Source organism: Nostoc sp., assembly GCF_036917975.1.
Classification (GTDB): domain Bacteria; phylum Cyanobacteriota; class Cyanobacteriia; order Cyanobacteriales; family Nostocaceae; genus Nostoc.
This window is the reverse complement of record NZ_JBALEJ010000009.1, coordinates 1-57671: the sequence shown is the minus strand read 5'-3', so window position 1 is coordinate 57671 and position 57671 is coordinate 1. Positions and strand designations below refer to the sequence as shown.

Sequence of the window (57671 nt, the reverse complement as noted above, 5' to 3'; positions counted from 1 at the left end):
TGCAATATATTTTAATAAGAATTTCTTAATACTTCTTAACGACAAGTATATATATACAAAAGATTTTATTAAATAAGTTTTTATAAATCCCTCAGTACAAATATCTCACTTTCCTGACAAATAGCCTGATTTTGAGAAAATTCATCGCTTAGAAACAAAAAAGACATACAGCAGATTTCAGGTAAATGAGGCACAAAGTTTAATAAAAAAGCCATATACCAAGAGACTTTCAAATCTGTTTTCTGTTCCCTATTCTCTGTTCCCTGCTGTATAGTGTTTTGGCTAATGGTTGCAATAGTTAGAAGCTCTAACTAACTCATATAATTGCAACAGTATATTTACTGTTTTCTTGAAAAGTAAGTTTGATGGATTTTATTTCTTGAAAATAATCAAAGAAGGCTAAATTGTTGTCTGAAATTATCTGCTAAAACTTGAGAACAAATAGTAATGTGTTTAGGTTTAGCTTTGAGTTCATCAAAGTAATGCTTGAGACTTGCCTAGTCTATAGCAGACTTCAATCATTCACGAACAATAAGATCCCCGATTTATTAGAGAAATCGGGGATCTAACTGTAAGTTAACATGATTCCTAATTGATGATTCTGCCTAAAGTCATACTCCGTAAATTTACGTAATCAGTAATTACAAGAAAGGCAGAGGGCAGAAGGCAGAAGGCAGAAGGAAAGAAGTATTAATAAAAACTTTAGTTCTGGGTTATTGCCCAGTTAAAAAAAAGAATTGTATCGAGCGGAAAGTGCCACGAGATACAAAGCGTCCTTGCTTCAATCCCACGTTTTTAAACGTGGGTTCCAACTGAGCCTCCTGCCTTCGTACTTCTGCCTTCTGAATACCCCACGGTTAAATCGACTCGCTTCCAGCAAAGATAGATAAGCTAAAAACATCTAACTTACAAATCGAACTAAGCATAACTCTTGTGGGGTGGGCAACAGGAGCGCCCAGTTGAATGCAATTTAAATATGGAACAGTGCATTAGAGGTCTGACTTTTCACGGCATCTGGAAAACCTCTCTCTAAATCTCTCTCCTAAAAGGAGAGAGACTTTGAATTTTCCCCCTTCCCGCGACGAGTTGGGGGTTAGGGGGTTAGATTTTTGGTGGACTTTTCCACATAAGAGTACTCCAAGTAAAAAAATGCCCAGTTGTCATTGCGAACGCTTCGCTCTCTACGAGACGCTACGCAAACGCAATGACGGGTTTTGGATCATTTATTTTGTGGAGTTCTCTAACGTGAAAAGTCAGATTAGACGTAGGTTGGGTGGAGCGGAGCGCAACCCAACATATATCAGGATGTTGGGTTACGCAAAGCCTCCACCCAACCTACAATTTTTTTGCAACTCCCTATCTAAGTTGTAGTGTGGTCTAAATACCTGAAAAATGCTGTCAAAAAACGTCAATTCGATTGCTCATATAATATCTACCCAATTTGCTCAATAAAAAAACCTCTAAGAAGGTTTTACTACGCAAAACCGTCCCTCTCCGAGTCGGAGAGGGACAGACTTGAACTTTAGTTCAAGGCAGGGAGAGGTTCGTCGAACTCACGTTAAAAAAAGCGCGTCAGCTTAATTAAGGGTTTAAAAAGTCTAAATGGTTTCCTGGTAGGGCACGCAAATCTTCCACAGTCCCCTGAATTTGTAATTTGCCTTGATTTAGTAGCACAATCCAATCAGCACGGGAAATTACTCTCGGACGGTGGCTAATCAAGATCGTAGTTTTGCCTTGGCGATGGAACAATAACTGATTCAAAACTTGAACTTCACTAACAGGATCGAGTCCAGCCGTTGATTCATCTAAAATTAGAACTGGTGGATCGTTAAGGATGGCTCTTGCTATAGCTAGTCTTTGCCGTTGCCCACCAGAAATATTTGAGCCAAATTCACCCAGTACAGTTTGATATTTTTCAGGTAGTTTACTAATAAAATCATCAGCCTCAGCAATTTGACAAGCGGCGACAATCTGCTCAAAGGTGGCGTGAGGAGAACCTAAGCGAAAGTTTTCAATAATAGAGCGACTCCAAAAATGAGCATCTTGTGGAACAAGGACTACTTGTTGTCGCAAACAATCAAGGGCTAAGTCTTGCAGATTATAAATCCCAATACGAACGTTACCAGAATTAGGTGTATATAAACCTGCAATTAGTTTAGCAAGAGAACTTTTTCCACAGCCGGATGTACCAACTAGGGCAATAACTTTACCACCAGGAATAGTTAGGGAGAAATCTTCCAGTAACTCTAGCCTCCCAGGGTAGTGAAAGTTGAGATTTGTGCAAATAATATCAGCATCGCGACGAATTTTTGCAAAGGGTTTGTTAGTATCGCCTTGAGTTTCAAGTGTAGAGTCAATAACTTCTGTTAAGCGCTGTGTAGCAGTTTTTGCACGAGTGAATTCATCTATAAATCTGATGACAGTACCAATGAATGCTAAAAAATTACCATTCATCGCGTTAAATGCCAGCAATTGACCAATAGTTAGTTCCTTACTAATAACTAGAACACTGCCGAAACCAATCAAGCTAATGCTGCCAATACCAGAAACTAACCCAGAAAAAACATTATTAATAATTCCAATCTGAACTGTGCGGAATATTTGGTTTGATAATCGTCCAAATCTGTTTTGAAATTCTTCCCAAAACTGAGGAGCAGCGGCAGTGGTTTTGAGTGTTAGTGCCCCTTTAAAACTTTCAACAAGAACGCCCTGGTTTTCTGCTTCTAAAACCAATAGACTTCTAACTTTTTGTTGAAGTGTAGGGAGAAATACAACCGTAGATAAAGACATTACAATAGCAATAATGAAGGCAACAAAGGTGAGTTTCCAGCTATAGAACAGCATGAAAGCTAAAGAAACCATTGCAATAAACAATTGGCTAGGCAAACTGACAACTGCTTGAGAAACTAGTTGATTAATTTGTTGAATATCTTGTAATCTGCTAACAATCTCCCCACTACGACGCGATTCATAGTAAGTCAGGGGTAATCTCAGGATTGTCCTGGCAAATTCCAGAACTAACCCTAACTCAAGCCGTTGGGCAAAATGGGCAATCAGGTTATATTGAACTAGTTGCAGACTACTTCCCACAAAATTCAGCGCTACAACGGCAATAATCACAGCAGTAAGAAGCCTTGTATCACCTCGAACTAGTACATCATCTGTAAGAATTTGGATTAGGAATGGAGAAGTTAATGAAATCAGACCTAGAACTAAAGCGCAGAGAAAAGCCTCGAATAGTATGCCTCGATAAGGCAATACACGCCGCACAAAACGCCCAAAGTCGTCTATCTTATCATCAGGTTGAGCATAAAAGCGAACCGAATCTGGCTCCAGTAAAAGCATCACTTTATCTGACCAACCTTCCATTAACTCTTTTTTAGAGACATAACGGATGTTAACGGCTGGGTCGGCTACTATATATTTCTTACCTTTTTGACCATACAAAACAACCCAGTGGTAGCCTTTCCAGTGAATAATTGCTGGTAGTGGCGCTTGGTTCATCTGGTCTAATATTTCATTTGACGCTCTGACTGAGCGTGCATTAAAGCCAAGGGCCTCGGCTCCCCGCCTCAGTCCTAACAATGTTGTTCCTAATTGCCCAGTACCTACAGCTTCCCGGATGCGATTTAGTGTAAAGTTACGCCGATAATGTTTGGCAATGGAAGCAAGACAAGCAGCTCCACAATCTTCTTCACTATGTTGTGTAACAACTTGGTATTTCATTTCGCACTCCAATATCTAAGAACATTGTGAGAAAACCAAAAAAATAGCAGGGTCTTATCCCTGCATTGTTAAAAATTTAGCCCGTAGTTAAGTCGTACTATGGTTTTAATACTTAGACAAAATATCGGATTTTGATGCTTAGAGGGCTGTAATCAGAAACTTACGTTAATTATCTTAAAATTCGCGATGATAAGTAAAAGTTGATACACCCTGTATCAACTTTTATTATCCTTACGTGTCTTTACGACTACTCAAAGGTGATGGACATCTTGTGGGAAAAGCTTAACTGAAGTCTTATTGGCAGTTGCTAGTAGGCAAGCACCAATAAGACTTTGTTAAGTTTGTTGAAGAAAGTAGGAAAAGTAGGTTGGGTAGCAATAAACGCATGTTAGGATGACTGCGATAAAGAAATAGCTAATAGCTCCTAATTGATTAAGTCGATTAGCTATTAATCCACGTACAAAACTTATTTAACCTGCGTCAACAGGGTAAATTATTTGGATTGTGAACTTTTATCCCGGTAAAGACGCCGTTAATCGTGTCTTTACGTTTATTACTTACCTTGTACTTAATAACCTCAGAGGCTTGGCTTGCCTATGATGATAAATTTTCTTCGGTGAAGGAGGTTAATTAAAGTCTATCTACCAACTCTAACTCTATTGTTGTTAAGTCCACCATTTCCACCATCTCCAGCACGTCCACCAGTTGTTGTTCCACCATTAATGTCGCCAGTAAAGTTGTCATTGCCCAAAACAACGCCACCATTAGTGGTGGAGCTGCCGCCACCGCCACCATTGCCGACACTGGTTGTATTGGTACCACCAGACAGATTAGCTTCTTCGCTGACGGTTAGTTCGGTAAATAATGTGTTTTGCATGTTTTTAGTTCTCACTTGATTGTTGGGATTTAGATAACGTCACACCAAACTCATAAATATAAAAGTCATATTAATAAGTTTTTCTGTGCCGTTAGGAACATTATATGGGTGAAACTAGCTAGATAAAACAACTATTTTTTTAAGAAATATGTATTACAAATCCTTAGCAAAGATACTACTGAGCTAAGATTGATACTATTTTTGTGAAAAAGTATGAGTTTTATTCTATCTGAAGGCATAGAAATTTTAGGTCTAATTGTATAAGTACAATTCGTGTAAATTTAAGTTGCTTTAAGTTATGTATTGCACACAAAAAAGCAAGCGCACTTACGTATTAATACTAGGGATAGGCTGCAAAATCCTTAATTAACAGTAAAGAATAAATTAAAAAGTATTTTGTTATACAAATTAGTAAAAAACAAGTTTAGATAACTCAAGAAGTTTTATTTTGCTTTTCCGTATTACGTACTATCACGTAAGTAAAACTTATTTTTGATTTTGCTTATACAGACATACTTTAATAGAGTATTAAATATCATCATAGGAACGCTTTTAAACTCGCTTAAATACTTATTAATTAGAAGAGAAAAGAAAGGTGTTTTTTCTATTATAGAAACTTCTGACAACTAAATAAAGAAATGGTGAAATTTTAGAAGGAAATTATAAAGATTTGGTCTTTTTAGTAAAAAGCGCTATCTGTTATTTACACTTAGGCTTTATCTTGCTTATTAGCACTCTTCTAAAGTTTTCACCAAGTAAAAATCAGAAAGCCTGATTTTCGCTTGATAAATCTAGGAGCAGCTTGGGGAGGCATTCGCTTTCTCTGGTCAAGAAATTTGAACGAAACACCAGAGCAGTAAATGACTGGAAGTCGCGCTGGCTAGGCTACACAAACAAAGCCCGCCTGCGCGGACTAAGGTGAAATCAAGTAGCTCGCTAACCTCCAAGTATTTTTACTTATTTAACCTCGTGTGCAACTTTCTCTCAGACCTAACCCCCAACCCCTTCCCTATAAGGGAAGGGGAGCAAGAATCAAAGCCTCTCGACCTTTGGGGGAGGGGTTTGGAGAGGGGTTTCAAGGATAAGTTGCACATTGCGTTATTTAGATCGCGTTATTTAGATTTAGAAAACAGGCCCCTAAATTGAAAATGCTCGTTCAAGAAACATCTATATATATAGATAAATCTCACCCAGCATTTTCAGATTTGGTAGTGTAAGAAGTTCATAGCGACTACCTTCTTGCACTAGCTAGTTTTTCCTAGATTATTTGCACAACTAAAATATTTTTTAACGTCCATGCTTATTGACCCCCAACCGGACTTTCTCCGCCCAGTTGAAAGCGACGAATATCTTCCTCCGATTAGCAGTTGGACATGGCTGGGAGGGATATTTTTAATTGGAAGTGTTGGCGCTGCCTTCAGCCTTGCAAGTGTCATTCAATACAACATAGTAGTAAAAGCAGATGGTACTGTCCGTCCAGCCGGAGAAATACGGTTAGTGCAAGCAGCAGCAGAGGGGACGGTTAGAAGTATTAGGGTGAAAGAGAATCAAGTTGTGAAAAGGGGAGATGAGATTGCACTGCTCTACGACGCCCAATTACAAAGTAAAAAAAGCCAAATTGCTGGAAATATCCGGCAGAATCATTTACAAAGAACGCAAATCGATGCCCAACTAAGAGCGCTAGAGACTCAAATTACAGCTGAGTCCAATTCGATGGGGCAGGCGATTCTCTCGGCACAAGCTGATCTGAGTCGTAATCAACGAGATTATAAAGACAAGCAAATTACGACTAAGGCAGAAGTTCAAGAAGTAGAAGCCTCTGTGGAGTTAGCAAGGGAGGAACTGAGCCGATATCAGCAGCTAGCTAATACCGGAGCGGTCGCAACTCTCCAGATTAAAGAAAAAGAACAAGCCTTTAAAGCAGCACTTGCAAAATTAGAAGGGATCAAAACTGGACTCAACCCCAGTAGTGCAAATGTGGAGATCGCCCAAGAACGTATTGCTCAAGAACGGGCAAAGGGTGAGTCTACCCTAGCTGCATTGAACAAAGAAAGACAAGAACTTATTGGGCGTCAAGTAGAAGTTCAAAATCAAATCAGCAGCGCTGAAGAAGAGCTAAAACAACTCTCAACAGAACTGCAAAAAACTATAATTCAGACTCCAGAGACAGGTACTATCCTGAAACTAGAATTAAGAAATCCTGGGCAAGTTGTACGGATTGGGGATGCGATCGCTCAAATTGCTCCTAGTATGGGCCCTCTTGTCATCAAAGCCCGTGTTGCTGCTTCTGATATTAGCAAAGTGCATGTGTGTACACTCGTCGTACAAGTCACAAAATGTCCAGAAGGGGAGGTGCAAATGCGGTTTTCTGCCTATCCCTACCCAGATTACGGCATCCTTAAAGGTGCTATCAGAGCCATAACCCCCGACGCCATTACATCTCAAAGTAACGGCAATCCAATTGCGCCTTACTATGAGGTGACAATTGAGCCAGAGAGACTTTATTTAAAAAAAGGCGATAAACCCTATCCCATCCAAGCAGGGATGGAAGTCACATCTGATATTATCTCCAAAAAAGAAACCGTACTGACATTTATTTTGAGAAAAGCAAGGCTGCTAACAGATTTGTAGGCTCCTTCCCAATACTGTTCGGTTAAGACAAAAGTTAAGACAAAAGACGCGATAAATCGCGTCTTTATAATGATTTCTCGGATCTTTGCACTCTACAATTTCTATCAAAAAACCTTAACCGAACCCAATACTACTCGGTTAAGAATCGATCCCCCCAACCCCCCTTAAAAAGGCTTGCTCAGAATGGCTTATTTTTCCCCCTTTTTAAGGGGGACTAAGGGGGATCTCCAATGACTATGCACCAAAACCTACGCAGTATTGTAACCGAACCGTATTGAGACTGGGCGCTCATGTTGCCCACCCCACAATATTGGATAATTTATTTCTTGGAGTTCCCTAACGGGGTGTAGGAGTAGGTTGAGGATTTGATGGTTTGCTTTCCTGGGGATTTGGCCCACTCCAAATTTGACGGAACTGATCTACCGACAAAGACTGTAGAAGACTGAGATTAAGCGGCTCTTTACTGATAAATGTGCCGTAGGAAGGCTGCAAATAGGAACGGTATTCAGGGCGGTTGAGGAGATGGGTTTCTAAAAAAGCGACGCTGAGGGCGTCGAGATAAGAATAAACAGCAGCACTATCTGGGCCCAGTAAGGCAGATGGCACAGGTAAGACATTGTTTTGAGGAGTAGGTTTGGCGATCGCTGAAAAGTGGGTGGCATTTTCGATCAAGGCCAGGTACTTATTAGAGTCAGGAAGCCAGGTAAAGGGGCGAATTTGCTCAAATACGGGTGGGGCGAAAATATCTTGACTACCTGCTACCAACATGACGGGAATTTTAATTTGACTGATTTCCCCCTGACCTAAAACTGAGCTGTCAATGGGATTAATCGCAATGATGGCCTTGATGCGATCGTCTTTGAGTTCGTAATTCTTTGGGGGTAAATCAGTTGCTTGACACTGCAAAAACAGCGACAAATTAAAGGATGAGTTATCGGGATTACAATCTTGCCTCAGTTGGCTAAAGTTAATCTCGGCTCCTGCTAGAGTCAAAACAGTATAACCACCAAAGGACTGACCGATCGCCCCAATTTGCTGAAAATTAAGTTTTCCTTGGAGGGTGGGATCGGACTTATCTAGACGCTGGAGTTCATTGAGTAGATATTTGATATCCAAAGGTCGGTTGATAAATTCTGCTGCATCTGGCGGCCCTGCCAAACCTGCAAAATATTGCTGAAAGCGTTCGGCATTACTACCAGGGTGTTCTAGTACCGCAACGGCAAAACCGTATGATGCTAGGTGTTCAGCCAGATAGACAAAGGTAGAGCGGTCTGAGGCCAGTCCATGAGAAATTACAATCAGGGGAAAGGGAGGCGAAGAAAGTTCTTTAGTGTTTTGTGAACCTACTGACGGCAGATAGATATCCACAGGTAGACGGCGTGAGCGAGAAACGTCATTTAACTCGAAGGTTTTTTTCTGCCAACGGAATTTTCCTGGCGATCGCAAATCTGGTTGTTTGGAGAAATCAATTTTGGAAGTGGCTGCTTGAGCGATCGCTTCTTTTTGAAGAGAGGCAAAAACTTCATCCTTTTTTTTGATCAATTGCGACAATTGATCGACTATCCTTAACCCCTCTGTGAAATTCACTCGTATAGTATTGCTCGGAAATTTCCGCAGTAAATTCACAACCGTTAAACCATCGTGATCGGTAGCAGCCAAAATCAAAGAGGCACGTATAGCATAGAAGCCATTCTTTCGAGACTCAGTGAGAAGTAATCTTCCCAGTTGTTTCACCAACTGCTCACCTATAGGTGAGTAGGTAACTTGAGATACTAGTGTAGGAGTGACATTAAAGCGTTGCTGGAGTAGATCCCGCAGTTGAGCGAGTTGTTCAGGAGTAGCACGATTAGCATAAAATGAAAAATCTTGATCGATTTTGCCTTCTTTCGCAAAGGTTTCCAGCGAGTCCACGGATAAGGAAAAGTCACCGAAGGGAGGGTAATAAAAGCTAATGCGTTCAGCTCCCAATCCGGGAGTGGCAGTCAAGAACGTAGATAGCAAACCTAAACCGAGATATCTCAAAAATTTTTTCATTAGAATAACCCACTGTCTAACCCTGCCAAACAAGTTTGGACAGAGAGGAAAGCGGGGCGGGATTTATAACCGCTTTCCTGTTTGCACAGGTTACAAGCACAAGAAAGCAAGTACTTGCATCCATAGTTTCGCACATACGCAATAATCGGTACTCAACTAAATTTTGGGATGTATTAAATTATCAAAACATATCAGTAACAAATTTTTCCGCCAAATAGCATCAGTAGGGCGATAATAGATATAGGGATCAAAATATTTTATGAAAAAAGTGAAGGTTTAAAACCGTACTTCTCTACGAGACGCTACCGCGAACGTCCCGCTAGGCTAACGCCCGCAAGTGGCGCGATCGCAGTAGCGAGCGCACGAGAAAGAATCCTTGTTTACCAAGGTAAGTAGGAACCCCACCCCTTGTCGGTGGCTAAATTGAATTTTGAATTTTGAATTTTGAATTTTGAATTGATTAATATGTCCTTCGCCTCCTGTGCTTGTTGTGTTGTCGTCCTTAACCAACAACAAGAGCAAAATATCTCCCACCAAAACCAGTGCCAGGATGTGCCAGTTAACCACAGCAAGAGCGTGGTTAAAACTTGCACTGTTGTTGAAAATGGTCGGGTAGTTGTTAAACCCTTAGAACCACAACTCAATCAAACTTCCGAATAAAACAGGAGTCAGAATTCAGAATTCAGAATTCAGGAGCGGAGCCGGAGATGCTCCGCCTCCGGTCAGAATCAAGACTCGACGCTCAAATACTCGCTAACGCTGCGCTATGCGCTTTTTCGGTCAAAAAACATTGCTGAATTCTGACTCCTGACTACTGAATTCTGTTCGATAAATTTCATTCCTCTAAATCTAAAGGTAAAACATCGTGGAAGCGGTTGTAATCAATGTAGCGATGTCCATCGGGTGTGTGGTGAAAGATATCGGCAAATTGATTGTTCCACAAAATTTCATTAGCACCATAAGTATGACGGGCATGGACGACCTGTGAAACCGTTTCATCAAGGCCACTCAAAGAGACGATCAGAATAGTATTTGTCTCGCTTAAGGATTCTGGTGTCATCCCATATAGAGGACTAAACTCATCAATGACATGCATCACTGACCAGCTTAACGTGAAGCTAGGTGTTTGGTTCGTCAGCAGTTTGAGATCGTGGAACCGACGTATGAACTGCCCTTCTAGGGTTACTTCGTCGCGCATTAAGTAGACTCGCATCTGCGCCTCCAGAATTATATTGCGACGCTTATTAGCGCTGCGAAATATGAGAGTCGGCATCGCATTATGAGGTGTAATTACAGCAACACGGCTAAAGACCACACGGGCTGTAGGTCGGGAGAATCGAGCAAACGCTAGTCCTGTCATCACAGCAATTCCCATCAAACCGATCATTGCTTCAATGGTGACAATAATGTTAGCGTAAGTTGTTTTCGGATACATTGCCCCATAGCCAATGGATGCTAGGGTTTGGACGCTAAAGAAAAAGACATCTAAAAAAGAGCCAGGTCGGGCATTGGCAATACAATCTCCTCCGATTAAGTAAGCTAGGGCAAATAGAGCATTAATAGTTATATAGAAAGTACAAATCAGGATTAGAAAGCCAATCCAGGGAATCGTTAGCAGCAGATGATAGGGATCGCGCCAGTAGGAATGCCATGCACCCATACCCATAATCTCAAATTTTCCATCTTGAACATGAATCTGAATAGGTGGGATCGGATGCTGTCGTTTCTTACGTGAAAGTCTCTTGAGTCGAAATTTCATTGCAAGTAGCCAAAAGAACGGCAACTGCTTAGTATTGTAAATTAAGTTGCTTTAGAGACATTCACTCTAGATAATTAGGGGAGTGGGGACTGGGTACTGGGGAGTGGGTACTGGGAAAGAATTATTTTAAGATTTGCTTGGGATCTCAATCCCCAATTCTCAGTTAAAATTACCCGCAAGAGAATGGAAACTTCACTTTGTTTTCTTAAATCAGCAAAAAAAATAGGGTGGACATTGCCCACCCTACTAATTTATCTGCTAGAAACTTATTTTTCCGGCTTTAGTGATTGACCTTTAGAACAGCGGTCAAACCACTCTTGGTATTTTTTTTGGTGTGACTCATCTTCAACAGCAATGGTAACACGCACCTGCTTGCAGCCGTGATTTCGCTCTAGTGCGATCGCATTCAGCAATAAATTAGCAATTTTAGGCGAGCTAAATTCGCCACTTACCGTTAAACCGTTGTCAAAATGTGTAACCTCAAGTCTTTCTCCTTCGGTCAAATCAACGCCAGTAATTTCTCCTTGCCCTAAATCAATTTCTGCAAGTTGTTTGTGTTCTGGGCTAATTTGTTCCACAATCAGCATTTCACGCCGGATAGGAACTTGTACCATCCGAGTTTCAATTACTTTGCGAACAATTACCTCACCAACCTTACGCTTACTGCTTTCAACAACTAGTCGTTCTTCTAGTAGACGAATAATCTGGTCTTCAGTAACCTGTTCTAAATTCACTGGTTCAACTGGGCTATTGATAATTGGATTATTAGCTACTTGCTCAGTTGAGTTACTGTCGCCTGGTGTTTGTGTTTCTGAATATTCAGGCATATACTCAATTTCTGATTTGTTTAAGTCTATGAAAACAGATTTAGTTGGCTTGTCAATTTGTTTTATTTTCTGGCTTTGCAACCGAAATAAAGAAGGATGTTTATCAGCTAACTGCTGACCATATTCTACAGTTTGTTGATTTGCCTGCTTAGATATAACTAAGTTGAGCCGACGATGAGCATCCACAATTAAATCATGAACTACCCCTACTAGCTGACCTTGCTTATCAAACACAGTAAAATTATTCACCCTCTGTTTTAAATCTGCCAGAGAGGAGCTAATGCGAGAGTTACCGTTTACCTGGGCAATATTTTTTGCCATCTGTTGGCTATTCATCTGCAAAGTTTACAAACTGCTTTCTAATTAGCTAAATTAAAATCTATTAATGCTCTGGATACTATTTAGAGAATGTTAAAAAATGTTTGCGATCGCTGCATTTATCCAACCTATATCCAGAGCTATACTTGCTATTACAAGCACAGGTAAAGCTAATTCAACAGCCTCACCTGCACTGTGTAGAATTAATTACTAGTCATTAGTTAGTAACTAATGACTATATTTAGTTAGCGCTCTTCAATCGGAAGATTACCAGAATTCACATCTAACTCTTCACGACGCACGGTTTCTTGAGTTTCAACTGTGTCTTGATCGACCACTTTTCTAACTCTAACTTCTTCACGTAAAAATGCTTCTTTGCGAACATCAGCAGTTTCTTCGTGGATTTCTATACGAGCAACTTCGCCTTCACGGAAGTCTGCTTCACGCCCAGAAACAGCCGTACCCGCATCTGCTGGAGTTACACGCTCAATCACAACTCGTTCTCTTTCTACTGGCACTGCAACTCGTGCAGTATCAGTCTCAACATGCTTACCAATCGTTACTTCTCCAGTTTTTTGGCGTCGTTTACTGGCAATCAGGCGTTCTTCATACAATCTTAGAGTTTGATGATCTTGCTCATTTAACCCGTATAAAGAAGGCTCATTTTCGTAAGTGTAGCTATCACGGGCGTAAGTGGGAGTTGTAGCCAATGGTGCTACAGGTGGTGCTAAAGGGTCTAATGCTGCTGGTGCTGCTAAAGGGTCTAATGCTGGTGAAGCACCTACAGGACTATAGTCTGTGGGTTGGCGATATACCCCACGTACCCGTTCTTCATAGTCGTAATCAAGGGTTTGACGTTCATTAAACTCAGGTAAATCTTCAGCTTGCTCTCTAGTCAAACCAACTGTGTAGACGCGATCAACGCTATAGTCGATACGGGCGCGGCCAAGTGGTAATAATACTTTCTTACCAAAAATCCAGAAGCCTAAATCAACTACTAAATAGCGAAAATGACCTTCTTCATCAACTAAAACATCGCTGACAGTACCGATTTTTTCATCAGTCCCTTGTGCATAAACACCCAGACCCTTAATGTCATGTCCATCAAAATTATCTTGATAGTTAGGCTCAAAATCTTCTAGTTTGTAAAGAACCATTATCTTTAACCTCAAATATTTTTTTCATCCATTAATAACTAAATTAGACATTTATTGATTTTTGTACCTCTTTCTGGCGAATGAATTATTTTCAGATTAAAATAATCAAAAGTTATAGATATTTTTATTAGCATAACTAAAGAGACGCAAAAACGTAATGATTTTGCCTTGCTTTGTAAAAACATGTTAAGTCTTTGATATATGGAATTTGCCGGATATTATTATATTTATTTATCAATATGTGATTTTTTGAAATAACAAAAACACAGGCAAAATTAAAAATTAACTTTGCCTGTATGATTATTTCAGGTAAACCTACTAAACAAATTTATAAACTAGCTAATTAAATAGCTTCATGTGCATTGATACCATTTTCTTACACATGTAAATCACCCACCGTATCAACATCTAATTCTTCTCGACGAATAGTATCTTGTGTTTCTACAATATCCCGTTCTACTACTTTCTTGATCCTAATTTCTTCACGCACAAAAGCTTCTTTATGTATCTCAGGCGTTTCTTCGTATACTTCTATACGCGCTACTTCTCCTTCTTGAAACCTAAGTTCATTGGGATCTACAACTTTACCTGCTTCTGTTGACACAACTCGCTCAATCAGAACTCGTTCTTTTTGAATAGGTACTGTAACGTGTGCAATGTCTGTTTCAACGTGCTTCCCAACTGTTACTTCTCCGGTTTTGATGCGGTATTTCTTGGCAATTAATCGTTCTTCATAAAGTTTAAAAGTTTGATCGGAGTTATCTTTTAAACCGTATAAAGCTGGTTCTTTCTGGGAATTATAGGTATCACGATCAGAAGTTAAACCTCTGTTTGGAGAACGAAATACACTACGTACCTTTTCTTCGTAAGCATCATTAACGATCGCGTCTTCTTTGTGATCGGGTAAATTATTTATTTGCTGTTTACTTAACCCATCAACATAAACGCGTCTTTCTGGATAATTGATCCGGGTAAGACCAATTGGTAGTAATATTTTTTTGCTAACCAAATCTAAGCTGATATCAATAATTAAATACCGGAAATGACCATCATCATCAACTAAAACATCACCTACCGAGCCAACTCTATCTCCTCCCTCAGTATAAAGATCCAGCGCTTTAATATCGTCTCCGCCAAAGGTTTCTAGATAATTGGGGTCAAAATGTTCAAGTTTGTGAATAGGCATAAGCTGTTCCTAAGTTGTATATAAGGTTTGTTTGCCAGTGTAAAAAATATTGTGCTAAGTCTCATCCTGCTGGCGACTGATTTTAATGGAATTATTTGATGATTTATATTAGGGAAATATTCAAGCTAAACACTATTAAAACAAGTCACAAGTCGCAAGTCGCAAGTCGCAAGTAAGTTTTGTGAAAGCGACGCGCAAAGCGAGTCTGCGATAGCGCCGGCGGCAAGCGAGTATTTTCGAGTCGCGTCCGGGGATTTAGACCCCGACCCAAAACTTACCGGTGAAGAGAACCGGGAGACTTAAACCCACCGTACTCTGTTAACAATCAATAGAGATATAACTAAAGTTATAAAAAACCAGACAATATACTGGTATAAAATATTTCTTTCAACTATTCGAGGCGAGCGCACAATGGCGACAAGCAAATTTCTCGCCTGCGCTGTTGATAAAATCCCCCCTACATTTTCAGGGGATTGGACGATATCACCTGCGTAAGTCCTGCTAATTAAGAGCCAATACTGAAACAATGGGAGTAGACACTAGAGAACCATGCAGATTATGAGTGAACTTCCAAATAGTCTAGAAGATGCGATCGCCCAATCTCGTGTAGCCGTCCAAACTGCCCTTGCAGATGGCTGTACTCGCCTGCAAGTTGAGTTTTTGTTCCCAGAACTGAAGTATATGCCGGTGGCGGAACAGTTTTTGCCTGTGTTTACAGATTATGATTCCCGTTTGAAGATTTTCTTTGCTGACGCTGGCGCAGCTGCCCTAGCCCGTCGTGATTGGGCAGATGCACCATTTCAAATTTTGGATATTGGTACGGGTAGGGCTGCTTCTTTGCAGACAAAAATTCAGCCAGAGGATGAAATTTTCTTATTCGTTGCCCCCACTGCCGTAGAAGTGCCGCAGTTGGAAAAGTTGTGTGAAGTAATAGGCGATCGCCCTTTAGTTTTGTTAAATCCCCGTTTAGAAGATTCTGGGGTTGTGGGCATTGGTTATGCAGCCAGAAAAACTCGTGAGCGTTTCACCAATACCATTGAACCCTGTTATTATCTACGCCCCATAGACGATCAAAGTGCTTTATATCGCTCCTACCCAGGACAGTGGGAAGTTTGGCTAGAAACAGGCGGCGAATATCAAAAAATTGCGGAGTTACCCACAAAACCATCGGGTGATGATTTGGATCTGATTCTTTTAAAAGGACAACCGCAAACAACAATAGATGCGACACCTGCGAGAAAACCCAGTGTGTTTAAGAGTTTACAACGGTTTTTAAAGGCGTTGAGTAGTTAGGATAATATAGCAATCCTTGCAGGAGTTATGAACAAAAAGATCCCCGACTTCTTGAAGAAGTCGGGGATCTGAGCCTTCCGGTGTTTGCAGTGCTGATTCTGCAATGTTGTCAAATTTATCTACTTTATGAATCGGAGCATTTGCTTGGCTAGGATGGATGAGTTTATTGGACATCTCCACAAATTAAATATGCGTTATCCAGAACCCTTGTAGAGACGTAGCAGTGCTACGTCTCTACATTATTTTTTGGAGATGTCTATTTAGTAGTAGTTGTATATTTGAACTAGTTGAGTAAAGAGCTTGATGTTCATGAATATAAGTACCCTACATGATATTGAGTGTGCTGTCAGTCAACTTTCACCGGAGGAGCTTGCTACTTTCCGAGTCTGGTTTGCAGAATTCGATGCGGCTGTATGGGATCAACAGCTTGAGGCAGATGTAGCTGCGGGTCGGCTTGATGCTCTGGCTGAGAAAGCGTTGCAAGACTTGAGAGCAGGACATTGTACTGAACTGTAAGACACCGAGCAAGCCCAAATTTTTGGTATTGCTATCGACAGTTGCCAAGTGATGTTCAAGAATTTGCAGATCGATGCTACGAGTTAGTGACATACTCCTACACTGATGCTTCGCATACAGTGTAGGCTTCCAAGACAATCCGGCTACTGCTTAGGAGGCTCTTGGCTTTAAGAACGGAATGCCCTACCGCTCTATTTTTTACGTTAATTGCTGCGTTATGATCGCGGTCAAGACTGCATTTACAATTAGGGCAGTCGTGCCATCTTTCGTGCAGTTTTTTAGGAACTTTCACCCCACAACTAGAACAATCTTGTGACGTACCTGATGGATTCACTGCAATTACACATAACCCAGCATTTTCGGCTTTGGTTGTTAGAATTGACAGGAAGCTTGACCATCCAGCATCATGCACAGATAAAGCTTGCATCGAACGAGAAAGACCTTTGACGTTTAAATCTTCATGAACTACGACATCATATTTTTTCAGTAGATTATTGGCAGTTTTAAAGTGAAAGTCTTTGCGCTTATCAGCTACTTTTTTATGTTGTTTAGCAACTTGCTTAATAGCTTTTTTGCGGCGGATACTTCCTTTTTTGCGACGCGAAACACGTTTTTGAATGACGCGCAATCGTTTCTGAGATTTACGGTAATGCTGAGGGATTGGGACAACATCACCATCGGAAGTTGTCAAAAAGTCTTTTAAGCCGAGGTCAATACCTGTAATTGAATCTGGATTAAAATCAGGTTTAACAGATGGAATTGTCGTATCTTCAAGGCTCAAAGTCAAATAATAGCCATCAGCTTTTTTGGTAACAGATGCAGTCTTGATTTTAAAGCCATCTGGAATAGGGCGATGCAAAATAACTTTAACTATGCCGAACATCGGTAAAATTATTAAATTACCTTGCAAACACCCATCCTTCATCTGTGGATATGTAAACGTGCGGTAACGTTCACGAGATTTAAAGCGAGGTCGTCCACTTCGTTTTCCGTTGCTATCACCTTTTAAAAAACGGTCAAATGTCACCTGAACTCGTTTAACTATATCCTGTAACACTTGCGAGTAAATTTCACCGTACCAAGGATGAGTTTTTTTCAGATGTGGTAGCGTTTTCTTTTGTGAATAATAGTCTGGGTTGTCTCTTAATTCTGGTATATGGCAGACAAGAGGACAAGTGTTAATCGGTGAACGATTGCGTTCATACCAATCAAATCTATCAGCCAACAAGTAGTTATATTGGGCGCAGAGCATAGACAGCCATCTATCTATCTCTATAGCTTGCTTTGTTGTTGGTCGTAGCTTGTATTGGTACGCTGTCCGCATTTATTTGTCCTCTCCTTGTTGCAACTATGATAACATAAACGTTGTGACATCGTAGTGACAAATATGAAAAATAAATATCTACAAATACGAATCAGTGAGCGTAGACTGAACAAGTTTCGATTGTATTCAGTCTTAAAAGACAGGACTATGACTCAAGTACTTGAAGACTTCATTGACTCGTTACCAGCCCCAGAGAGAGGCAATTCGTCATCGACCAACATTGCTGATTAAACTGCGTTTAATTCCGCTTGTTGGTCAATTCCGACGCTCGATGACTCGCTACCGCTTCGCTATCATTGCCCAGAATTCATCCCACACCTCCCTTCGGGTAGGATGTGGGGCTTCTTCTGCCTTAGCTAAAGCAAGACCCTCGCTATCCATCACTGCATTTTAAGAAAGTAGGACGTTTTTGGTCAGTACGAGTGGGTTTACACTATCGTGCGCTGGATAATATAGCAATCCTTGCAGAAGTTACGAACAAAAAGATCCCCGACTTCTTGAAGAAGTCGGGGATCTGAGCCTTTCGGTATTTGCAATGCTGATTTCACAATAACAATAATGAGCGGGAATAGGAGTTAGGAATTTTATTATTAACTCCTAACTCCTAACTTTTTTAATTCCCTTGCAACGGTGCATTCAACACTTTCTCAATGCGATCGCGCGTTTCTAGTAAGTGCGCTTTGGTATACTCATCTTCGGAATTAACTCCCTTAAGTTTCTGATCAAGCTGTTTGAGTTTATACCAAGCTAAAGTTCGAGCATCTTCTGGAACACTTTCTTTCCGCAATACCATAGCCGTTAAAATGTCCAGGTATTGGCGCTGCAAGCCTCGCCGCAAACTGGTAATTTTCATCAGTTTACCTTTTGGTTTGATGACTTCCGTCCAAATACCTGACTGCAAAGTGTCAAATAGTTCTGGTAGAGTCAGTGCTTTTCCTTCGGGAGTTTTGAGTTCAATATCCTTGAGACGAGAAAGGCGATCGCTTGAGAGTAAATCTCGCAACACAGAACCCTGCATAAATAGCACTAAGTCATGAATTGGAAAATCTAAACGGCCAACTTGCACAGAAGTACCCCAATGTCGCCAACGGGAAGGCGCTAATTTATTCAGTAGTTCTGGTGAAAAGTTCAGGGCATCTTCAGCAAACACATATTTTTGTAGTGTATCTAAAGCTTGGCGCTGTTCTTCCACTGGTACTGCTTCAAATGGTAATCGGTGTTGGGTAACTCCAGAGGGTATCTCACTAGGGTGAATGCGATAGAAAGACTGTCCCCCGATGTATTTTGTGGTGTAATATATTTGCTGAAAATAGTTACCCAATACGGTGCTAAAACGTTCGCTCACATCGCTGTAACTATCACCAGCCAGAGGGAAACGTTTATCGAGACGTTCCCACATCACCCGCGCATTATTCAACTGCCACTGAGAATAAAGCAGTACATTGCTACTGTTATCCCAAGCATCAGCAGTTGGGTCAAGGTCATGCACATCTTCATCTGTGGAATAACTCAACTCTGGCTTGTAGGATTGTGCAGCAATTTCTTCTAAAATAGGCTTTTCCGCTATGGGAGTTGATGTTTGAATTGGTGTATAGCCGTACTTAATTGCCCATTCATCATAAGGCCCTACCATACTAGGAAAATAATCTCCCTGTTTTGTACCTTGAGGGGCAATATTTGGGGGAATATAGTCCATTACGGAAGTTGTCAAACCTTTAGTTTTGGTAATTTCCGTATTATTCATTTCCTGGGGTGCTAGCAGTGTACTACCACGGAAGTTATGACGTAAACCAAGAGTATGTCCGACTTCGTGAGCGATGATTAAACGTAAATATTGATGGATATACTCTTTCACCTGGTCGGGAGTAGCTATAGTATCTGGCAGTAGTGACATCGCCAGTGAACCAAAGGCAAACTGGTTAGCAGCTTCCATGCCATAGCATAAATCGTACTCGCCTGCCATTTTTGATAAACGATTCAACAACCCCTGTTTTTCTGGCATTTTCTGGGGCGCGTCATTGTTTTTCGCATCTAAACCATTGGCGCAAAGTAGACGATTTTGCATCAAAGCTGATAGGGTAGTGCGATTGTCTGTTTGACTGGGTTGGACGATTTTACGATACTCATTTTTGAGTGCCCGTACAAAGCTAGCATCTACGAGAATGTCTGCATCTAAAATTTCCCCTGTCAATGGATTAACACGGGATGGCCCCATTGCAAAATAACCATCTACTGTGTTAATCCAGCGAATTGTGTTGTAACGAATATCTGCCGGGTCCCAGGTAGCATCATCAGGCATTTGGCGGACTTCAATTGCATCCTTAAATCCAGCTTTGAGAAAGGCTTTGTTCCACATGAGAACGCCTTCTTTCATCGCATCGCGGTATTCTAAGGGCACAGCGTTATCAATCCAGAAAACAATTGGTTTTTTGGGGCGAGAAATGACTGCTTTTGGGTCTTCTTTTTCCAAATGCCAGCGATTTATATAGCGGACAAAAGAATCGCCGCGATCGTCGTCTTTGGATAAATCTTGGTAGGCGGTGATGAAATAGCCGACGCGATCGTCAGCAAGGCGCGGTCGATAATCTTGATCGGGTAGTTGGGAGAGACTGTAATGGACGCGTAGGGTAAAACCACGGTTGTCAGCTAGGGATGCAAAGCTTGCTACTTCACTGTCGCGGTCAACGCTACCAGAGAAATTCAAAACTGATTCAACTTCTAAGTTTTGGGGAAAGGCTTTCGCATTACCAAAATAGGATTGGTCTGTGCTTCCTGGGACTCCTAAACTTACAGATAATCCAGCTAAGTCTGTGAGTAACAAATCTCCCAAGTCAATGAGAATAGTTTTGCGTTCTGGATGAATGCTTTTAATGGAAACGGTGTAGAGAACAGAGTCACTAAACGATCGCATCAGCGATCGCACCTGGGGATCTCCCTCACGGGTACGAAAATTCACATTGCGGATCACAAAATGTATTTTATCATCCACCCGTTGGAAATAAAACAAAAAATCTTGCAGAGGCATACCACTATAAATACCCCGTTCGCCAATACCCGATTCTAGGGTTGCTGTAGCTAGGTAATTTTTATTAAGTTGCTCTGGCTTAATTTCTAGATAAATCTTATTCTTTTCTTTATTGCGATAAAGAGTGAACAATCCTACTGACTTTTGAGTATTTTTAGTTACTACGTTGAATGGCTCTAAATCATCCTTTGCTACTGGTTTAGTACTAGAATTAGGCTTTGCATTCGGTTTTTCTGGGGGTTTTGCAACTTGCAAAAATGGTTGCTGTGCTGCTTTTTTCGGATCTTTTACCACCCAAATAAATGCTTGGGGCTGCACATGTTTATTTTGATTGACTACCCAAACTTGCCCTGACGCTAACTTCTGTTTCTGAGGAATATTGATATTATTTAGTGATAAAGCTGAAATTTTAGTTGAAGAAGTTTCTGTTGTTAACTGACCATTAGATTTTTCTCCATTTTTGGTTTTAACCACGCTTTCTACAAACTTCTGGTTAGCTGATAATTCTGTATCAACTCTGTTAACAGAGGGTGACTTAGCGCTAGCCGTTATTACTCCTAAAAACAAACCATGTAACAAAATCATATAAAAAGTTAATTTGTTCATTGCATTCATTCCCCAATAACTATTCCGCAGTTAATTTTTAACTTTTGCAAAGCTATGCAGCTTATCCTCTGCTGATTCTCTTAGCTGCTTTATATTAAGCAGCAAACTTGTGACCGTGCCAATTTTGGATTTTGGATTAAAAAAGTTTTTGGTACTGCTTCGACTCTTGTAGTCAAGCCAAAATCATCAACCCCTGTATCCTTGTGGTCAGGGTAAATCCAAAATCGTTTGACTGAAATTTTAGTTGCCATTTTTCAGCTTTGTTGTGCTGTTTTAGTGTAGGATTTTTCCTAACAATTGCGTCTCCAAGAAACAGTAAGTATTATTTTTACATCAGACTAGTAAATTTCTTGAGAAGAAAGTATAACAAATTAACCAAAACATGGAAATTACTTGATTTTTGAAAGGATTTTGAAGCTAACACTTTATTGACATCAGGATAAGCATCTGAAAGCAACTACAGGTAAGCAAGAAGCTGTCATCCAGAAAGGCCATTGCCAAACTCAAAAAAAGTCGTCTGGTGTAGACATCGCCAACTCATGATTTTTTTACTATAGTATTTCTTTATACTATTAATTTGTAGCAATGAAAAGCAAACTAACATAGAAAAAATTTTAATTCAGGATTATCAAAACAGTAACTGAAATGTAACAACGGACACAGAAATGTCAACATATTTATCTCAAGTTTGGCAATTGCTGAGAAATTATGTGAGGGGTACAAGGTTGCAAGAAATGCCAAAGACCACATCGCCAGAAACTAAAGCAGTTTTACCTCTAGGAAAAAGTATTAAAGAACTAGACAAAAGTATTAAGTTTACTCAAGATAATTTACAGGAATATTTATACTCTCCAAGACTACAAGAAAGCTTGGAAAAATGGACAATACTAGACAGTGGTTTGACTTCTAAGATCGACGATCGCGCATTGGGCACTTTACCATCTGGGGTTTGTTTTAGAGTGTGCGATCGCCAGATGCATGAAGAGATTTATGATTTATTAGGCAGTGCTGCCTTGAAACCAGAAATAGTCAGCCAACTAATGGAATTGATTGTGACTGGTAAAAAAATTCGCCCAGAAGTACTTTTCTGGCGGTTAGAAGATTTTTATCGTCGCTGGTGTCAGGGAGAATTTATCGATGGCACACTAGATGATAACCTGCCTCAGAAAACAAAGTTAAAGTTGGCGGCACAACATATTGCGATCGGGTTGAGACAGGTAGACATATATACAGGGCTGAACGTACTGATTTTACTGTTAGAGTTACACCGCTACGCCCAAGAGCGAGATGAACTTAAACAAAAAATCACCTTCTATCCATCAGATCAACCAGACACAGACAATTTTTTCACATCCCAACTACTGCGGATTATCAACTATAGCGATGCCCTGGAAATTGGTAACTTTAGCAGTATAGTCGGGCAATTCCTCAAAGGCGGCAACTTTCGGAGTGCTTACCTGGGTGATGCTAACCTCACCGGGGCAGACTTTAGCGGTGCTGACCTCAGCCTTGCTTATCTCGGCGATGCTAACTTAACTGGCGTCAACCTAAGCGGTGCCAATCTTAGTGGTGCGAACCTTGGTGATGCCAACCTCAGCGGTGCCAATCTTAGCGGTGCGAACCTCACCGGTGCCGACCTCAGCAGCACCAACCTCAGCGGTGCTAACCTTAACTGTGCCAACCTTAGCCGCGCCGACCTCAACCGCGCCGACCTCAGCAGTACCAACCTTAGCCGCGCCGACCTCAACCGCGCCGACCTCAGCCGCGCCGACATTAGCAGCAGTAACCTCAGCCATGCTGACTTAAGTAACGCCATCCTTTTTGGTGCGAATCTGAGTGAAGCTAACCTTAGCAGCGTCAACCTCAGCCATGCCGACCTATGCCGCGCCGACCTGAGTGGTGCTGATTTGAGTCATGCCACCCTCAACGGTAGTAATCTCAGTGATACAATTCTTTTCAGTACCAACCTGAGTGATGCCATCCTTGTTGCCGCAGACCTCAGCTACGCCAAACTTAACGGTGCTAAACTTAACAATGCCAGACTTAATGGGGCAATGTTCTTAGGCGCTGACCTCAGCGGTGTAGACCTGAGTCGGGTAATTCTCAACGAAGCCGACCTCAGCGGCGTGATTCTTAACGATGCCGACCTCAGTGGTGCCGACCTCACCGACGCTATCTTGTTCGGTACAGACCTCAGCTATGCCAACCTTAAGAGTGCTAACCTCAGTGGCAGTAACCTCAGTGGTGCTATTCTCAACGGTGCGGATCTCAGCCATAGCAACCTCAGCTATGCCATTCTGGGTGGTGCAGACCTCAGCGACGCCAATATGGAACAAATGAACTGGGGTAAAAAGCAGCAATGGGAAGGTGTACGGGGATTAGAGACAGCAGTGAATGTACCAGAGGCATTAAAAGAAGAACTGGGGCTGAAGTGAGAATGAAAGGGAGTGGGGAGTAGGGAAACTAAGAAAGCTTTTCATCGGGCGGGGGTTTCAACCTACCTTGCGATACAAGGAAGGATTTTATCGCGCCACTTGCGGGCGAAAGCGCGTAGCGGGACGTTCGCGGTAGCGTCTCGTAGAGAAGTACGGCTTTAAACCTAAATCGAGGGCTAATTTCTTCCCCTACTCCCTACTCCCTACTCCCGCCCCGAAGGGGTAGTTAAAACGAGCGCGGCAGGGTTCGAACCTGCGACCGATTGCTTAGAAGGCAATTGCTCTATCCACTGAGCTACGCGCCCAAAACAAAATAATGGCTCCCGAAGGAGTCACCTACACCATTATATCGTCTTCACGTACCAAGAAGCAATCAAAAATTGCAGATTTACCATTAGCAAGGCTAAGATGCTAGTCGCTAGCTAGTCAATTTACACTAAAAACGAAACAGATGGGGTATTGGTTTAGAGATATTGTGTTGTCAAGGGGTTATTTGCCCGTTAGCGCTAACGTCCTCTGGGCGGCTACCTTCGGGAAGGAACTGGCGATCGCGAGGCTCATTTTCACAGTATGCTAGGTAATTTCAGCCTTGGCGATACTGCCAAATGCCATTATATATTCCATATTAAGAGTGCCCCTGTGAGGAGTTATTTGCTAGTGCCATGTTTATTCTCAAACGGCAGGATGTTGAAATATCAAGCATTCAGCACCCAAAAAAGGATCAGCAAGTGCCGATTCTCAGTTATCAAGGGCAAACTTTTCGCTTGATTAGTGTTTTCAAAGCTAGTCAAGAAGAAGAAGCTAGAGCCTTATGGAGAGAATTAACGGATAACCGAGGCAAAGCCTGTGTTTTGCTGGAGGAACCGGAACGCTTTAGCGTCTGGGGTAAAATCCGTTTAGAGCAGCTGGATAGTGACACAGGTGGTCATGGCAAAACGGCGATTTTAATCCAAGCCAGTATTTTGCTGTTACAAGGTGTTTCTATCGATATTGAAGAGTTTTTAGGTGCTAGGCAAGTTGCATTATTTGAAAAAGATATTGCCGAAGTATTAAAGCAGAAGCAATTTCCTCAAGCGTCTTCTCTAGAAGCGGTTAAATATTTGGTGTCTACTAATCCTTTGCCGGCAGCCAAAATACCTGATTGGCAAGAAAATCATGTAGTTATTCTGTTACAAGAACTGCATAGATTAGGAAAAGCCTATTTTGGCAATGGTAATTTTACCAAACAAGTAATTTATAAGCTAGAAGATATGCCAGAAGCCGAGCGAGCGCTGTTTATAAATTGGCTAAATCAATCGCCACTGGGTAAACTATGGCAGTAGCATGGAAATTTTTTAAAGTTCCTGCCACTGGTACTTGCTTTTGGTGTCCGATTGTGTATTACTTGGCAGACACACTGCTACATATACAGTCATTTAACTCAAAATACTCCCAGAGTGCATCTACATAAGTCAAGTCCTATGAATAACTCTTACGAGAATTCGTTCCTTTCTAAATCTATTTTCAACACTCAGAACATTGTCTTAGCTAATATTGGCTGGGCTGTACTGGCACTGCTATACTTTTTGTTGTTTAGTGCCAAAGTTCCCGGAGCCGATGGCATAGAAAGCCGGGCTGAGTGGTATGTGATTGGCACAAATATTTTTGAAGCTTTAGCTTATTTGTGTGCCAGTATCTTATGCTTGAGGAACTGGCTGAGTCCACAAATCGTCAGTGGCCGGAATGTTTGGCTCTTAATTGGGTTAGGTATGCTTTCCTATTTCGTTGGGGGGATAATTTTCGGCTATACCGAGATAGTTTTAAAAGATGAACCGGATATGTCTGTAGGCGATATATTTTTTGTACTGACTTATCTATTACTTGGCGCAGGCATGATTTTAGCTGTGGCTTCCAGGCGAATCAATCTGGAAAAATGGCAGTGGCTAATTGTATTAGCAATTGCAGTATTCGGTAGTTTGTTGGCATGGTGGATTTCTATGCAACAGGAAACATCCCCGGAACTGCTAGTCGCTATTTTGAACTGGTTTTACGTAGTTAGCGATGTGGTTCTGTTAATTATTGCTACCACTCTGCTATTAGCCTTTTGGGGAGGAAGAGTTTCCCAGTCTTGGCGAATGATTGCAGCGGCGGCCTTTTCGCTTTACATTGCAGATATGTGGTTTAAATACGCCCAAGGCCCCAATTATCAAAGTGGAGAGATATTAGAAGTGTTTTGGGTGTTTAGTGGAGTGTTATTTGGTATGGGCGCTGCCTTAGAATATGACGCATCACTAAGACGAACGCGGCGTACCAGCACAAGAAAACGAGCTTAGTAAGGATTTTTGGTATCTACCGTGAGAAAATTAACAGACTCTGACAAGCAAGAAATTCTGAAGTTATATCGAGAGACTGCCGAAACAACCTCAACTTTAGCAGACCGCTACGGTGTGAGTAACTCGACAATTAGTCGCCTGCTCAAAAGTACTTTGGCAGAGGATGAGTATGAATACTTAGTCTCTTTAAAGCGGGCTGCGAGAACTCCTGAGGGAAGGGCACAGGTTAGCTACGAGCAGTTACCACTGCTGATTCAACCTGAGCCGGAGATAGAAGTTCCACCCATTGAAACTCTACCTTTGGAAGTACCAAAGGTTGAGCCACTACCACGTAAGATAATTCGTGTAGAGCAGGAACTTTACTCAGAGGAAACGGCGGAGTCAATCGCCGCTAGTAGACGGGTGCGGCGTCGTCCCTCGGCGGCGGAAAAACCGAAACTCCGAGTCACATCTGAGAAATTAGAAACTCCAGAGCCAAAGCCGCCGGAAATAGTCAGCATCTCTATCCCGCCTCTAAAGGTTGAACATCCAGGAGCAGCTGTCATCGCGCACATGCTGGGCGAAGATTTGCTAGACGAATCAGAGGATTTGGATGATTTAGATGATGATGATTTAGAGGATGACGATTTTGAGGAAGAAGACTTTGATGATGATGACCTGGATGAGGAAAGACCTTTAGTCACAAAACGCAGACCAGGTGAAGCATCAGTTCAAGTTTTACCTCTGTCGGTAGCGAATTTGCCGAAAACTTGCTATTTGGTAATTGACCGTTCCTCAGAATTAATTACCCGCCCCCTGAAAGACTTTGGTGACTTGGGGCAAATTCCCAGCCTGGAAACTCAGCAAAGAACTCTGCCGGTGTTTGATAACCATCGTGTCGCCAAGCGTTTTTCTACAAAGCGCGATCGCGTGATTAAGGTTCCAGATAGTAAAATGCTCCATAAGGCTCGTACTCATCTGCAAGCTAAGGGTATCACGCGACTCTTGATTGATGGTCAGGTCTATTCTTTGTCTACGGTTTAAGATTGGGCGATTCAATTTTGGATTTTGGATTTTAGATTTTGGATTAAATTTCAATCTAAAATCCAAAATCTAAAATCTAAAATTCTTACTCCTTTCAACTGTAAACAGCCCTTGTAAAACGCTCTGCTAAGTAAATAATGTCTTGTCTACGAGCAATTTGGTTCATCCATTGTTTGGGAATATTTTCCACACCGTAGTAAATTCCCGCTAACCCACCGGTGACGGCGGCGGTGGTATCGGTATCTCCGCCTAAATTCACAGCTTTCAATACCGCCTCAGAATAAGACGAGGTATTTAACAAACACCAGAGGGATGATTCTAAGGTGTCAATCACATAGCCACCAGAATTAATCTCTTCCACTGGTATCTTGGCAATCTCACCACTGAAAACTCTGCCAAAATGCGGCTTTTCTAACAAAAATTCTCGCACAGAATAAATTGTTTGGATGTCTTGCAATCCTTGTAAATAAGCTGTTTGGGGGTCAGCACCTTCTAACAGCGCCACTGCAATACTAATATAAATGCCGCAGGCCATTTGCGATCGCGCATGAGCATGGGTAATTGCCGAAACATCATGCACCCGCGCCAGCAATTCACCTAAAGTTAAGTTTCTATGACAATAAGCCATCGGCAAGATTCTCATTAAAGAACCATTGCCATTACTATTTTCAACCTTACCGCCTGCCTGATGGGGAACAACTCCCTGTTTCAGGCGCATAATTGCTGTGTGGGTAGTTTGACCAATATCAAAGACATCACCACGGGGAGTCCAGTAAGCCTCCTTGTACCAGCGCCAGAAGGAATTGGCTATAGCATCCAACGAATACCCTCTACAAAGGCATTCTGCCAAGCAAAAGCTTAAGGAACTATCATCTGACCAAGTTCCTGGTGGTTGATTCCATGTGCCATAACCCAACATTGTTGTCACTGGAGATTTTACTCGTTCAGCGCGACTAGTAAACTCCACTGGCACACCCAACGCATCACCGACACATAAACCCATCAAACCAGACAACGTTTTTGTAGCGGTTAGCATTATTCAATCTCCACAAAAATTGCTCAAAATTAACTTTATAGATTCCCTCTATAGCTTGTTGCAACAGATGTTACAGCCTACTTTTTCATCATCTGTGAAAAGCTCGGCAAAAAATTGTTATTCGGGTATTTTATTAACCAGATACTTACTAAGTTTTAGTTCCAAATATTGTGCCAGTTTTCAAAGCGTCTATTTCTGGAACAAATAACTCGGATGAAAAGACACAGGGTTTTCTCAAATTCTTTTGGGTTAATTCTTTCAAACACCCTTCTAAAAGTATCGGGGCTGGGTATTCCGATAGATTTTTTAGAAAGGCTGAGAAATCAGTCAAACAGGCTCAGAGACGGATTTACAAGAAAGTAAAGAAGTCGTCAGGGCGTAGAAAAGCTAGAAGTATTTTTGCCAGAAAGCACTTGCGAATAAGTAGGCAACGTACCGAACACGCTAAAAGAATAGCGCGTCGCGTTGTGAAGTCTAACGACTTAATCGCCTACGAAAACCTCATGGTTGGCATCAAGCTTTACGTCTTTCTTGCCAATCAACATAGAAAAAGAGAATTGTCAGTAAAATATAGCCAATAGCCCAAGTAGCACCAGTTCCCCAGCCGAAATTAACAACTGTATCTGCAACAGTCCAACGATAACTGTGCATCAATCCAACCCAGGAAATGACAGCAGCGACTATAGACCAATAGGCAGCTTGGCGAAACTTGCGCTCAATAATGTAAACTGTAATACCGGCTAAAATCATGGCGGAAAAAATAAACCCTTGCTCTAGAGCAAAAGCCCCATCAATATACGTATCGCTCAACTTAAACTGCTCAATTAAGGCTGGTGTGAAAGGTTTTTCCGGCGTGCCCAAGCCTGCTGCCCGAAGTGCATTTTTCGCAATTAGCGCACCCCAACCAGCAATCCCCGGCAATAGACCAACAACCACAGCAGGTGCATGGTGCGACGGGGTAGCTGTAAAGCTTTGAGCGACAATCACAATCCCAATCCACAACACAATTGCCATTCCAGCTTCAATCGGCACAAAGTAAGCCAGCATTGCCACGGTTCCACTTAGGCAAAGCAAGCTCATAATTATACCATTGAGTATAGAGTAACCAACTCTCGCTCCCATCGCTTTCCAGCCAGGATGACCAATATAAATAGTAGTCGGGAAACAGGAACCACAAATAGCAGCAACCAATGTACCAATACCATTTACCCTCAGACAAGGAGCCACAGGATAAGTATCACCCGCAGCTGAAGCACTTTCTAAATTCTGGAGACTGCCAACAAGATTAAATAACCCCATTGGTAGAATAATACTGAAATAATCGACCAAGACTGAACGACTATTCCACAATTTTAAGAGCCACAAAGAAGGCAGATAAAGCCTAATTGGTTCCAGGGTAGCGATCAACTTGGCATGATCCCAACTGGCTAAACCTGTTACCCAAGCGAGGGTAATTCCCAACAGAACTGCCAACAATCCGCCAGGTATGGCAAACCGCACTCGCCCAAAATAAGTCAGCAGAATCACACCAAGAGGTACCAAGCCGACTACGGGATTGGCGTATGTACGAAATAGAAAACCAATGGCGATAAAAGTGATGGCAATACCACCCAAAGTGGAAAGCAATGCTGCACGGGGGGCGAGGTGACGGAGTGGCTCTCCCAACCATGCCCCGACAAATTCTATCAAACCAGAACCAAAGCAAGCCACCAATCCTGCTTGCCAAGCTAATTCAGCAGCTTGTTCCCCAGATGCACCACTAGAAATTGCCGCCAATTTTACAGGCAGCATCACCAGAAAAATATAGGCAAAAAGGCTGACGGTGTTTATCCCATAAGGCAAAGCAGTAATATCATCCCTTTGCTCACGTTTACCTTGTTCTTTAGCTAGCCTTGCGTAATAGAAGTTGCCAACAATCAAACTAATTGCAACACCTGGCAAAATCCGCCCATAAACTAACGACTCAGGAAAGCCTAGCACTCCTTGGCACAAATTCGCAATCAATAAAATTTGAATAAAATTATCAAGCGCCAGCCCAAATAAACCATCAATGTCTCTGCGAACGAACCAACGCGGTACTCTGGTTGTAGCGATTTCCATTGTTTTACTTTTGCTTTGCCAATTGTCTGGCAAGGGTCTTGCCGCTATTAGAATACCAGCAATCGTATTACAAGTGATAAGCAAATGACACCTGTTGCCGTTGTCAGGTGTAGGTAGTTGACATCATTTTGACGTTTCAAAGTTGCTTCCCCTTTAAAAGTGACTGGATTAACCTGAGCAGGAGGCGTACATGCACAGGTTGCGTATTACTCCCTATGGTCTTTGGAGGTGCATTTTCAGGATCTACCCCTGTCCAAAGTTCAAAATTGTCAAAATAGAGCTGCAATACACCACCCTGGTTGCGTACGTCATCAATGGCTTCTGCCCCGGCATAGAGCTTTAAAGGATTAAATTCTGTCACTCCATCAGGGTTAGGATCTTGCGGGTGATAGGTGATATTATGCACATCAAATAACACAGTTTTTCTACCATCATAGGTCATTGCGGAATAGAAACGTCCCGTATTTCTATCACCCTGCTTATAATAGACCTCTACATCAATCCATTTTCCCAAGGGAATATCAAAATTTTCCGGGGATTGTGCTGTCCATACCTCCTGAAAATTCCCATGCGAATCCAATATCTGTGCCCCAAGAACAGGTTTCAGTTTTCCGTGGTCTCTTGCCAGCAGAACGGTGTGGATACGGAAAGGATAAGGTGTACTTAGCCAAAAGGCGTTATTCCAAAACTCATCCAGGATAACCCAGCCTTTTTGATATTTGTTCCAGTCCTGACTGTACATTACCTTATAACGATACAGGAACTCAGTCATTTTTCCTTTGGCATTATCATATAAATCCGCCTGAATACGTCCTTTGCAACCGCCACATTCAGTATCATTAGGTTTTTTTAGCCAGAAACTGAGAACATGGTTATTCTGATCAAGCGGATCTTTCACAATTGAGGCAAGTCTTTGAGAAGAATCACCACCTAGATATTCAATCATAAAAATGCCTATAGGATCAGATTCCAGGTCTCTTACCCAGTCATTGGGTGCGGCTACCGAGGTATCAACCCCAACAATGTCAGCCCTGTTTGCACTTTGACCCGTCACCTGGGTAGATCCTTCAAAACCGGAGTGGAACAGGAGCCTTGGTGCAGCAGATGCCGGAGAACCCAGGGAAATAAGTGCAGTAGCGGACAATGAAATAAAAATTCCAGCATTGCGTTTGAAATTGTTCCTATTCCTCTTTATTGAGGTATCTTTTTTTGCCAATGGCAAAAAATTTTTTATAAAACTATACCTCTTATGTTTCAAAATTTGCGATAATCATACTTTTACCTTTCCAATAATACCAAAATTATCGGTTAGCCGTTCCGTCCAATTTTTTGTACCCCGTGTTTCTTTCTGGATTACAACCACAGATTAAGAAGTGCTGCAAATTATTCAAAACCGCCTCTTTCTGCTAATGCATTAGCATCACGCGCACCATGCAAAACGCGAATAATTATGATTTCGGCTTCTGATACTGTGTAATAAATGGCATGATTTCCTTCAAATATCACACGCAGACCAGCTGAGAATTGCGATCGCAGGTCAAGTTTACTACGCACCAAAACTTCAGGGAACTGGGCCACTAACAAAGGCTACTCAGCTATTTAAACAAGGTTCAGCCGTCTCTGCTGTAGGAGGGGAGGTAAGTCCTATTCTTGGGCGAAAGTCTATAGTAGTGGCACTCCCCCGTGATTACAGAAGCCCCAACTTCAACCGTACTCGGTAAGTTAAGGCAAGAGACGCGATGAATCGGCGTCTCTACAATAATCAGTCTTTTGTAGAGACGCCGATTTATCGCGTCTTTGAGATTTATAATTTTCATCAAAAAACCTTAACCGAACGGTATTGAGTTCACGTCTTAATTGCACCCCTAACCAAAATTACTGTACTTTCTACACCAGAGGCGATCGCTTCTGGAATATTACCTTGAATCGCCTGCTGCAACAATCCCTCGCGTGAAGCTCCCAAAACTACAACATCATAACCTTCGGTTTTTACTAGGTTAATCACACCTTCTGCAACTGAATTAGCTTGGACTGGGAGAGCAACTACACTGCTAGACAATTTGCGGCGACGCATCAAATGGCGAATGGCTTGTTCTAAAACTGACATATCTGGCTTAAGTTCAGATGCTTTAAACACCTGTGTCAGGCGAATTTGTGGTGCATTTCCCAATGTAATTAAAGCCGGTAACAATTTAATCGCCAGTTGGGAATTGGGGCCTCCAGCCATTGGAACTAGCCAGCTGTTGAAGAGGGGACTGGGGATTGGGGATTGGGGGGTTTCGCCTAATTTTACTAATACGACTTCGCAGGTGGCTTGGCGAATTATGGTATCTACAACGTTACCAAAAATCCGACCTGGGGTAGATGTGCTACCTTTCCATCCCATTAAAATTAGGTCGATGTGTTGTTCGTTGATTGTCTCTAAAATTGCTTGGGCGACATCGTGAGTAACTCGAATCTGCGTGTGTAGGGGAATTTGCCATTTTTTTGCTAAGACTTCTGCTTGTCTTAGCAAGCGGCGACTTTTTGCCGTTCTTACCTGTGTTTCTGACGGGGAACTGTGGCGGGGTATTAGCATCACTTGCACGCAATCTATTTCATAATGACGATCGCGGGCAATAGCTGCTGCCATAAGTAATAAAATACCCGCAGTTTCGGGATTAGCTACGGGCACTAATAATCTACCTCTACCGGTGCTGGGCGATCGCGTTTGGTAAACTATGTATGAAGGATCTGGTCGGAGTTTGGGGGTCGTATTTTCACCATTAAGATGGTCTGCTTCCGCCCGAATAATATCTCCACGGGTAATAATCCCAATCAGTTTTCGTCCATTTACCACTGGTAAGCGACTGATTTGATAGCGATCGAGTAAATACAGTACATTGCTTAGGGTGTGAATCGGTGTTACTGTCACCGGAGTGGTGGTCATAATTTCCCCTAAGGGAGTATTATTTGCTAAGTTGCGATCGCGAATATTGAGTAAATCTGATTGCGTCACAATCCCTACAAGCTTGCTCTCCTCTACCACTGGAAAGCCTCGATGATGAGAACGGGCGAATGCTTGAATTACTTCATCTAAAGGCATCTCTGTATCCAGAGTTTCTACCTGTTGCTGCATGACATCTTTGGCTGTCAAATTTGCCATTATCCCCCCTACCGGTGCTGCTTTTTGGATAATGATGCCATTCCACTCCAAAAGTTTGTCGTATAGCGAGCCTGGCGCTAACTTTTCAGCAACTAGATACGACGTTACAGAGCCAATCATTAAGGGCAGTACTAAGTTGAAATCTGTAGTCATTTCAAACACAATGACTATTCCCGTCATTGGCACTCTGGCCACCGCAGTAAAAAAAGCGCCCATTCCTGCCAAGGCATAGGTAATTGGTAATCCAGTCGCTATCCCGAAAGGAAGCAGCAGAGCGTGTTCTCCCATACCTACCAAGTAGCCAAGAGCAGCCCCAAGGGTCAAAGCTGGAGCAAATAATCCACCTGGGACACCAGAGCCATAAGCTACGAGAGTTAAGATAAACTGGGAGACAAAGGCGATCGCAGCTATTGACCAGCTTGCCTCACCTGTAATTAAAATTTCCCGCAGTCCTGTGTTATCTCGAAACGCTAGCGGTAGTAATGCCACAATTACCCCAGACACTAACCCAGCTAAAGCCACACGAGCAGGTAATCCAAAGCGTAGAGAACGGCGGTAAACAGTTAAGCTAGCAATAATCCCGCGATTGAATAACGCTCCCATCAACCCAGCTACAATCCCCAACACCAAATAGAAGGGAATATCTTGAACAAAAAACTCTGTCTTGGAAGCAGTTAATGCTAGATTGAGATCCAGGCTACGACCACCCAATACCCGCGAGACAACGGCACCGATAAAAGAAGCCAGAATCGCAGTGCCCAAGGTAAATTCAGAAAAATCCTGTAACAGCTCTTCTACTACAAATAATACACCTGCGATCGGTGCATTGAAGGCAGCCGCTAACCCGGCTCCTGCACCAGCAGCAATTAACTGGCGGCGGTGGTCTGGTGAAGTCGGAAACCACCGACTGAGTTGAGCTGCTAAAGCGGCGCTGACCTGAATTGTTGGCCCCTCCCGCCCTAAAGCTAGCCCAGAACCCAGTGCCAGAATACCACCAACTAACTTGACCAAGGCAACCCGCAAATCTAAAGCCATTGGTATACGCGCTAACACTGCTTTCACTTGAGGAATACCGCTCCCAGAAGTTTCTGGTGCTACGCGCTCAACCAACCATCCTGCAAGGAATCCAAAGGCAAGTCCGATACCTGGTAACACCAACCAAGCTGGTAGCAGTAGCGATGTCTGCACTCGCCAAGCACCTAGCAATCCCACCCCCGATTTTAGTAAGACTGCTGCAAGAGCAGAAACCAAACCAATCAGACAAGCTTCAAAAATTGCTAAACGACGCCGTGGTTGTAGCAGTTGCCGAAAGCGCTGGAAGATAGGTAAATACCACATGATATTAATTTTTTCAAGAAGAAGTCAGAATTCAGTTAGGTATTCTGTACGAGTGGCGGATAGCGTAGCCTCTTCTCTAGGAGAGCCTCTGCCAGCGAGTCCACAGACCTCTAAGTATAGGTTAAAACCGTACAACTCTTAGAGACGCGATCGCGAACATCCCGCTATAGCTACGCGACACTACGCGAACGTGGGCGAAAAGAAATTCCAACATTCTTACTTTAAGTGTAGCTCTTGGCGCTCAAAACCAAATCACAGATGAAGTCTTTTTTACCAATGGAACCCCACCTGCTCAGATAGATTTTACAGTTGGAACTGGCGAAGCATACATTGGAAGTCTTGATGGAGGAAACGCTGCTGACTCGGCTGTAAATTCTTTGGCAGCAAATACTTTCTTGGCTGATTTTAACTAATGACTAAATCGGCGGGCGGCTCCCGGACACCCCTCTTGTTGGGATGGGATTCCCGCCGATTTTCGTTGACTTTTAACTTTTGACTTCCGCCTTGCGGTACTAGGTGATTACAGTTGGCTGTTCTCGTCCTGTCAATTCGCGGATCTGGGCTATCTCCTCAACAATAGTGATTAAAGGAGCAAGTGCTTGCTGTGGATCGAGGTCATGTTTGGCGGGATCTGGCTCGTAACTTTCTAGGTAAACTCTCAGAGTCGCACCTTGAGTACCAGTACCAGAAAGTCGCACCACAATGCGGGAGCCATCGGTAAAGCCAATGCGAACACCTTGTTTTTCGCTAATGCTGCCATCAACAGGGTCGGTATAACTAAAGTCATCACTGTATTCAACTTGATAGTTACCGAACTGCTTGCCTTTAAGCTTTGGCAGTAAGGAACGCAGTCTTTCGATTAAGGTGTTAGCTGGTGCTGTCTCTATCTCTTCATAGTCATGACGTGAGTAATAATTACGTCCATAAGTCTGCCAGTGTTCTCGTACAATCTGCTCAACAGATTGCTGCCGGACTGCTATGATATTCAGCCAAAAGAGAACAGCCCATAGCCCATCTTTTTCGCGGATATGGTTAGAGCCGGTACCAAAGCTTTCTTCACCGCAGAGAGTAGCTTTACGTGCATCTAAAAGATTGCCGAAAAACTTCCAGCCGGTAGGTGTTTCATAGGATTCAATGCCAATTTGAGCCGCAACTCGATCTACTGCTTGACTAGTAGGCATCGATCGCGCTACCCCTGCTAAACCCGAACTATAACCAGGAACTAGCTCGGCGTTTGCGGCTAACACTGCCAGGCTATCGCTAGGTGTGACAAAGAACTTACGCCCTAAGATCATATTGCGATCGCCATCTCCATCAAAAGCTGCTCCAAAGTCGGGCGCATTCTCGCCGTACAAAATATCCACCAACTCATGGGCATAAACCAGATTTGGGTCAGGGTGTCCGCCTCCAAAGTCTTCTAGAGGTGTACCATTTTGCACAGTTCCCACTGGTGCGCCTAAACGTTGCTCGAAAATGGCATGGGCATAGGGGCCAGCCACCGCATGTAAGGCATCAATGCTAATCCGAAAATTTCCCCTTGTTAACAGTTGGTGAATGCGATCGAAATCAAATAGCGACTCCATTAATTCTTGATAATCATGTACGGAGTCAATCACCTCAATTACCGTCTCTCCCAAATGTGACTCACCCAAGGTTTCTAAATCTACATCTGGCGCTTCCAGAATTTGGTAGCTATCAATTACTTTAGTGCGATCGTAGATCGCCTCTGTCACCTTTTCCGGTGCTGGGCCACCGTTGCTAATGTTATATTTCACACCAAAGTCACCATTTGGCCCGCCCGGATTATGACTAGCAGACAAGATGATGCCGCCAATAGCCTGGTACTTGCGAATAATAGCGGAAGTTGCCGGAGTAGACAAAATCCCCTTTTGACCAACTTTAATCCGCCCAATGCCATTGGCCGCCGCTATTTTCAAAATGATTTGAATGGCTGGGCGATTGTAATAACGCCCATCACCACCCACAACTAAGGTTTGTCCCCGCAAATCCCCGACAGAATCGAAGATGGATTGGATAAAATTTTCCAGGTAGTGGGGCTGCTGAAAAGCTTTAACTGCTTTCCGCAGTCCAGAAGTACCAGGCTTTTGATCGTTTAAGGGTGTAGTAGAGACTTTACGGATGTTCATAGATAATCTTTAACAAGGCATTTTTCTCTTACAGCTTTGCATAAGTTTGTTACAAAAAAAATTGCCGCGCATTAAACCTTTAGACATCGACCGAATTTAAAAAGGAGGCAGGGGCAATACTGCTCGGATAAGCAGGGGAGGCAGGGGAAGCAGGGAAGGCATTCAAAACAAAGGGTGCTAGCTAGATGACTTTTTTGGGAATTCTAATATCCAGAAGATAAGGGTAGGATTTATCGTGTGAGAGCGATCGCTTTTCTATTCACAAGTTGGTTATTAACTCAAAGAATACTGTTACTTGCGATACCCGTGTGGAGTTGCTGCGCGATCGCTCAGGTGACATCTGATAACACCCTCAATACTACGAGTTTGATAAATTGATTCCTAACGCTTCAAGCTGCTGATTGATCCAAGCCGTTGCTGTTGCTTCATCGATTTCGTTGGCGGAGCCTCTCTGCTCTAACTGCTCAATTTCCGCCTTAGTAAACTGCGAAAGTTTGTAATTTGAGTCTTTGAGGATATCAGCTAGGTTCATCAGGCGTTACAGGATCTAGATAAAGGCTTAGTCTGTTATCGAGTGTAACGTTATTGTAGAAACCGACCAATAGATTTTCTTAATACTCTTTTTGAAAATGCGATGCCTCCGATGGGCTACGCCTACGCCAAGCAATGGGCATCATTCACCGTGAATGCTTTAGCTTTGTCAAGATTACAAAATTTCATCAACCAGGACAGTACCACCTTCATAAAAATCAATGCTGAGATGAGAATCCGCAAGTAGTGCAGTTCCCAGGAGAGGACGACGACCCATCGCCAACACAATAATTTCTCGCTCCGCACCGTTCCACACAATCTTTATTGCATGAGCATTTGTTGTAGTCTTAGAGTTGTCGGCAAGATTTGCTTGAATTTTAGCTATATATGGCAAGCTAAGTTTTGCAACCAGATCGGGTGGTAAGGTAAGAAAACCTTCAAACCCCGTATCAATAACAAACTCAATTTCTATATCTGACTTGTCTTCCAAACGAACCAAAACACTCATTCGTGCTTGAAGCCCAACCACCGTACCGTGTATCACTGTACTGTCCTGACTAATGAACCACCAACAGCATACACAGCATCATAACCAATCCTTTCTGCCCAAATTGCTGCATCAGGCTGTTTGGCTTGCAAACGACGGCTTGTTACCAGCAAATCATCACCAATTTCATATTCACCTGTTTCAACATTGATGGAAATTAATTTGCCAATATTCTCTACTGTCTCAACTTGGGAACGGATATGTTTTTCGTAGAATTCTTTACCACGTTGGACAATTTCTTCGTCACTTAGTTTCGGATAAGACATACAGGCAAGCTTCCAAGTAAAGCATTTGGTTAGGATCGCCCTATTTATTATAGTGTGCAACTTATTGTTAAACGACAAGCAAACGAGCCGCGATGCCTTTCATCTCATATTCCCGGCTGTCTTTGCCATACTTCAACACCACGCCACTGACCAAGTGAACGAATGGACTAGACATCTCCAGAAATTAAATATGCGTCACCCATAACCCTTGTAGAGACGTAGCAGTGCTACGTCAAAACAATTCTTTTTCGGAGATGTCTACTTGTGTTCTGAAACAAAACTATCAAAATTCTTCCAGGTGCTTTGGTGATTGTAGACGAAACTGTGGCAGAGGCGATCGCCTCTGGTAAAACAGATATTATCAAAATGCGATCGCCATTAGTTACGGGAATGAGTTGCATAGTGATGATGGCATTGGTCACTCCCCATTCTCAAACCACCAAGGGTCATTAGTAGTGTTAGTTTTGATCAAAATAGCTTTTTTTCGCATAAACCGTTTCAGCGCCGCCGCACCCATACGCGAACCTCCCATACCGGAGAATTTGAAGGCGTTTTTCTCTCCCTCGTGCATCATGGCGGTGAGTCCAGCATCGTTGATACTAATCGCACCTGCATCTATCTGGTGGGCAATTTCTAAGGCTTCGGCTTCCGAGGCAAATACAGCAGCACTTAATCCATAAATTGAGTCATTGGCTAAAGATACTGCTTGCTCTACTGTGGAAAAAGGCATCACTGGCATAATGGGGCCAAAAGTCTCTTCGGTCATCACTTTCATGGAATGATTAACCTGGGTAAGCACTGTGGGACGACACCACCAACCGCCACCTAAATCTTCTATGACACCGCCGCTGTGAATGACTGCTCCCTTTTCTACTGCATCTAGGAGATGATCGCTAATAATGGCTGCTTGTTTTTCAGCGATGATCGGGCCAATTTCTCCACTTTCGACTGTGGGATAGGCTAGTTGCAGGCGATGGGCTTTGGCTACTAGTTGATGGTAAAACTTTTCAAATATGGAATTTGCAACGTAAATTCGCTCAATTGAGAGGCATGACTGTCCGGCGTTGACGACGGAACCCCACAAGATGGCTGAGGTTGCTAATTCTAAATTAGCTGATTCTAAAACGATCGCAGGATCTTTTCCTCCTAATTCCAAAAAGGCTGGAATAAACTGTTTTGCAGCCGCCTGTGCAACTTTTCTTCCTGTCGCCACACTACCTGTAAAGCATACCAAATCTACATTTTCAATCAAAGTAGATCCGGTTGCACCTGCTCCTTCAACAAAAGTTAAAACGTCGTGCAGTTTGGGAACAGTGTTGAGTGCTGTCATTAGTGGTGCTACAAAGCGGGGAGTGATTTCACTAGGTTTGACAATGACAGCACAACCCGCCAACAATGCCGGAATGGTATCAATGGTAGATAGTAACAGTGGAAAATTCCACGGGCTAATTACCCCAACCAGGGGATAAGGCACAGATGCTTGTTGCAAGGCAATAAACGGAATCGCGGTATTTTTGGCAGATTCTTGCAGCAATTCCGGTGCTAACCGACACCAGCGATCGACGCTAGAGAGGAAAGAATCTATTTCTAATACCGAGGTTGATAATCTTCCCGTATCATTTACCAAAGCTTCTGTGAGGCGATCGCGTCCAGATAATATCGCCTGTTTCCACTGCTGTAAGGCTTCAATTCTTCCCTCTAAACCCAACTGCTGCCAGCGAACTTGTGCCCGACGCGTGCGCTTACACTGTTGTACCACCAGCCTTGGAGGCGGCGGAATAATTACGTAGTCAAATTTGCCAGTTCGGGGATTGCGGACTTCTATTGGTTTTGTCATGAGGAGGCAGGGGGCAGGAGGCAGGAGGCAGGAGGCAGGGGGCAGGAGTTGAGAATTATTCAATTTTGGATTTTAGATTTTAGATTTTAGATTTTTTCTTCAATCCAAAATTCAAAATCCAAAATCTAAAATTCTTCTGCCCCATTCCCAAATTCAAATTATGCCTAATTGGCTTAAGCGTTCAATGGTGGCTTGCTGTGTTTGCAGGAAGTGTTTGCGGTCTACTTCTGTTTCCAGCATAGTATTAGCGGGGTAAAAGTGTGATTGACGGTAACTTTCGGCGTATAGTTCAAATCGTTGGCGGGAAAGTAAATTATTTAACCCTGGTCGGCGGCGATCGCGGCGTAATGCGGCTAAATCAATCTCTGCAAATGCTGCCATGCTCTCGCCTGCACCTGTCTCTGCTAATACGATGCCGCGATGGTCAATGATTTTAGAGCCACCATCAGCCGAAGCAATGGGAATGGCAATATTAGCGATGCCTGCGGTATTAGCTGAAACTACATAAGCTAGATTTTCGACGGCGCGAGTGATTTTTGCTGCGTCTTTGGGGGTGAGGTTTTTGTTGTATACTTCCGAGGTGGAATGCACAAAAATCTCTGCTCCTCGCATCGCCAGACACCGCGCCACTTCTGGATACGAAATTTCTTCTGATGCGAAAGCTGCCAAATTACCGATCTCCGTTTTGGCAACGGGGAAAACTCCCTCTAAGCCATAGCAATCGAGATATTTATCCCAAACATCATGAGGTGTGGGAGCAAATAAGGAATTTAGCCGCCGATACCGCAAGACGATTGAGCCAGAAGGGTCAAGAATAAAGCTGGTTTGAAAGTACAATCCGGGAAAGTTGGGGTCAACTTCGTAGGCGTTACCTGCTAAAAAGATTTTATGCTTTTGGGCAATTTTACCAAGGGCTTCATACTCAGCACCAGCCATTTCTATACAGGCTTTTTCTGCCCATCCTGCGAGAGTATCTCCCATCGGGAAACCGGTAAGGAAATATTCTGGCAGTACAATTAAACGACAATCAAAGCCAATGAAAGCAATACTAGCAGCAATTTGTTGAGCTAGGCGGTTGATGGAGTTTTCCATGAGCGATCGCGCTTCGTGGCGATCACTGGTTTGGTTGACTGCATAGCAGGTAACTTGCAGTGCTAAAGCGCGGAATGATTCTATATTAGTGGGCATAGGGCATGGGACAAAGGACAAAGGACAAATGACCAATGACTAATGACTAATTCGATCGCCACCCCAGAGCGATCGCACAAGTTTCTCTGTCAATTCCGAGCCAAATATCTGCGCGGCAAATTTATTACCTGGATCGCGTTCCGCACTGATTCGGCGGAGCGCTAAATCACGAGCAGCTAAAGCGGTGCGTGCATCTTCTGGCACAGGTTCAGCTGCATCTATCCAAGTAAGCCAGCGATCGAGTGTTTCGTGTGCAAGTGTGCGAGTTAGTTCGAGGGTTTCAAAAGTTGGTGCGCCTGTGTAGCACAAGCTAACAGGTGATTGAAATAGACGAATATATGTACTTTTGCTGGTAAATACCTTGAGGTGTGAATCTTCCTGTAACTTTAAGAATGTTGGATTAACTGGCTCATAATAGCGATCGAGATATGCCAAATCGGTTAAAAGCTCAGTTCGGGGAATGTAATCTATATAAAAGAAAATATTTGGAAGTGTGCCAAACTCAAAGGCCAAATGAGGAACCTGAATATGCGACTTTAACCAAGTGGTGAGACGCATAGTGCTAAAGTTCGATTTTTCAGGGTTTCCTAGCCACGAATGCACTAGCCAGTCAATTTCTTCCCCAGAAAAACCAGTCAGTGAACCCTTCGCATTACCATCGAGACTGCTGTATTGCTGTAAATTTTCTACAGAAGGGTCTAGATGTAACTGAAAACGAGCCTCTAGTTTTTGACGGAGTTCTTTTGTAATCTCCCACAACTGCTCAAATACAGCTTTATTGTCTAGATCAGTTGGTTGCTGAGTCATAGTTTGAGTTTGTTAGTCTACCAAGGCTTATATTACATTGCAGACTGCGATCGCTCTCAACTTAACGCAAGCGTATTAAGTTCTATATTACATTTTGCAGTAACACCTTTGACACAATTTTGCAATAGCTTTGTCAATCTGATGTGCAATAGTTAGCTGATCAAACTGTTTAACGGAACTAGGCGGGTAACTCCCGCTTTTTTTAATGAGAATTACTAATGGGACTTAAACAAAAATGTATAAGGCGGGAGTGCCGTTACCGACTTTGTAATGCTATAGGACGTTCATGAATCTTTTTGGTTTGTGAAAGAATAGCAGCTTTTAAAAATGTCTCTTGAGTAGCATTTAGAATAGCTACTCCCTGAATATAATTTTCTTGTTTAAAAAAGATTTCAACTAAATCAAGGGCAGTGATTATTCTATCAATAGACGCTTTAACTTCAAATTTTTGACCTGAGACTAGAAAATTTTTGATATTAAACAAATCAACTATTTGATTTATTTTTTCTATTGTTTTTTGATTAGCGATTCCTGTCAATACTTCCTTAGCCGCAGCAGGTAATCCTTTAATGATTCTCAGTAATAATATTAATTTAGTCAGGTATGGAGATGATTTTGCGGTTGCTTGTTATTTTTGATTGGACTAAAATTGATTGACATTCAGGGAATGCGGGCAATATTTTCAACCCATCGTGATGAATTTTATCTTGCGATCGTCACTACCGACTAATGGCCAGACTAGGTAAAATTAAGCTAAGGCACTTACCAGTATTGAAGAAGAATTCAGAAGTCAGAATTCAGGAGTCAGAATAAATCAGTCGGGGATTCAGACCCGCGACTGATTGAAGACCACCAAATTTTCAATTTGGTGAGGGTCTTAAACCCGATTATTCATCCGCCAGTCGCACAGAATTCATTCTGAATTCTGACTCCTGACTCCTGAATTCTGTTCGATAAAATGCCCGGCTGTATCAAGGATATTGTTGCTACACGACTATATTTCTGGCGCTTTCGCCCCCAAGTCGAAAGGAGTACTAATGAGCAAAAAACTTATCTGTTGGGTAATTTTGGGAATGAGTGCTTGCTGTTTGAGCTTGGCAGTACAAGCCTCAGCATTAGAAGAAAGTTCTTTAGGGAAAAACGGGATTGATGCTCTTGTATTACATGAAGCGCCGTACAATTTAATCGGTCGCAAGATAGCCATAGGTCAGGTGGAAATTGGCCGTCCAGGAATGTTTGGTTGGGATAAAGCCGTGTCTAAAAATCGTGCTGTATCACCAGCAGGAGTATTTTTACGTGATGGACGGGCTAAGTCAAATAAGAATGTAGATTCTCATGCCTACAATGTGGCAGCAGTAATGGTGAGTAGAGATAAAGCTTTACCAGGAGTAGCCCCAGGAGCGCGACTGTATTCAGATGCTGTAGGTGATACAAAAAAAATGGGACAGCCACAAGAGTGCTTATCGGCACAATACATCGCCTTGCAAAACGGCGGTGATGTTCGCGCGATCAATTTCAGCTTTGGTGAACCACTAGAACGCGACCCACGACCAGAGCCTGTTTTAGATGGTAATGCTTTACTAACATTATGTGTTGACTGGTCGAGTCGCGTTCATGATACTTTATATGTAATTGCGGGGAACCAAGGCAAAGGAGGGATTTCAATTCCGACCGACAATTACAACGGAGTGAACGTGGCTTTTTCATCCCAAAAGAAAGGTATTTTTAACAAAGTAGCTGTTGACAATTTGGCAGGTGATGGCAAAGGAGTAAGTAGTCGCTTAATTGGTAAAGAGTTTGATATTAAAGGTCGTCACTCTATTAGTTTAGTAGCTCCAGGCAGTAATATTGATTTAATCAATCCAGATGGTCAGGTAAATCCGGGTTCAGGGACAAGTTTTGCTGCACCTCATGTTACGGCCACTGTTGCATTGTTACAGGAATTTGGGGATCGACAACTGCGTAAAAAACAACTCCATTGGAGTGTTGCTTCTCGGCATCACCAAGTCATGAAAGCTGTATTGCTCAATTCCGCAGACAAAATTCAAGATAGCGGTGATGGCTTACGCTTGGGAATGATGAAAACGCTGATTGATAAACAAGACAAAGACTGGTTAGCAACTGATGCATATAAAGAACCAAAAATTTCTTTGGATGCTCAAATGGGGGCGGGTCATTTAAATGCATTTCGAGCCTATGAACAATTTAGTGGCGGCGAATGGCAACCATCTGATGCTGTGCCTGGTATAGGCTGGGATTATGGCACAGTCAAGGCTGGAACATCTATAGAATATACATTAGCAAAACCATTAAAGGCGAATAGTTTTATTGCTATTACTCTGGCTTGGGATCGCCTAGTAGAATTAAACGATCTCAATCACAACCAGCAGTATGATGTTGGAGAGACTTTTCGCGATCGCGGGTTGAATAATCTCGACCTCTACTTGGTAAAAGCTAATGCTTTAAGTGAGGATATGGGTGTAGTTTGTAGCTCAATTAGCCAAGTTGACAGCGTACAACATATCTTCTGCCCTGTTCCGACTCAAGGTAATTATAAAATCCGGGTTCAGTTTCGCCATCAGGTAAATGAATCAACTCAACCTTATGGTTTAGCTTGGTGGAGTGTACCTGTTAACTAAAGAAGTAAAATTGAAGGTGGTTTCTACTCAAACCCTTGTTTTATATTTAACAGAAATTACGCATTGACAAATAAGACTATAAATGGGTTGCTGAAAATTAGAAAAGAATAAGCGATCGCTAGTCATACCAATTCACTAAAAGGAGAAATGATTCTTCATCAGTTAGAGAAATGAATACGCAAGTACTAAAGGTGTGACTGTTGTAAGACACTCTGTTATTCGATACCACGGTACAAGAGAATATTGCCCTAACTATGCCTGATGCCACACCATCAGAAATTGTGGAGGCTGCTAAGATTGCTTGTGCCCATGATTTTATTATGAATCTATCATCGGATTATGAAACCCGTGTTGGAGAGAGGGGTTCAGCTTTATCGGGAGGACAAAGACAACGAATTGCGATCGCTCGGACTGTACTACAAAATCCACCACTGTTGATTCTAGATGAAGCTACCAGCGCACTTGACTATGCTACTGAACGTCAGGTGTGCTTGAATTTAGCCCAAGTATTTAAGGGAAGGACAGTATTTTTCATTACCCACAGGTTAGGGACAATTCAAAATGCCGATGGAATCAGGGAATTCTCGATAATATTACTCCGTTAATGAATGATGTGATAATAGTTTCAGAGGTAATTATTCAAGAGGTCTGAATTGTGGTCTTTGCTCAAAGCAGTCCCCCAGAAGTAATAACAAGTCGCCTTACTTTAGACGAGTATTGGGCTATGGAAGAAACAAACCCAGAACGCCATGAATACCGCAACGGAGAGGTTATTACTATGTCGGGAGGATCGGTTACTCACAGTGCGATCGCCAGCAACTTCTTAATTTACTTGGGATTTTTACTGAGAGACACCGATTTTCGTTTGTATAATAGCGACTTGCGAGTTTGGATTCCTGAATATCAGTGTGGGACTTATACCGATTTGATGGTTGTTAATGGTGAACCAGAGTTCAATAACAATGTCTACGACAAGCCGCAAGAGCGTCTACGCAATGATGAAATTCTGAATCCAATGTTTATTGTCGAAGTTTTATCGCCCTCTACTGAAGCTTATGATCGAGGGGACAAGTTCAGAAAATATCGCTCAATTGCCAGCTTTTGTGAATATTTGCTTGTAAGCCAAACTGAACCCTACATTGAGCAATATCACAACTTGGATCGTAACAGTAACGATCGCTGGCTATGGCAAGTTCACTCTCACATTGAGCGGACGATTATGCTGCACAGTTTAAACGTAGAAATTCCCCTGACTGAAATCTATCGTCGAATTATTTTTTAAGGGTTGCTAAAGCTTCTAGAAATTGCGCTCACCGAACAAGGCAAAAGTAAAAAGTAAAAAGGCACTCATAAAGAAAAAGAAAAATGGTTTGAGAGCAACTAAATTTATTTATGGAATCAAATAAAAACATTTATTTCGAGATGCATAGCACGTTCGCCTTTGGCGTCTCGTAGAGAGAAATAATACAACTTTTTGCATTATTTATAGCTAGTAAGTTGATAGCCAAAAGTTTGTAATGCAAACTTCAAGATTATTCGTTTTTTGCGTAAAGTACGAAAATTGAGGTGAATAGTATTATATAACGGTATTTACTATGGATAAACTGGGGACAACGCTAATTGTCTTTTGATATTTCACCAACAGCGATCGCTTGGTGTCAGCAGCGATTTCCTGGTTCAACTATCAATTATGTAGTTGCAGATTTGTTAGCAATTCACTCACAATGGTATCAAGCTTTTGATTTTGTTTTTGAATGTCGTAATATTCAAGCTTTGCCCTTGAATGTGCGTTCTTGGGTTATTTCTTCAGTTACCTCTGTACTTGCTCCTGGTGGAATGCTGTTGATGATTACTCGTGTTCGAGACACAGAAGCTGAACCCTCGGTGACACCTTGGCCATTATCAAACTCAGAATTAGCACCGTTTAAAGATTTAGGGTTATACCAAGTAGAGGAACTTGTGTTTTTAGAGTCTGGGCAAATTGACGTTAAACAAGTTCGGATTGAATATAGAGATTTTGAATTCAATATAATTATTAATTTATCATTCCTAATTCCTAATTAAAAATTGATTCCCCTGCCTCTATTGGAAATCCTATTTCTGGTGGGTTTTAAAACCCTCAATGTCACATAAATAGCAATACTTGTCAGTTAAGGGGAAAAGGGGAAAGGGCAAGGGGAAAGAAAAAACCTTTAACCTTTACCCTTTAACCTTTTCCCCAAACCTAATTCCAAGTTGAAAATGCTTAACCGAGCAGTATTGACATAAATAGGAATTATTAATCAGGAATTAGGAATTTTTTCAAAAGGTCAAATTCTATATCCTACAGTCAAGGAAGTATTTGAAAAATCAACTACTTTTGCCCTGTTTAGATCACTTAGGCGCACGAAAACCGGCAAGTTGTGCTGTTGCTGGGTCTTTAAAACAAATATCCGGTTTGACTTTTTCGTAATCTAAGGTTTTGGGAAGGTGATAAATGTTGCCTCTCTTATTCGTAATTTTGCCTTTTACCTGTGCATCACTTGGGCAAGTTGTTTCGTTTTGTGGTTTCACTCCAAGATTTTGTGCTGCGGCTAAAACTGCTGCTTTATTCGCCGATACTGGCTTCTTAGAGCTAGAAGAAGTTGTATTTCCACCAGGGATAGGACTAGAGGCAGGACTAGATACAGGACTAGATGCAGGACTAGATGCAGGACTAGCTGGAGCAATCGCAGTTGGTGTTTGAGGCGTAGTGGTAGTAGATTCTTCCGGTTTCTGACCACAACTACTTAGCATCAGTACTGTACCTAACGTCAATACCATGCTTAGTGACATTCGTTTAAGTTGATTGTTCATTGCGATTAAATCTTGCTCCTCATCCTAAATATATTTAATTCCCAACATTTTACCCGATACTGACTTCATCACTCGCCACGTCGCTAGCACTTAAATAAGTGGTCGCCTAATCCGTAACCAATTGAACATTGGGTGGGATGCAACGCTAAAACTGAACTCTAACACTGAAATAACTAGCAATGTCCCCACAATCAGGTTTAACTATTACGCCGTAAGTCCCCCACTGAATTCTGTACTCGGAATCAGTGGCGGGATATAAGGCGGTTGATAAGGATTGCATCTAATATTAATTTTTTGCACAGCAAAGACAGATATTAGATGTATGACGAATCAACAATTATTTTCTTTTAGTACTTTACCGCAATATATATTTCTGATAAAATAGAGGTATTAAGGAGGTGATATTGAGTGCTACACAAAGTTGTACAAGTCCGTTTATATCCATCAGTTGAACAACAGATTTAATTAGCTCAAGCTTTTGGCTGTGCTAGATGGTGGTGGAATTATGCTCTAAATAAGTCGATTGAAACATATAAAGAAACGGGGAAAGGACTTAGCCGTGTAGCACTCAACGCATTTCTTCCTGAACTCAAAAAGGCAGAAGAAACCCTATGGTTATCTGAGTGTTATAGCCAAGTTTTACAGGCTACAACACTCAATCTAACTACAGCCTATAAAAACTTTTTTGAGAAACGTGCTGGATTTCCTAAGTTCAAATCTAAGCACGGAAAACAGTCCATCCAGTATCCTCAAAATGTCAAAATCGTAGATGCTAATGTCAAACTTCCTGGCAATATAGGGATAGTCAAAGCCAAAATACATAGAGCGATTGAGGGAAAAATCAAGACTGTTAGTGTGAGTAAAACGCCTTCTGGCAAATACCTTGCATCTATCCTGACTGAGTTAGAGAGTGAAAATCCGGTTCTTTTAGAAGGTAAGATATATGGGATTGATTTAGGACTAAAACACTTTGCTGTCGTCACTGATGGCGAGAAAGTGTCTTTTTACGATAACCCTAAACACCTTGCAAAACATGAGTTTAACCTCAAACGCAAACAAAAAAAATTAGCACGTAAACAAAAAGGGAGTAATTCAAGAAATAGATATAGAAAAGTTGTTGCCAAAGTTTACGAGCGAGTTAGCAACTCAAGGCAAGATTTTCTACATAAACTTAGTTACAAGTTGGTCAGCGATAGCCAAGCTGTCATAGTAGAGAATCTTAATGTCAAAGGCATGGTACGCAATCATAATCTGGCAAAATCAATATCTGATGTGGGCTGGGGAACATTCACCAACTTTTTAGCCTATAAGCTAGAACGCAGAGGTGGAAAGTTGATTAAAATTGATAGATGGTTTCCCAGTTCCAAACTCTGTTCTAATTGTTTCTATTCCGTTGGTGAGATGCCGTTAGATGTCCGTGAGTGGACTTGTCCTTATTGCAATACTCATCATGATAGGGATGGAAACGCCGCGCAGAACATTAGGGCAGAGGGCATCAGAATGATAAAGGCGGAAGGTTCAGCCGTCTCTGCTGTAGGAGGGGAGGTAAGTCCTGTTCTTGGGCGAAAGTCTAAGTTCAGGCACTCCCCCGTGATTACAGAAGCCGACACTGTACAAGGCAAGCTCCAAGTCAGTGTGGGTAGTTCACTAAAGAAGCATTCAGTATTGCTTTGATATCCGAGTTTTTTTCTCAGAGAGTTGAGTCAAATGTCAGATCCAAATTTTCCAGAGCAAGCAGGAGAGTTCGGCGTTGATGCAGCCATCGACACAACCGCAGATAACCTGATCAACCCAATTCTTGACGGTGTAGCTGATCGCATTCCTCGTGCTGAGGGATTTGAGCAAATGCTAAATACTGAAGTTGATCAAGTTATCAATAACGATATCAATACTGAAGTTAACAAAGGCTTCGGTGGAATGATCCAAGACACTGAAAATCTGTTTGACAGAGAATAACTTGTGTTCCTCCTTTAACAACTATTCAGTCCTGGAAATATGGGAGCAACGATATAAATTCTGGCACAAATGAGCGAAGTCCTTCTTGTAGTAGATATGCAAAACGGTTTTATGCCTGACAAATGCAGACATATTATTCCTACTGTCATTAAATTAATTGAGCGTTTTTTGGCGACTGGTAAACTCGTTAAATTTACAAGGTTTATCAATACTGCTGACAGTAATTATGTCAAACTAATTCATTGGTCAAGCTTGATACATGAACCAGAAACGAGCATTATTGATGAACTTCAGCCATATATACATAATATTTTTGATAAACCTTATTACTCGGCATTTACGGAGGATTTTTCGAGTTTTATTTTGATTAATCAAATCAGCAAAATATATCTTTGTGGAGTTGAAACTGATAGCTGTATTTTCAAGACAGCAATTGACTCTTTTGAGCGCGGTATTGAACCAGTAATTATCGAGGATGCTTGCTTTAGTGCTGGTGGTCAGCAAGCGCATGATGCGGGTATTTTCTTACTCAAACGTAATATAGGAAAAAACCAAATTCAGATGAGTAATCAGATTCTTGAGAAGATATCATAAGTACTAAAACTCAACATTCTTATTTTTCAATTAGCCTACTGCTTCTCTATGAGACGCTACAGCGAACACTTCGCTACGCTCCGTACCCTACGGGAACGCCAAGGGCGAACGCAATGACATAGTTATAAATTTTCCCGCCTACCTACTTATTTTGCAACTAAACCAACAGACTTAAAGCAACTATAGGATTTACGATCGACAATGTACTCTTATACTTTAAAAGCAATGCCAGTCGTATTTAATGTAGTAGATGTTGAGGACAAAGAGCATTACCTGAACTATGAAGGGATAGAGGAAACAAAGGTAGCTGATGAAGGATTACGTAACGATGATTACCTCGATGCTCAATGCTTTTTCGTCCTCCTCAAGAATGGAGATATACTACTTCTAGAAATGGCTAGACAAAATCAAGTAAGTAAAAACTTCCTTTACCGCTTACTGATGCCAGGAGAATAGCCTCCTCAACCGATAAATCTGTTCCACGAGCAATGGCTTCGACTGATAAGCCACTTCATGAAGAGTCCTGAGTTCCGAGTGCTGAGTGCTGAGTTAAAAGACCGCCCACGAACGCGAGTGTGTCCGCACCAGAGGGGCGGGGTATCAACCCACTCTCTTCAGTATCTTCTAAGCTGTATCCTTCTTCTTTCGCAACTGCAAGAAGGAGAAAGTGGATTAGTCGAAGTTTATCTTCATGAGATAGTTGACTGACGGTTGGTAAAATTTCGCCCAGAGCCATATCGCTTATTTTGAGATGATACACGTTTAGTTTAGCTCAGTCATCATCAGCACTTTCCCACTGAGTCAGGGAATTATTTCAACACTTTTTGCAACTCAACCAACCAGATTGAGGAGTTACAATGCAGTGACTTGTTATGATGCTGCCAACACCAACAAACCTAACTACCTGACGTTGGGTAAAAACTTAGATGTCAGCATCTTATCAAAAATCCTTCTCATCAGAAAAATTGTCTTGAAAACAACATAAATATTGTTGCCTTCCTACTCAATCTTGCTTATAGTGTTCAATGTAAGCTTTACTTGCCATAGTAAAAAATATTGGCACATAAATTGCTAGGAGAGTGCAATGATCAATCATCGGGCTTTGAGTCATGGATGTTTGGTAATTTTCGTGGCGATTCTTTGCATCGGCTTTGGTAGTATAGTCAACCAAGAGCCAACTCTGGGACAGTCGTCATCAGCGAGTAAAAACGTCATTGTGGCGATGACAACCAGCATTGAGGATAGTGGGCTGCTAGATGATTTAGTTCCGGCGATTGAAAAGAAAACAGGATATAGGCTGAAAAAGGTTGCAGTCGGCACCGGACAAGCTTTAGCTCTGGCTGAAAAAGGTGAGGTTGACGCGCTATTCGTCAATTCACCGAAAGCCGAACGCAAAGTTTTGGCAGGCGGTGCGGTGATTAATCGCCATTTGGTAATGCACAATGACTTTGTGATTGTCGGGCCAGATGCAGACAAAGCAAAGATCCGAGGGAAAAAGAATGCTGTGGAAGCATTCAGTCTGATTGCCAAAAATCAAGCATTGTTTGTATCGCGGGGTGATGACTCAGGTACTAACAAACTAGAAAAAGATTTATGGAAACAGGCAAACATCACACCATCTGGCAGTTGGTATCAGCAAACAGGTTCAGGGATGGGACAAACATTGCAAGTCGCTAATCAAAAATTAGGATATACCTTAGCAGATCGAGCAACCTATATATTTCAGCAGAAAAACCTGTCTTTGCCAATACTGGTGCAAGGAGATAAGAAACTGTTAAATCTCTACCATGTGATGGAAGTGAACTCAAAAAAATTCCCCAGAGTCAATAGTGCAGGAGCTAAAGCGTTTATTAATTTTGTCTTATCTCCTGAAGGACAGACAATAATTGCAGCCCACGGGAAAAAAGAGTTCAAACAACCGTTATTTTATGTTGATGCCGGTAAAACGGAGAAAGATTATGGATTTTAAAGAAACTTCTATATCACATAATGAGCCAAAAAATTGTTACAATTGGACAGAATAGAAACTATTCTTTTCTATACCAGGAGTAAGCTCATGACAACCCAACAAAACTTGTCCAAAACCGACCCACACTACCATACAGCGAAAATCAAAGGTCAGTTGAACGATCTAATCACACACTTACGTGAAGATATTACCAAAATTGAAGAACCAAAGGCTCAGGCTCTTTTTGAGACTACAGCCGAAGTTCTCAAGGGTCTGGTGAATGCTTACAATGATTACGATCAACACTCTGAGGAAGCCTGGAAATAAATTACCATAAGGTTTCCTAACTAACTGAGGTACACCCAAATCTTTTTTACAAACGCCATCTACTCAAAGATGGCGTGAGGGGGATTTTGGTGATGATTTTCGTATTTGCACCCAAAGTCGGGTAATTCTTGCAAGTTTTCTTGTGTTGTAATCCATTGCAGTCGAGGATCTGTCTGCTTTCCCTTCGACATCGCATCTCATAGCAGATGTGTAGCATTTAGACAGACAACCTCAACTAATCTCCCATATTCTCCTACTTCTCTGAGTATAGATATCTGGCGTTTGACAGCAGCAATCAGATTGTCAGGGTAATAAACTGTGAATACAATCATCGAAGGGGCTGTGAAAGCTCTTGAACTATTAACCAGTGGCGATAGTGACGTTTTCCAGGTAATGACAATGACATTGTTCGTATCTGGGACAGCTACAGCCATTAGCGTTTTACTGGGACTACCATTAGGACTATGGCTAGCATTAGTGGATTTCGTCGGCAAGCAGACTCTGACTAGTTTGATTAACTTCGGTATGGGATTACCACCCGTCGTAGTCGGTTTATTCGTCAGTCTATTTTTGTGGCGGTCTGGCCCGTTCGGAAATCTTGATTTGATGTATACACCCACAGCGATGATTATAGCCGAAGCCATCATTGCTTTTCCAATTGTTGCTGGCTTCAGTTTTGCGGCAATTATCAGTATTAATCCGAAACTACGCTGGCGACTGTTATCAATGGGGGCGACACAGTGGCAAGCCAACTGGTTGCTAATCAAGGAAGCACGGTTAGGGTTAATGGCTGCAATTATGGCTGGTTTTGGTCGCGTCATCTCAGAAGTTGGCGCATCCATGATGGTGGGCGGCAATATCAAAGGGCAGACTAGAGTCCTGACTACAGCGATCGTCTTAGAAGTAGGCAAAGGAAATTACGATGTGGCAATGGCGATCGCATACATCCTCCTGATCATCACATACACCGTTATCGTGTTACTGACTATCCTACAGCATGACAAGAAAATTCTATGAGTACTAACGAGTATGTCCTGAATATGCGACAGGTTAGCGTTGATAGCAAAACACGTAAAAATATCCTGTCAATTGAAAATTTTGCAGTCCGTCCTGGAGAATTGGTTGCTGTGCTTGGCCCCAATGGTGCTGGTAAAAGCACTCTGTTAAGAACAATCAATCTCTTGCAACCTTACCGTGGTGAGGTGCAATTATTTGGAGAGGATGTCCGCAATGCCAATAAAACATTGTTGCGTCGTCGTTCAGCTTTGGTATTTCAGGAAACCTTACTACTAGATGACACTGTTTTTAATAATGTTGCCAAGGTATTAAAGTTTCGTGGCACACCAACACACAAGATTAAGCAAAGGGTATATACTGCACTGATAGCTTTTGGCTGTGAACACTTAGCAAATCAGTCAGCTCGTTCTCTGTCGGGTGGTGAAGCGAAACGAGTTTGTATTGCCTGCGGTTTAGTCGCTGATTCCGAATTGCTGCTGTTGGATGAGCCTTCTGCCTCTTTAGATGTGGGAATACGTCCCCAGATGATTGAGAAAATTAGACAATTAGCCCAAGAGAGGGGTTCAGCAGTTATATTAGTCAGTCATAATTTTACAGATATACTGCATTTTGCCGATCGCGCGATCGCTTTATTTGATGGCTGTATTATCCAAGATGATAACTTGGAAACCATCATCCGCCGACCAGCTAACGAGCAGTTGGCCAGACTGGTAGGGATAGATAATATTATTCCGTGTCGGGTAGAACAGAGTAACCGTGGAAGTCTTATCAAACTTGCAAACGGCATAGAGTTTTTATATCCTGGGGAAATCACCAAGCCAATTACTTCATGTTGTTTATCTGGCGATACTTTCAATATTTTCGATGCCAGTTCTTCAATATTGCATAAACCTTGGTCAGTAATTATTGAAGGGCTAGTAGAACGGGTTTTAAATGGTATTGGGATTTGTAGTATTTGGGTGAAGGTGGGAGAACAAACTTTAATTGCCAGAGTGCCTCGGAATCATATATTTGGCAATGTATATCCCCATGAAATAATTAAGCTGGCATTCAATCCTCAAGATGCACATTTTGTTTAGGAAAAATGGCATTACTGACCCTCCGATAACCCAATACGGTTCAGTTAAGGAAATTATCGGTTGAGATAGGCTGTTCTTGAGCAGGGGATGCAGGGGGAGAAAAAAGGGCTTATCTGAACCGTATTGTGCTGTATCAGCGATGCCTACGGCTGGCTACGCCTACGCATTTGTTATTTCAGCGACTCCATTTGTTACTTCATCTGGCACGTAAGGCGATCGCATTATTATTTGCACCTTACCGAGAAATTGGAATAATTGGCATTGCTCAAAAGGTGTGAAGGCGATCGCATCCAGGGTTCTCGGAAGCTCAGATTTGCAATTCAGAGTCGTTTGTCGGCATGAAAGTAAGAAAACTGATTGCACAGATGAATTCACAGAAATCATGTTTTGTCAACCAAATGTTATGCAGCTTTTCTGCAAGAGTTGAAGCCCATAACTAGAGAACTTCTTCAGCCAAAAGTTGTCCCTTGACTCGTTCATATTCATCTTCAAGAAGCCATTCTTGGGCGGCTTGATAGTTAGAGTGAGTGACTATAAGTTGATAGTCAGATGCAGGGTTAAAAATACGACAAGTGCCATCTCGATCGCCAATTAACATGAGAATCTTAGGTGGAAAAAGAACTGGATCAACCCAGAGTTCTAGAAACTTCCAGGTTTTAGCTTGTTCTGCGAGGGCTGGTGCGTGGGATTGCATGATATTCACCTGTCGTCTTCACGATTTTGATCTCACCGTAGTAAAGTGGGATTTGGCTCCCATCTGCTTTAATTATGTAACCGATAGGCTCTGAAAAGTAGAGTCCATATCGTTGCTCAACTGCTTCTGAGATTTGCTGTATCTGTCCAACCATAAGCCACCTCAATTAATGGTTTCCCACCAATTTCAAGCTCTTTTTCATAAACTGGTTTTCCGCCAAGCGCAGCATAAAATTGACACGCAGGATTATTGACCAAAACCCACACTAGCATAGAATTGATACCTGACCGACTTAGCCTTTCCACAACTGCCTGCGCCAAACAACGTCCAATTCCCTTTCCTTGGTGGTTTTGTAGGATGTAGATTGCAGTCAACTCGCCTTTATACACCGGATTACCTGTGCGCTCCACCCCTCCATTCGCAAAACCGACAATCTCACCGGGTTCTTCCTCAGCAACATAAGTAAAGTTGCCATCTTTTGGAGCGTGATTCAAAATTTGATACCAACCGTTCGCTCTTTGCTCATAAGATAGGTTCGTCAAATGCTCATCTGGCACAATGCCTCGATAGGTCGTTCGCCAAGTGTCTACATGAACCTTAGCAATGGTAGGTACATCGTGGTGGGACGCTTCTCTCACAATCATCGGTAATTCTATTTCTGACTGCTCCGAACCTAGTAGTCTGTCAAATTCATTTTGACGGTTAGAGAGACGCGATAAATCGCCGTCTCTACAAGGAATTTATCCGTCAATTAGTTCTTGACAGACTACTAGTTTTAGTGTGATTTTTTATATTAAATCATAATAATAAACTTCATGTAACGCTGGATTTTGATGCAGTCTGGATTAGGGTTGCCGCAACTTTTTTCGCCTGTGAAGCGGTTGACCAACTTCCTTCCATCATCGCCACCACGATCGCACCTTGCACCAAAAGAAGTAGTTGCCTGGCTAACTGTTCCGGTGATGAAACTTCTGCGGCTTGAGCTAGACTCTTGATGTAGTGGTAAATCGATTGTTGATGCTCCAATGCCACTCGATGTCCAGGATGGTCAGCATTGGCTAGTTCCACTGAAGCATTAATGAATGCACAACCTCGGAAATCTGGCCCTTCAAACCATTCCCGTAAAGCATCAAATATTGCCAATAGTTGTTGGGATGGGTTAGAAGCTTGTTCCTCAATCGTGGTTTTGAGCCATTCGCACCATTCTACGTCCTGTTGTCGCAGCCACGCTTCAATCAATGCATCCTTTGACTTGAAATGATTGTAGAGTGACATTTTTGCAACGCCAGATTCCGCAATGATTCTGTCAATACCGACATTGCGAATTCCCTCTCGATAGAACAAACCTGATGCTGTACTTAGGATGCGATCGCGAACAGATTTACGGGTTGTTTTTACTTTACTCATTTAGATCGCATCCTTGAATAATGTTTAATTTTTCAATGCTTGATAAATAATAATGACAAAAATCTTATCATTTTCTCAATGATTCAAACCTGAATCTTGACTATCTTTTTGAAGTGACAGGCTGAATATAACAAAAATTGGAAATTAGAAAACACTCTTAACTATCCTTTGATTCATTGTAAAGATCAGAGTGTTTAATCTATAGAAATTTTATGTGATTTGTGGAAATTGGCAGTGTCCAGATCCCCGACTTCTTTGAGAAGTCAGGGATCTAATTTTTCAATGATTTAAGGATGTTATCGATTGCTTGTCCTATTCTTTCATTCGCCAAAACTTCGATTCTTTCTAAGAACTTAAAAAAACTATCTGTAAATAATAAAAGGTTTATCCCAAAAGTGATTGATGAACTGCAAGCAGACCAAAGTCCCCCCGAACTTCAGAACTGCTACCGATCAAATACTTCTACAATCCTCCAGAGACTTGCGAAGCAAGACCATCAGTTCATCAGACAATTGGTTAACTTATGGGATTTGGCTTCATCACTACAGCGCAAGTGCTTGGAGATCCTTTGTGCGTGAAGTGGTTTAGATTCCCTATAAATAAAGAATATCATACATTTGGCCAATTTACTTGCGCTGAGAAATTAATTTACAAACAGTATTCGTGGTTACAATTAGTCATCACGGCAGTTCCTCCTGGGGGAAACCCCCAAGAAAGCCTCAAAGCCTATAATTGCGTTATTCTGTTGTTGAAAGTTGAGAAAATATCGTCGATTTATCTTTGGAGATATATCTATAGTGAGGACAGAAAGTAAATCATTTATCTCTTACTTTCCAGTTAGAATGGTCTGTCTATTTTCTTGAGTAAAAGTCTTTTATATAGAATGATTGGGATTAATTAAAATCTAGACAGAACTGTCTATTATAAACTGGTTTTCTTACTATTTTGCAATATTAATTCGCGTTATTGTTATCAACTTTACTATTATTAATTAAAAAGGTTGATAGGATTTTGAAATCAAGGAACTCCAACAAGTTTCTGACAAAAATTACATATTAGAAGAGTCTGTCTTCTTATCAGCTATTGCACAAGGAGCAATCAGCCATGCCAATGAAGTTGTTTAAGTGCGACGAAACTATCCCTGAACGGGAGAAGCATATATATATTAAAGAAAAAGGAGAAGA

At 42.0% G+C, this 57671-nt stretch carries 52 protein-coding genes, 1 tRNA gene and 3 pseudogenes; 23 read left to right on the top strand and 33 right to left on the bottom strand.

What is annotated here, in order from left to right; all coding sequences use genetic code 11:
- Nucleotides 1-1581: 1581 nt before the first annotated feature.
- Complete coding sequence (locus V7K76_RS02655) at nt 1582-3726, bottom strand: peptidase domain-containing ABC transporter (RefSeq protein WP_334951729.1); 2145 nt, start codon at nt 3724-3726, stop codon at nt 1582-1584.
- A gap of 637 nt (nt 3727-4363) precedes the next feature.
- Nucleotides 4364-4603 (bottom strand): hypothetical protein, encoded by a 240-nt coding sequence (locus V7K76_RS02650; RefSeq protein WP_334951731.1) that lies wholly within the window; start codon nt 4601-4603, stop codon nt 4364-4366.
- Between the two features lie 1296 nt (nt 4604-5899).
- Between V7K76_RS02650 and V7K76_RS02645 the strand changes: the two genes are divergently transcribed.
- On the top strand, nt 5900-7234 hold the full coding sequence (locus tag V7K76_RS02645; RefSeq protein ID WP_334951733.1) for an HlyD family efflux transporter periplasmic adaptor subunit: 1335 nt from the start codon (nt 5900-5902) through the stop codon (nt 7232-7234).
- A gap of 336 nt (nt 7235-7570) precedes the next feature.
- On the opposite strand, the gene V7K76_RS02640 is transcribed toward V7K76_RS02645, so the two are convergent.
- Nucleotides 7571-9268: an alpha/beta hydrolase gene (locus V7K76_RS02640; protein WP_334780626.1), complete on the bottom strand. Its 1698-nt coding sequence runs from the start codon at nt 9266-9268 to the stop codon at nt 7571-7573.
- Between the two features lie 465 nt (nt 9269-9733).
- Between V7K76_RS02640 and V7K76_RS02635 the strand changes: the two genes are divergently transcribed.
- Nucleotides 9734-9928, top strand: a complete 195-nt coding sequence (locus V7K76_RS02635) for a hypothetical protein (RefSeq protein WP_334780627.1) — start codon at nt 9734-9736, stop codon at nt 9926-9928.
- 175 nt (nt 9929-10103) lie between these two features.
- On the opposite strand, the gene V7K76_RS02630 is transcribed toward V7K76_RS02635, so the two are convergent.
- From V7K76_RS02630 to V7K76_RS02615, 4 genes are all read right to left on the bottom strand, one after another.
- The gene (locus V7K76_RS02630; protein WP_334780628.1) at nt 10104-11027 is read right to left on the bottom strand and encodes an ion channel; all 924 of its coding nucleotides are present in this window, start codon (nt 11025-11027) and stop codon (nt 10104-10106) included.
- A gap of 266 nt (nt 11028-11293) precedes the next feature.
- Entirely contained in the window at nt 11294-12190 is an 897-nt protein-coding gene (locus V7K76_RS02625) for a YsnF/AvaK domain-containing protein (RefSeq protein WP_334780629.1), read from the bottom strand.
- Nucleotides 12191-12417: 227 nt separating this feature from the next.
- A complete protein-coding gene (locus tag V7K76_RS02620; RefSeq protein WP_334780630.1) occupies nt 12418-13329 on the bottom strand; it encodes a DUF2382 domain-containing protein in 912 nt (303 codons plus the stop codon).
- Between the two features lie 376 nt (nt 13330-13705).
- Nucleotides 13706-14515: a DUF2382 domain-containing protein gene (locus tag V7K76_RS02615; RefSeq protein ID WP_334780631.1), complete on the bottom strand. Its 810-nt coding sequence runs from the start codon at nt 14513-14515 to the stop codon at nt 13706-13708.
- Nucleotides 14516-15073: 558 nt separating this feature from the next.
- Here V7K76_RS02615 and V7K76_RS02610 point away from each other — a divergent pair.
- Nucleotides 15074-15808, top strand: a complete 735-nt coding sequence (locus V7K76_RS02610) for a DUF1995 family protein (protein WP_334780632.1) — start codon at nt 15074-15076, stop codon at nt 15806-15808.
- Here V7K76_RS02610 and V7K76_RS02605 read toward each other — a convergent pair.
- A complete protein-coding gene (locus V7K76_RS02605; RefSeq protein ID WP_334780633.1) occupies nt 15788-15982 on the bottom strand; it encodes a hypothetical protein in 195 nt (64 codons plus the stop codon). The genes V7K76_RS02610 and V7K76_RS02605 overlap by 21 nt on opposite strands.
- A gap of 135 nt (nt 15983-16117) precedes the next feature.
- Between V7K76_RS02605 and V7K76_RS02600 the strand changes: the two genes are divergently transcribed.
- On the top strand, nt 16118-16324 hold the full coding sequence (locus tag V7K76_RS02600; protein WP_334780634.1) for a hypothetical protein: 207 nt from the start codon (nt 16118-16120) through the stop codon (nt 16322-16324).
- A 97-nt stretch (nt 16325-16421) separates the two neighbouring features.
- On the opposite strand, the gene V7K76_RS02595 is transcribed toward V7K76_RS02600, so the two are convergent.
- The gene (locus V7K76_RS02595; RefSeq protein WP_334780635.1) at nt 16422-17648 is read right to left on the bottom strand and encodes an RNA-guided endonuclease InsQ/TnpB family protein; all 1227 of its coding nucleotides are present in this window, start codon (nt 17646-17648) and stop codon (nt 16422-16424) included.
- A gap of 172 nt (nt 17649-17820) precedes the next feature.
- Between V7K76_RS02595 and V7K76_RS02590 the strand changes: the two genes are divergently transcribed.
- Nucleotides 17821-18042 (top strand): hypothetical protein, encoded by a 222-nt coding sequence (locus tag V7K76_RS02590; RefSeq protein ID WP_334780636.1) that lies wholly within the window; start codon nt 17821-17823, stop codon nt 18040-18042.
- A gap of 219 nt (nt 18043-18261) precedes the next feature.
- Here V7K76_RS02590 and V7K76_RS02585 read toward each other — a convergent pair whose 3' ends face one another.
- Together V7K76_RS02585 and V7K76_RS02580 are read right to left on the bottom strand one after the other, a co-directional pair.
- On the bottom strand, nt 18262-21279 hold the full coding sequence (locus V7K76_RS02585; protein ID WP_334780637.1) for a zinc-dependent metalloprotease: 3018 nt from the start codon (nt 21277-21279) through the stop codon (nt 18262-18264).
- An 89-nt stretch (nt 21280-21368) separates the two neighbouring features.
- Nucleotides 21369-21530, bottom strand: coding sequence for a hypothetical protein (locus V7K76_RS02580; protein WP_334780638.1), 162 nt, complete (start codon nt 21528-21530; stop codon nt 21369-21371).
- Nucleotides 21531-21944: 414 nt separating this feature from the next.
- Here V7K76_RS02580 and V7K76_RS02575 point away from each other — a divergent pair, with 414 nt between their 5' ends.
- Nucleotides 21945-23714, top strand: coding sequence for a pentapeptide repeat-containing protein (locus V7K76_RS02575; protein ID WP_334951740.1), 1770 nt, complete (start codon nt 21945-21947; stop codon nt 23712-23714).
- A 232-nt stretch (nt 23715-23946) separates the two neighbouring features.
- Here the strand turns inward: V7K76_RS02575 and V7K76_RS02570 are convergent.
- Nucleotides 23947-24019 (bottom strand) — tRNA-Arg (locus V7K76_RS02570).
- A gap of 357 nt (nt 24020-24376) precedes the next feature.
- Here V7K76_RS02570 and V7K76_RS02565 point away from each other — a divergent pair.
- The 3 genes from V7K76_RS02565 to V7K76_RS02555 all read left to right on the top strand — a co-directional run bounded on the left by V7K76_RS02565 (nt 24377) and on the right by V7K76_RS02555 (nt 27049).
- Nucleotides 24377-25036 (top strand): Npun_F0813 family protein, encoded by a 660-nt coding sequence (locus V7K76_RS02565; protein ID WP_334775971.1) that lies wholly within the window; start codon nt 24377-24379, stop codon nt 25034-25036.
- Between the two features lie 138 nt (nt 25037-25174).
- Entirely contained in the window at nt 25175-26026 is an 852-nt protein-coding gene (locus tag V7K76_RS02560; RefSeq protein ID WP_334775970.1) for a hypothetical protein, read from the top strand.
- Between the two features lie 21 nt (nt 26027-26047).
- The gene (locus tag V7K76_RS02555) at nt 26048-27049 is read left to right on the top strand and encodes a transposase (protein WP_334775969.1); all 1002 of its coding nucleotides are present in this window, start codon (nt 26048-26050) and stop codon (nt 27047-27049) included.
- Nucleotides 27050-27143: 94 nt separating this feature from the next.
- Here the strand turns inward: V7K76_RS02555 and V7K76_RS02550 are convergent, their stop codons facing one another.
- Nucleotides 27144-28085 (bottom strand): ADP-ribosylglycohydrolase family protein, encoded by a 942-nt coding sequence (locus tag V7K76_RS02550; protein ID WP_334775968.1) that lies wholly within the window; start codon nt 28083-28085, stop codon nt 27144-27146.
- Between the two features lie 299 nt (nt 28086-28384).
- Here V7K76_RS02550 and V7K76_RS02545 point away from each other — a divergent pair.
- Nucleotides 28385-28594: pseudogene (locus tag V7K76_RS02545) on the top strand (transposase); the annotation flags it as partial.
- Nucleotides 28595-28598: 4 nt separating this feature from the next.
- Here V7K76_RS02545 and V7K76_RS02540 read toward each other — a convergent pair.
- From V7K76_RS02540 to V7K76_RS02480, 13 genes are all read right to left on the bottom strand, one after another.
- On the bottom strand, nt 28599-30185 hold the full coding sequence (locus V7K76_RS02540; protein WP_334775967.1) for an NCS2 family permease: 1587 nt from the start codon (nt 30183-30185) through the stop codon (nt 28599-28601).
- 136 nt (nt 30186-30321) lie between these two features.
- Nucleotides 30322-31401: a hypothetical protein gene (locus V7K76_RS02535; protein ID WP_334775966.1), complete on the bottom strand. Its 1080-nt coding sequence runs from the start codon at nt 31399-31401 to the stop codon at nt 30322-30324.
- A gap of 167 nt (nt 31402-31568) precedes the next feature.
- Entirely contained in the window at nt 31569-31763 is a 195-nt protein-coding gene (locus V7K76_RS02530; protein WP_334951751.1) for a type II toxin-antitoxin system RelE/ParE family toxin, read from the bottom strand.
- A gap of 268 nt (nt 31764-32031) precedes the next feature.
- Nucleotides 32032-34668, bottom strand: a complete 2637-nt coding sequence (locus V7K76_RS02525; protein WP_334775965.1) for a chloride channel protein — start codon at nt 34666-34668, stop codon at nt 32032-32034.
- A gap of 512 nt (nt 34669-35180) precedes the next feature.
- Entirely contained in the window at nt 35181-36815 is a 1635-nt protein-coding gene (locus V7K76_RS02520; protein WP_334775964.1) for an alpha-D-glucose phosphate-specific phosphoglucomutase, read from the bottom strand.
- 358 nt (nt 36816-37173) lie between these two features.
- Nucleotides 37174-37347, bottom strand: coding sequence for a hypothetical protein (locus tag V7K76_RS02515; protein WP_334951745.1), 174 nt, complete (start codon nt 37345-37347; stop codon nt 37174-37176).
- 174 nt (nt 37348-37521) lie between these two features.
- Nucleotides 37522-37854 (bottom strand): clan AA aspartic protease, encoded by a 333-nt coding sequence (locus tag V7K76_RS02510; protein WP_334775962.1) that lies wholly within the window; start codon nt 37852-37854, stop codon nt 37522-37524.
- A gap of 32 nt (nt 37855-37886) precedes the next feature.
- The gene (locus V7K76_RS02505) at nt 37887-38159 is read right to left on the bottom strand and encodes a hypothetical protein (protein WP_334775961.1); all 273 of its coding nucleotides are present in this window, start codon (nt 38157-38159) and stop codon (nt 37887-37889) included.
- 227 nt (nt 38160-38386) lie between these two features.
- Nucleotides 38387-38560, bottom strand: coding sequence for a hypothetical protein (locus tag V7K76_RS02500; RefSeq protein ID WP_334775960.1), 174 nt, complete (start codon nt 38558-38560; stop codon nt 38387-38389).
- Between the two features lie 17 nt (nt 38561-38577).
- The gene (locus V7K76_RS02495) at nt 38578-39996 is read right to left on the bottom strand and encodes an aldehyde dehydrogenase family protein (RefSeq protein ID WP_334775959.1); all 1419 of its coding nucleotides are present in this window, start codon (nt 39994-39996) and stop codon (nt 38578-38580) included.
- A gap of 153 nt (nt 39997-40149) precedes the next feature.
- Nucleotides 40150-41184 carry a nitrilase-related carbon-nitrogen hydrolase gene (locus tag V7K76_RS02490; RefSeq protein WP_334775958.1) on the bottom strand — a complete coding sequence of 345 codons (1035 nt, stop codon included), beginning with the start codon at nt 41182-41184 and terminating at the stop codon, nt 40150-40152.
- Between the two features lie 39 nt (nt 41185-41223).
- Nucleotides 41224-41991 carry a red chlorophyll catabolite reductase gene (locus tag V7K76_RS02485; protein WP_334775957.1) on the bottom strand — a complete coding sequence of 256 codons (768 nt, stop codon included), beginning with the start codon at nt 41989-41991 and terminating at the stop codon, nt 41224-41226.
- Between the two features lie 256 nt (nt 41992-42247).
- Entirely contained in the window at nt 42248-42529 is a 282-nt protein-coding gene (locus V7K76_RS02480; protein ID WP_334775956.1) for a hypothetical protein, read from the bottom strand.
- A gap of 499 nt (nt 42530-43028) precedes the next feature.
- On the opposite strand from V7K76_RS02480, the gene V7K76_RS02475 reads away from it, so the two are divergent.
- The 4 genes and pseudogenes from V7K76_RS02475 to V7K76_RS02460 all read left to right on the top strand — a co-directional run bounded on the left by V7K76_RS02475 (nt 43029) and on the right by V7K76_RS02460 (nt 46694).
- Entirely contained in the window at nt 43029-44630 is a 1602-nt protein-coding gene (locus tag V7K76_RS02475) for a S8 family serine peptidase (protein ID WP_335029655.1), read from the top strand.
- A 206-nt stretch (nt 44631-44836) separates the two neighbouring features.
- Nucleotides 44837-45205 (top strand): annotated as a pseudogene (locus tag V7K76_RS02470) (ATP-binding cassette domain-containing protein); the annotation flags it as partial.
- Nucleotides 45206-45285: 80 nt separating this feature from the next.
- Nucleotides 45286-45912, top strand: a complete 627-nt coding sequence (locus V7K76_RS02465; RefSeq protein WP_334950499.1) for a Uma2 family endonuclease — start codon at nt 45286-45288, stop codon at nt 45910-45912.
- Between the two features lie 338 nt (nt 45913-46250).
- Entirely contained in the window at nt 46251-46694 is a 444-nt protein-coding gene (locus V7K76_RS02460; protein ID WP_334950497.1) for a class I SAM-dependent methyltransferase, read from the top strand.
- A gap of 309 nt (nt 46695-47003) precedes the next feature.
- On the opposite strand, the gene V7K76_RS02455 is transcribed toward V7K76_RS02460, so the two are convergent.
- Entirely contained in the window at nt 47004-47444 is a 441-nt protein-coding gene (locus tag V7K76_RS02455) for a sunset domain-containing protein (RefSeq protein WP_335029653.1), read from the bottom strand.
- 429 nt (nt 47445-47873) lie between these two features.
- Here V7K76_RS02455 and V7K76_RS02450 point away from each other — a divergent pair.
- The 7 genes and pseudogenes from V7K76_RS02450 (at nt 47874) to V7K76_RS02420 (ending at nt 52290) form a co-directional block, all read left to right on the top strand.
- A pseudogene (locus tag V7K76_RS02450) lies at nt 47874-49108 on the top strand (RNA-guided endonuclease InsQ/TnpB family protein).
- A 64-nt stretch (nt 49109-49172) separates the two neighbouring features.
- Nucleotides 49173-49421: a hypothetical protein gene (locus tag V7K76_RS02445; RefSeq protein ID WP_334950493.1), complete on the top strand. Its 249-nt coding sequence runs from the start codon at nt 49173-49175 to the stop codon at nt 49419-49421.
- A 69-nt stretch (nt 49422-49490) separates the two neighbouring features.
- Nucleotides 49491-50015, top strand: coding sequence for an isochorismatase family cysteine hydrolase (locus V7K76_RS02440; protein WP_334950491.1), 525 nt, complete (start codon nt 49491-49493; stop codon nt 50013-50015).
- Between the two features lie 225 nt (nt 50016-50240).
- Nucleotides 50241-50471: a hypothetical protein gene (locus V7K76_RS02435; RefSeq protein WP_334950489.1), complete on the top strand. Its 231-nt coding sequence runs from the start codon at nt 50241-50243 to the stop codon at nt 50469-50471.
- A 406-nt stretch (nt 50472-50877) separates the two neighbouring features.
- On the top strand, nt 50878-51000 hold the full coding sequence (locus tag V7K76_RS02430) for a hypothetical protein (RefSeq protein ID WP_334950487.1): 123 nt from the start codon (nt 50878-50880) through the stop codon (nt 50998-51000).
- A 99-nt stretch (nt 51001-51099) separates the two neighbouring features.
- Complete coding sequence (locus V7K76_RS02425) at nt 51100-51984, top strand: substrate-binding domain-containing protein (protein ID WP_334950485.1); 885 nt, start codon at nt 51100-51102, stop codon at nt 51982-51984.
- 87 nt (nt 51985-52071) lie between these two features.
- Nucleotides 52072-52290: a hypothetical protein gene (locus tag V7K76_RS02420; RefSeq protein WP_094343478.1), complete on the top strand. Its 219-nt coding sequence runs from the start codon at nt 52072-52074 to the stop codon at nt 52288-52290.
- A gap of 59 nt (nt 52291-52349) precedes the next feature.
- Here V7K76_RS02420 and V7K76_RS02415 read toward each other — a convergent pair whose 3' ends face one another.
- Nucleotides 52350-52481, bottom strand: a complete 132-nt coding sequence (locus V7K76_RS02415; protein WP_334950483.1) for a hypothetical protein — start codon at nt 52479-52481, stop codon at nt 52350-52352.
- A gap of 127 nt (nt 52482-52608) precedes the next feature.
- Here V7K76_RS02415 and V7K76_RS02410 point away from each other — a divergent pair, with 127 nt between their 5' ends.
- Together V7K76_RS02410 and V7K76_RS02405 are read left to right on the top strand one after the other, a co-directional pair.
- The gene (locus tag V7K76_RS02410; protein ID WP_334950481.1) at nt 52609-53307 is read left to right on the top strand and encodes an ABC transporter permease; all 699 of its coding nucleotides are present in this window, start codon (nt 52609-52611) and stop codon (nt 53305-53307) included.
- Entirely contained in the window at nt 53304-54386 is a 1083-nt protein-coding gene (locus tag V7K76_RS02405) for an energy-coupling factor ABC transporter ATP-binding protein (protein ID WP_334950479.1), read from the top strand. The genes V7K76_RS02410 and V7K76_RS02405 overlap by 4 nt, the downstream gene beginning before the upstream one ends.
- 159 nt (nt 54387-54545) lie before the next feature.
- Here the strand turns inward: V7K76_RS02405 and V7K76_RS02400 are convergent, their stop codons facing one another.
- From V7K76_RS02400 to V7K76_RS02385, 5 genes are all read right to left on the bottom strand, one after another.
- Entirely contained in the window at nt 54546-54770 is a 225-nt protein-coding gene (locus tag V7K76_RS02400; RefSeq protein ID WP_334950477.1) for a hypothetical protein, read from the bottom strand.
- A 52-nt stretch (nt 54771-54822) separates the two neighbouring features.
- Nucleotides 54823-55080 (bottom strand): hypothetical protein, encoded by a 258-nt coding sequence (locus V7K76_RS02395; protein ID WP_334950475.1) that lies wholly within the window; start codon nt 55078-55080, stop codon nt 54823-54825.
- Nucleotides 55043-55234, bottom strand: a complete 192-nt coding sequence (locus V7K76_RS34540; RefSeq protein WP_442936164.1) for a DUF6972 family protein — start codon at nt 55232-55234, stop codon at nt 55043-55045. The genes V7K76_RS02395 and V7K76_RS34540 overlap by 38 nt, the downstream gene beginning before the upstream one ends.
- A complete protein-coding gene (locus V7K76_RS02390; protein ID WP_334950473.1) occupies nt 55197-55724 on the bottom strand; it encodes a GNAT family N-acetyltransferase in 528 nt (175 codons plus the stop codon). Before V7K76_RS02390 ends, V7K76_RS34540 begins: the two co-directional genes overlap by 38 nt.
- A 169-nt stretch (nt 55725-55893) precedes the next feature.
- A complete protein-coding gene (locus V7K76_RS02385) occupies nt 55894-56487 on the bottom strand; it encodes a TetR/AcrR family transcriptional regulator (RefSeq protein ID WP_334950471.1) in 594 nt (197 codons plus the stop codon).
- Nucleotides 56488-57671: the final 1184 nt, after the last annotated feature.

Coding starts and splice junctions, on each gene's coding strand:
- V7K76_RS02655 (WP_334951729.1), bottom strand. CDS start 3,726: ATGAAATACCAAGTTGTTACACAACATAGTGAAGAAGATTGTGGAGCT.
- V7K76_RS02650 (WP_334951731.1), bottom strand. CDS start 4,603: ATGCAAAACACATTATTTACCGAACTAACCGTCAGCGAAGAAGCTAAT.
- V7K76_RS02645 (WP_334951733.1), top strand. CDS start 5,900: ATGCTTATTGACCCCCAACCGGACTTTCTCCGCCCAGTTGAAAGCGAC.
- V7K76_RS02640 (WP_334780626.1), bottom strand. CDS start 9,268: ATGAAAAAATTTTTGAGATATCTCGGTTTAGGTTTGCTATCTACGTTC.
- V7K76_RS02635 (WP_334780627.1), top strand. CDS start 9,734: ATGTCCTTCGCCTCCTGTGCTTGTTGTGTTGTCGTCCTTAACCAACAA.
- V7K76_RS02630 (WP_334780628.1), bottom strand. CDS start 11,027: ATGAAATTTCGACTCAAGAGACTTTCACGTAAGAAACGACAGCATCCG.
- V7K76_RS02625 (WP_334780629.1), bottom strand. CDS start 12,190: ATGAATAGCCAACAGATGGCAAAAAATATTGCCCAGGTAAACGGTAAC.
- V7K76_RS02620 (WP_334780630.1), bottom strand. CDS start 13,329: ATGGTTCTTTACAAACTAGAAGATTTTGAGCCTAACTATCAAGATAAT.
- V7K76_RS02615 (WP_334780631.1), bottom strand. CDS start 14,515: ATGCCTATTCACAAACTTGAACATTTTGACCCCAATTATCTAGAAACC.
- V7K76_RS02610 (WP_334780632.1), top strand. CDS start 15,074: ATGAGTGAACTTCCAAATAGTCTAGAAGATGCGATCGCCCAATCTCGT.
- V7K76_RS02605 (WP_334780633.1), bottom strand. CDS start 15,982: ATGTCCAATAAACTCATCCATCCTAGCCAAGCAAATGCTCCGATTCAT.
- V7K76_RS02600 (WP_334780634.1), top strand. CDS start 16,118: ATGAATATAAGTACCCTACATGATATTGAGTGTGCTGTCAGTCAACTT.
- V7K76_RS02595 (WP_334780635.1), bottom strand. CDS start 17,648: ATGCGGACAGCGTACCAATACAAGCTACGACCAACAACAAAGCAAGCT.
- V7K76_RS02585 (WP_334780637.1), bottom strand. CDS start 21,279: ATGAACAAATTAACTTTTTATATGATTTTGTTACATGGTTTGTTTTTA.
- V7K76_RS02580 (WP_334780638.1), bottom strand. CDS start 21,530: ATGGCAACTAAAATTTCAGTCAAACGATTTTGGATTTACCCTGACCAC.
- V7K76_RS02575 (WP_334951740.1), top strand. CDS start 21,945: ATGTCAACATATTTATCTCAAGTTTGGCAATTGCTGAGAAATTATGTG.
- V7K76_RS02565 (WP_334775971.1), top strand. CDS start 24,377: ATGTTTATTCTCAAACGGCAGGATGTTGAAATATCAAGCATTCAGCAC.
- V7K76_RS02560 (WP_334775970.1), top strand. CDS start 25,175: ATGAATAACTCTTACGAGAATTCGTTCCTTTCTAAATCTATTTTCAAC.
- V7K76_RS02550 (WP_334775968.1), bottom strand. CDS start 28,085: ATGCTAACCGCTACAAAAACGTTGTCTGGTTTGATGGGTTTATGTGTC.
- V7K76_RS02540 (WP_334775967.1), bottom strand. CDS start 30,185: ATGGAAATCGCTACAACCAGAGTACCGCGTTGGTTCGTTCGCAGAGAC.
- V7K76_RS02525 (WP_334775965.1), bottom strand. CDS start 34,668: ATGTGGTATTTACCTATCTTCCAGCGCTTTCGGCAACTGCTACAACCA.
- V7K76_RS02520 (WP_334775964.1), bottom strand. CDS start 36,815: ATGAACATCCGTAAAGTCTCTACTACACCCTTAAACGATCAAAAGCCT.
- V7K76_RS02515 (WP_334951745.1), bottom strand. CDS start 37,347: ATGAACCTAGCTGATATCCTCAAAGACTCAAATTACAAACTTTCGCAG.
- V7K76_RS02510 (WP_334775962.1), bottom strand. CDS start 37,854: ATGAGTGTTTTGGTTCGTTTGGAAGACAAGTCAGATATAGAAATTGAG.
- V7K76_RS02505 (WP_334775961.1), bottom strand. CDS start 38,159: ATGTCTTATCCGAAACTAAGTGACGAAGAAATTGTCCAACGTGGTAAA.
- V7K76_RS02500 (WP_334775960.1), bottom strand. CDS start 38,560: ATGCAACTCATTCCCGTAACTAATGGCGATCGCATTTTGATAATATCT.
- V7K76_RS02495 (WP_334775959.1), bottom strand. CDS start 39,996: ATGACAAAACCAATAGAAGTCCGCAATCCCCGAACTGGCAAATTTGAC.
- V7K76_RS02490 (WP_334775958.1), bottom strand. CDS start 41,184: ATGCCCACTAATATAGAATCATTCCGCGCTTTAGCACTGCAAGTTACC.
- V7K76_RS02485 (WP_334775957.1), bottom strand. CDS start 41,991: ATGACTCAGCAACCAACTGATCTAGACAATAAAGCTGTATTTGAGCAG.
- V7K76_RS02475 (WP_335029655.1), top strand. CDS start 43,029: ATGAGCAAAAAACTTATCTGTTGGGTAATTTTGGGAATGAGTGCTTGC.
- V7K76_RS02455 (WP_335029653.1), bottom strand. CDS start 47,444: ATGTCACTAAGCATGGTATTGACGTTAGGTACAGTACTGATGCTAAGT.
- V7K76_RS02445 (WP_334950493.1), top strand. CDS start 49,173: ATGTCAGATCCAAATTTTCCAGAGCAAGCAGGAGAGTTCGGCGTTGAT.
- V7K76_RS02440 (WP_334950491.1), top strand. CDS start 49,491: ATGAGCGAAGTCCTTCTTGTAGTAGATATGCAAAACGGTTTTATGCCT.
- V7K76_RS02435 (WP_334950489.1), top strand. CDS start 50,241: ATGCCAGTCGTATTTAATGTAGTAGATGTTGAGGACAAAGAGCATTAC.
- V7K76_RS02425 (WP_334950485.1), top strand. CDS start 51,100: ATGATCAATCATCGGGCTTTGAGTCATGGATGTTTGGTAATTTTCGTG.
- V7K76_RS02420 (WP_094343478.1), top strand. CDS start 52,072: ATGACAACCCAACAAAACTTGTCCAAAACCGACCCACACTACCATACA.
- V7K76_RS02415 (WP_334950483.1), bottom strand. CDS start 52,481: ATGTCGAAGGGAAAGCAGACAGATCCTCGACTGCAATGGATTACAACA.
- V7K76_RS02405 (WP_334950479.1), top strand. CDS start 53,304: ATGAGTACTAACGAGTATGTCCTGAATATGCGACAGGTTAGCGTTGAT.
- V7K76_RS02400 (WP_334950477.1), bottom strand. CDS start 54,770: ATGATTTCTGTGAATTCATCTGTGCAATCAGTTTTCTTACTTTCATGC.
- V7K76_RS02395 (WP_334950475.1), bottom strand. CDS start 55,080: ATGCAATCCCACGCACCAGCCCTCGCAGAACAAGCTAAAACCTGGAAG.
- V7K76_RS34540 (WP_442936164.1), bottom strand. CDS start 55,234: ATGGTTGGACAGATACAGCAAATCTCAGAAGCAGTTGAGCAACGATAT.
- V7K76_RS02390 (WP_334950473.1), bottom strand. CDS start 55,724: ATGATTGTGAGAGAAGCGTCCCACCACGATGTACCTACCATTGCTAAG.
- V7K76_RS02385 (WP_334950471.1), bottom strand. CDS start 56,487: ATGAGTAAAGTAAAAACAACCCGTAAATCTGTTCGCGATCGCATCCTA.